Raw genomic sequence first — 57,671 nt, 5'->3', positions numbered from 1 at the left:
TAGTCTTAAAGGATTGGGTTGATTTATCTAGGATCGTTAATTCACCCAAAAACGTTTGATCAAGCCCACCAATCAAATTGAGAAGGGTTGTTTTTCCGCTACCAGACTTACCAACAATAAATGTTAATCCTTTAGCCTCAATGGTTAATGAGACATCTCTTAGTGCAACCGTCTTAATGCCTTCTTTTGATTCATACGTTTTGGTGATTTGGTTTAATCTAATCATTCTTTTTGCCATCCTTTGTCGTTGTTTAATTCTCATTATAAACATCTGTTGTGTCAAAACCGTGACAAGAAACCTTATTTATGTAAAATTTATTTACGCTTTATAATAAAGTCTTCTAAACTCATTATGACATAAAATCAAACGAAATTGTAGGGCATATTTGTCCATTAAATAAAAAAGTGCCTCAACCGGCATGTTTACTCATCGGTTGAGGCATAATCTTTAAATGTTCTATTTCTTAACGTTTGCAGGTTTTTTGGCAGGTTCTGCTTGTTTAGGTGCTGGTTTTTGTGGGGCTGCCTTTACTGCTGGTTTTTGTGTTTGTTTGTTCATGGTGTTGCCTCCTTGTCTAAAAAGACGCCTTCATTCTACAATAAAGTACGCTTCTTATCAAGTTTATGTATGGCCATATTTGAACAAAATTTCAAATCTTTCAATTTTACGAATAAAAGTAATCAAAAAGTGATGTTTTGAAGGTTACGCCATTTTTAAATAATCACGATAACGATAAATTATAGTTACTAGTGGTGTACTAACAAATTTGACCTTTCTTGCTCAACTCATCTAATAAACTCGCTAGTAGCCTCTTAGGATAATCGTGTTTGATTAACATAGAATTCATTTTTTTTGATAAACGCTATTGACACAAGCGGAAAGTTACCAATTATTTCGTTGGTTTTTGATGTTGGACAAAGACGCATGGTCGTACCTTCTTTCAAACTATCTCTATATTTTGTATCTTAAAGACATATTCTTAACTCAATTATAGCCCAAATCCTCTTATCTTGTCGATAGAAACGGTATTAGAAATGATTTTTCTTACCCTTGATGTCTTCCTCTGATTCCTTTATAATAAGACTAACAAAGAAGGTATATACATGAACATTAAAGCCCCAATCCTAAGAATTACTGATGAAGAGATCCTAGACTTAAACGCCTATGATACATTCATAGAAAACATTAAGTTTACGAACGAAGCTTACCCACCATTTCACGTTAAAAATTACACATTTAATGGCGTTATTTTTGATAGAATTATATTTAACCTCGCAAAGTTTAGCAACTGTACATTCATCGACTGTTTGTTTGACTCATGTGATTTATCCAACCTAAAACTTGATCACACCTTATTTCAAAGGGTTCAATTTAACGAGTGTAAACTACTTGCTACTTCTTTTAGTGAAGCCTCATTTAAAGATGTGTCATTTCTAAACTCAAAAACCAAGTATTTGAATTTTACAAAAACAAAATTCAACCTAGTTTTATTTAAACAGACCAACTTACAAGAAGCGTACTTCATTGAACCAAACATTCAAAAGCTTGAATTTGATCACTGCGATCTAAATAAAGCTGAATTTAGTCAAGCCAATCTAAAAGGCGTTGACTTAAGTGACTCTATCATCGATGGGGTTAATTTTGACTACCAGAGCTTAAGAGGCTTAATCATTGATGCCAATCAAGCTTCGATGCTTGTTGGCTTACTAGGTGTCAAAGTTAAAGATTAATTAACTCAAGTTAATCATTTAATGCTAATAAAACCACTCGTTTGAACCGCCCCCTGTCAAGTAGACAGTGGAAATAATTAAATAACTGATTCAATTTTTAAGGCTTGATTCCGAAATTCCATCGGAGTTAAGCCTTTTAGTTTTTCTTGGTACCTTTGTTTATTATAAAACTGGATGTATTGATCAATCGCTACTTTGAGTTGATTGATGTCGTGAAACTGGGTTAAATAGTACATTTCTGATTTAAGTGTACCCCAAAAACTCTCCATCGGTCCATTATCAATACACCTACCAACTCTAGACATACTGACTGTCATGCTTCTAGAAGTGAGCTTCTTTTGAAACACTTTATTCGTATATTGATACCCGCGGTCACTGTGTACCATCGGTTTGGCTTCCGGATTAAGTTGGAATGCTTTCTCGAAGGTTTCATTTACCAGTTGGTTATTATTCGATATACCCATTTTGTAACTGATAATACTGGTATCACACAGATCGATGATGGCACTTAAGTATAACTTAGTATTCGATCCAATCACCTTGAACTCGGTAACGTCTGTTAACCATTTCTCATTGGGATTATTAGCCTCAAATTGTCTGTTTAAGACATTCTCTGCTGTGATCTCTGGTCTTACTTTAATATACCCCTTACGCACTCTACGGATAACCGACGATACACCTAATTTCTTCATCAATCGTCTGATGCGTTTTACATTATAGTTCGTTTGATTCCGCTTATTAATCCATAAAGTCATCCGTCTATAGCCTAAGATACCTTTAAACTCATCATGATATTCAAGAATCAATTGAGATAACTCATGATTAATCTTTTCTTCATTTGTTTCTTCATGTTTTAACCACTTATAATAGCTGCTACGAACAATCAAAAGGATTTCACATAACACCAAAATAGGATAGTTTTTTGCCTCATGAAGCCCTTTTATCGTTTTGTATTTGGCTTCTTGGCGGATCTTGCTAAAATATCCCTCCTTTCGATCTCCTGGAATTTTTTTATGACTTCAGCCTCCATCTCCAGACGTTCATTCTTCCGTCTTAGAAGCTCAACTTCACGTTTTAGTTTCTCAATTTCACTTAGATTCTCTACAGGCTTTCTCTTGCCTCGTTCGTCCTTTAAACCAGCTTCACCTTCTACGTTGTATTTTCTGACCCAGTTATACACTTGTGAGTAGGCTGTCTCAAACTTCTCCGCTGCGAGTTTATATTCAAAGTTATGTTCAATCGTCCATTTCACTATATCTAACTTTTCTTCATAACTCACTTTTCTTGATTTCGCCATATAAACATACCCCTTTGGATCATACGCTTTGATCTCGTTATGTCTATTATACTTGGAAACCCAACTCTTAATCATTGAGTCTGATGTTATTTGATATTGTTTGGCCAGTTCTGCGTATGATCCTTTGCCATCGTGGTAAGCTTTAATCACCTCTAATTTGAATGATTTCATATAACTTTGGTTTCTTGGTTTATCCTCAAATGCCATACTTCCCATCGATTCATAGTTCCTGACCCATTGTTTAACACTGGATACGTCACATCCTAATTCACATGCGATTTCTAACATTGACTTGATTCCTGTTTGATATGCTTTGATTGCTTTGATTTTTGTTTCTTTACTGAATCTTGGTGTTCTTGACATAAGAAAAATCCCCTCTCTGTACACTTCTACAAACTTTAATTATTTGTAGTGTCTACTTTAAGGGGATCATATCAGTTTGAGTGGTTTTATTGTTAATGTTTCTTTGTTTTTTACTTTCCGATGTATTCGATTATGACTGATACAGTGATTTCATCTTTTTGTAGAATAAAAGGATCCACCAATGTTTCATAAGCCGTGATGATATTGTTTTGATTTGCCTCTGTTACATTTAGGTTAAATGTCAATAGATAGCTATTTTCTTTCATAACATCAGTGAGCAGTTCAGTTCTTTTTTCTTGTTGAATAAAAAGCATTGGAATCAGAACTGACTTTGATTTCAACTCATTATTCATGTCTAAATAGTAAAAGTACTGAGTTCTAAATTCAACATCATACCGTCTGGATAGATTCTTTAAAGTGAAACCACCAAACGTCTTTGTTTTAAAAACAGTGGATTGGTTATTCACATAAATCAAATGCTTGTTAGCATTCTCTATCGGAGCCACTTCTTTTCTAATCGAAGTGATGCCAGTGGTATCTGTCAAATTAAACCATAACGTATTGTAGGTGATTGATGAAATCGTCTCTCTTACCTCATAGCCAATTAATGACCCATCACTTATTTGATATAGTTCTACGATCGTCCCTGACCAACCAATCATTGAACTTGATTTGTTACCTACGACTTGTACGTGACTTGAATCAATAAAGAACATAGCACTTGAGTTCGTACTAAACTGGCCATCTAACCCTAAGTATTCAACAATTTTTCCTTCGACAACGTCATCCATTCGGTTTAATTCAAGGTAGGATCTTCTAATCCCGCCATATTTGATAGCCATTTCGAAGTTTGATTCATCCACCTTATACTTAAGTGCATTCGGCTCGCCCGCTTGAATACGGCCTTCTTTAGTCTTATTTAGTGTGTCATAGTTAAGTTCGATTTCTACCCTGACCTCACCAAATCCGAACAAATTTGTTTGATAGGCGAGGTTGTAACTAACTGTCTCGCCATCAATCGAAATGTTGACTGTATAAATGCCCTGTTTGAATTCATAATTTGCCTCATCATCTGGATTCGAATCCAAATAGTTATGAAAAGCAACCACACTTGAGGTTGCAATCACCTCAACACTAGAAAATGCATTAAAGAACAACGTCGCTTGGTTTAGGTTTTCTAGAACCATTTGCCACTGTTCTCCATAACCACCAAATGGCACTAGTCCAAGATTTGTATTTGATTCATAGGTTAAGTCTAGCGTGTTTTCTTGTTTTATGTTCGCACCTGGCAACAATCGATTAGGGACAAACGAGTACGGATTAACTTGATACGTCGTAAGTAATTGATTTAAGTAGTCTAAATAAGGGACTTGTTCATTCCAAGCCGCATAGAATGTTTGATTTGATTTGACTTCAAATGGAAAAACAACTTCACTCGCTAATGTCTCATCGGTGTACCAACCAAGAAATCGATGATTTTCTTTGGTTGGTTCGGCAGGTTCGTTAACCAATGTCTTATATTCGGTTGAAACTGAAATTACCTCACTTCCACCGTTTGAATTATAGCTTACTTCATATAATTGTTTTTTTCTAACAACATGATAAGTAGTATCAGCCGTAGCTATCACAACTTCTTTATCCCAACCAACGTAGTCCCATTCTTCTGTGTCCTTAGGTAAGATATACCTTGGTAAATCCCCATGTTTTACCGTTGTGACATCTAGGTTGTTTCCTTCGGCATCTTTCCAAGTAATCTCATAGGTATCCATAACAAGTTCATACACTGCTTGATACGTTTGGTTTTTATTCACTTGTCCTATGGTAGGACTCCAGCCCTTGAATACATACAAACTATAATCATTACCTGTACTTTTAGTTGGCGTATTACCGTCATAAACTGGGGTGTCACCCTCAATTAAATCGGTATCGACTTCTAAGACTGTCCCATCATCATTTTGCCATGTAATGGTAAAACCCTTGTCTTTAGGTGACTCATTCGTTTTATCTTCCTTTTTACCACAACCGGTGGTAAATAGTAAGACTAAAAGTAAAAATAGAACAATTCCAAATCTCTTAAACATCTTTTTTCCTCCCAATGTTTTTTATGTTTTGATCTGATGATCTAATTGCCTTGCTTCTTGTATGAGTTCTTCTCTTTTTTGAGTCAACTCTCTTACTTGTAGTTCCACCTGTTTTGATTGATCGAACCCTTTAACGCGTTTTTTCCAAAAGCGTTCGATGACATGCATCAAAATTAAGAAACCCAAAAACAGCATCAACGAGAGCCACTCATCAATGGTCCATTTCTTTGTGTTATAAATGATAAGTAAAAGTAACAAATCAAGGATAATCAACATTGGTAATAAAGCCGACGAGAGTACCGATTCAACAAATCGACTAACTTGATTTTTATTTTGCCTGCTTATTTCATTTTGGTACGCTTGAGTGATCAAACCGTTGATTGCTTGTACTTTTTGATCCAAGTCTAGAAATCGCTCATAAAGTTTGAGGTCTTTATTTCTTCTAAACGTTAGAACCATTTGGTTACCCATTTCTGTTTGGTTAATTGTTGAACTAACCAATTCAAAGCCTAGCGCTTGCATGTCATCAATTCGTTTTTGATGACTTGCTCCAGCAAATAGGCTGACTACTTCAATTCGTTGTTCATAATTCATTACTGTTTCTCCTTAGAAAATATGTAGATAATCAATTCATAGAAATACATGAATGGTGAAATGAGATAAGCCACCAAGATAAACAAAAAGAATATCCCGAGATTGAGCAACAACAAGAAGGTACCGAAAAATAGCTGAACGAAGATAAATCCTAGTAATCCATGAAACTCATCACTAAACCAAGGGTTGTTTTGAAAACCGAATGTCGAAATACGGATAAATTTCTTTAACTTGGTTTCATAGAATAATTGGGTACTTAACGTCATGCTTAGAACACCAAAAACCACACCAGATAATAAGAAATCATTACGCTTAATATCACTTAAGTCGTCATTAACGACCATAAGAATAAAAACCAATAGCCCTGTGATCATCCCAAGAATGTATGGGTTAATTTTGCTAATCATACGCTTCTTACTAGCAGTTTGACCGATTTGTTCTTGTTGATTCTTAATATAGAGCGCTTCATTAACAAGTTTCTCATGACAACTTCGACAACGTATTGTGGGGTGTAGTTGATAGAGTTCAAATGCCCGATATGACTTGCCACAAAGACTGCACTCAAATATATCCGACAGCGCCGTTTGTTTTTTATCTTTTTCATTAAAAAATGTTTCAAGCGTGATCCCAAAGATTTGTGATAGTTTCTTAAGTGTTTCTAAATCTGGTTCTGATAAATTATTCTCCCATTTGGATACTGCTTGCGGGGAGACATAAAGTAAATCCGCCAATGCTTTTTGTGTTAAATTCAATTCTTTTCTGTTTTTTGAAATGACTTCGCCATAATTCGCCAAAATCCGTACCTCCTTTGTTGTTGCTTACTTTTATTCTACACGAAGAAAACTAAATTGTAACTCAACTGTCAGTTGATTTTATCAACTAGACGTTGAATATACATACGAATGAATTGTCAGAAAAGTAAAATACCCTAATTCGATTATATCATAGATAATTTTAATAAATCCATTAAATTATGAATTTAATTATTAATAAACTAATAAGTGTTTTTCTATTACCACACCTATCCTTTGACTAGTCTTTCCTCTGTTAATATTTTCGAATACTTGCTTGTAAACAACGTGTTAACAATCGTTTGCGTGACAAATCAAACGAAATCGCTTAGAATAACGTTGTGAGGTATAAACTATGAACATCAATGAAAACATCAAAAGACTTAGAACTGAACGTAACTTAACCCAACAAGAAGTCGCAGACCAACTGTTTGTGACTAGGCAGTGCATCTCAAGATGGGAAGGCGGTAAAACCATCCCTGACATCAAATCCATGGAACAACTCGCTTTGGTCTTTAACTGTTCTATTAATGACATCTTTGAAGAAGACACATTAAAAGAACTAACACTAACTGCTAATAGACAAACAAAGAACCAAAGAAAACATGTCTTTATTTTAAGTGTGTCTTTCGTACTGCTTCTTTTTTTAATGAGCCTATCCTTCTTTATCTTAAATAAACGATTAGATGCTAGTAGCGATAAAAATACCTATGATACCTATGCCATCATCGAGGCTATTGATTACATAAACTACTCAATTGTGATTTCAACCGAGTACTCTCTTACTACTTATACACTAAACTATCAAAGTACAGATCTAATCTATAACAATGACCTAAAACCCATCAAATTTGATTTATTAGGTGTTTCTGACTTAATCTACATCAAATACCAACAAAGACTAAATAACCCCATCATCAAACAAACCATTCTAGTCGATAAAAAAACAGACAAAAGCCTGCTTGGTGTTGCCTTTGTGTCTAACGGTAAAGACTATCAAACCACTAATGCGCTACTTGATGACATCAACAACTACGAAGAAGGCATCAAATACTACACAAGTCGTTACAAAGAAGGTTCGTCTTCAGTTAGCTTCAACCTAGGTATATCTGATGTTACTAGCAAGAAGACCTATAAATACTCAGAGAATAATAAAATCATCGGACAACATCAAGACATTGAACTAACCATCTTTTATGATAAAGACAAACTTACCCATGAACCAAAACTTATCTTAATTTACGAGGACGCTTTAGTCTTTGAACAAATCGTCACTTCACAACGTTTTACAGGTAGCCTCCACTATGATAGAACCAGTAAATACACAAGTAGTACAATTACGTTTACCTTTGATGTGAACATCAGAGAAACCGACGCATATGAGGAAATCCTCATTTATGAGTACGATAAAAATAACCTTTTGATCAAGGAAACGACCCTTTTAAATGCAACAGACATGTATAACTATGAACCAACAGTTGAAACGCTTTATGCGATAGTAAAAGTCAATTATTATAAAGGCAATGTCCTACCTAACTACCAGCATTACTCAACAACTCATAAGCTCTATTTAGGTGATTTGATTGACATCAACGAACACCAAACCTACGGACTTGTCATTAAAACAAGCTTTAAATTCCAATAGTTATCCCCCCCAAAGATAAAGAAGGCCCATCCGAACTCTATTCGGATGGGCTTTCTTAATCGTTTAATCTGTAATTTTGATGTCTTTATCCATTTGATTAATAAATTCACTTCTAACGTTACCGCTATAAAAATCAATCCCTCTATATACCGCTAAGTGTTTACTTTCCTCATAGGAATGATTAATGGTATCCATCACAAACGATTTTGTGATTTTCCCCTCATAGAAATTCATTTGATACCTACTTAAGTTTAAGATATCATCACTCAACTCATCTTGATTAAAATCTAGGGTAACGCTGACGTTGGCAAAATGAATACTAGGGACAAGATCGACGTTAAATTGACGGTACTCGTCTTCTTTAAACAACATGACCCCATTAGAATAAACCCCTTGATTCCGATGTGCATTCGCATCCAAATACGCATGATCCCAGCCCGTCGCTTCTAAGAGTTGAAACCACAAGCTAATCTTGCCATCTAGGTAATCTGAATAACTAAATATCATGCTTTTCTCATTGAAAACGGTGATGTGTCTGATGGGGTCAACCCCATCGGCATAAATCGTTCTTACCATTGTTTTTGGGTTAAACCACATGAGGTGTGAATATGGTTCATTATAACCATCTGACATCCGTGAGGTTTGAAAGAACTCAGCCGTTGTTTGATTGACGTATTTGTAGTTGAAGTTTGCTTCATCTTTGTAGGTCATGTCTATAATCGATGTGTTTTCTAAAAACTCAAAATAGGTGTAACGGTCCTCGTTTTTAGTATAAGCAAGTTGTTTAATATAAAATAAGTCATCTTCATAGCCCATTTTAAGACGATACGTCGATGTAATGGTCGTTTGAAAAATGGTTTGTGAATAGTCAAACTCAAAAACAACCCCATCGTCTTTAGAGACGAAGACATGCATATCAATCGTATTGCCGCCTAGAAATACTAGTGATAAATCCGCCTCTACAATCGATACATCAAGATCCTCAAGTGAAAGATAAAGCTCATCTAGTAAATTCTTATAAGTTAGTAGATAAGGCGTCAATACCACATCGTTGGAGTTATCAACGAGGTTCTCATAAACAGATAGGTAGGTTTCTCTTGGTAACATGTCTTCTTCATTATATGGTGTGTCATTATAAAAACGACCCTTTTTAGTTTTTGTCTCTTTATTCTCTAAAATCGATGATACTTTATCTTTATAGATGGTGGTGGCTTCTAATAATGTTTTAGATGAGCCACTAGAGCTCTTTTCACACGAAAAGACGCTAAAAGATAACATAAAAACAACCAATAATACTAATTTTTTCATACCTAACCTCCCATTTGAAATCGTATTTCTTACCTTCATTATATCAAAAATCATAAACATTGGTTTAGTTTTCTAATATTTTAAAAAAGAACTTAGATAGGAAAAGAAAACGACCAAGAGGCTAGAGCCTCTTGGTCGATCTATTGTCTAATCTTGTTATTTCTTCACTTCAATGATAGGGTAAATCAATCGTTTGTTAGGGCTTGAAAAAATCCTAGGATAGTACTTGCATTAGTAAAATCGACGTCTTGATAAACCATCAATGAGGACGCCTCACTATAAGCACCATCAAGCACCGATGAAACCCACTCTTTTGTCACTTTATTGTCATAGAAGGCTAGTTGATACGCGCTTAAATTTAAAATGTCATTGGATAGCTCGTTTTCTGCTAGCTCAATAAATACCCCATAACTTGCTTGTTTGTTTAATGCATCAAAATTAGAATTAAAGTCTTTGTATTGTCCTTCACTAAATAAGCGAAGCCCGTCTTTATATACCCCTACGTTTAAATCGTCACTGGTGTCAAAGTAAGCACGGTCCCATCCGGTTGCCTCTAAGAGTTGAAACCAAAGATTGATTTGCTCCTCTTGATCGTCTGCGTAGGTAAACACCATGCCATGTTCATTATATAAAGCCAGTTGTCTTGTTTGATTAATACCATTACGTAGGATTGTTCTTGTTTGATTATCGCTATTAATCCAAACAACCGTGGATTCGACATTTTTGTTGAAGTCCTCTCTAACCAGTAAAGAGGCATACTGATTGGTTTTTAAGTTATCTGCTTTATATTGATAGTTATTCTCATTTGAATAACTGATTTGATGAATCGACTGCTGCTCAATAAACTCAAAGTAGTCGTAGCCGTTTATTTCCTCAATATGCCTTAATTCGTTTAGATAAAAATCGTTATCATCAAAGCCCATCTTAATACTAGCCACAAACGCATTTTCATCTTTACCATTTGATAAGACATCGTTATAGTCAAAAACAAGGTTACCATCCTCTGTTAAAGTCACCTTAAATAAAACCGTCATGCCTTGATTGGTTTCTAAGTTTCCTTCATACGTTTTCTTTGTGGTTGTGTCATTTTCTAATTTAAGTCTAAGTTGATTTAATAATCGTTGGTAATAGGACAAATACATCGATAAATTGACATCAAACGTGTCATCATCTAATGTTTCATACACGTCGACAAGTGTTTCACGAGAAATAAACTTGTCTTCATTAGTCGTTGATTCTTGATGAGTGCTTGTTAATTTATTTCTTTTTTCATCGTCTTCAATTAGAAGCTCGCTTAATTCACCATAATACAAACTAACGGCTTCTTTGATTGTTTTTGGTTCTTCTTTGTTTGACTGCTCACATGACGCTAATGCGGTGATGAGACAAACAAATAAAACAAATAAACCTATTTTCTTCATTTGTTCTTTCCTCCCGTTATTTAATACGATAAGATTATTATATACTAACTAGTTGATTTATGCAAACAAAGAAATAACTATGAATTAATTATTCTCACGCCTCTTATGAAGAGGTAATTACATTCATGAGATCTTTAAGAATGATTGATTGGCTTATTCTTTAAGTGCGACATAATCAATTGAGGCTTTTCTTGCTTGTTTCATCAACTCTCTGGTTGGTATTTGATAACTCAATCCATCTTTAATAAAATGTGTGCCACATTGTCTAAAGGAAAAAGACACATTCTTTTTGATACAAACCTCTTTTATTCCTAAGACCCAGTTGTAATCGAGTGGTCTTGCGTTTATGTCTTGTTCACCGCCAACCACAACCAGTTCTACCCCATCCAAATAGGGTTCTAGGTTGATTGGCCCAATCAGTGGCTGACAGATGATGTTTTTATGTTTGATGGGTAGTTTACTAAAGAATGCCAATCGTTTATCTGCTTGTTCTTGATTTTCAACCGATACACCAATCGTTAAATGTGTTAGTGATTCTGTATAATCACTTGGTAAAACCTCATAAAACCGCTCGATGCGCTTGGTTAAAAATAGAAAGTGTAAGTCAGGTCGTTCTTTCATCATCAAATAGGCTTCCATACGCCAAGGATCCGCCTCTTCTATCAAAAAGTCGGAACTAAAACAGACATAAACAAGACTGCCTGGGGCAATCTTATAGGAGCCGTCCTTCTTTTTTTCAATCGGCTTATAAAAATCTTTGGTTTTTATGATTTGATTGGTGTCCATATTGCGTTTGATATCGCCTTTGTGGGTGTAACAATACTTGCAACCATCACTCACCTTATGACAGCCTCGCCACGGGTTCCATATCATGTCTTCACCTTCAATCTATAATAGAACATATCGTTCCATCTTATTGCACTTCTTAGTTTATTTACCTTCATATCTAATCATATCACTAATCTAACCATTTTCATAGGGCGCATAGTGATTATTATAATTAATTTATTGAAGTACTCTCATTACCTCATCCAGTTTTATTTGATAACAAATACCATATGATTTAGGAAACTAAGGATTGTTATAAGTCTTTTCGTTCTAATCGTTTATCAACTGATAATACTTATTTCTACGTTTCTTATGATACAATAAAGTCATCAAACCATTAGTGATAAAAAACACATCAATCACAAGATTCAAACACATTTGAGTGCAACATCTAGTTTCAATTATCAATTTATTCTAGAAAGATACAACTTTTAATGAAAGGAGATCAATGCTTCCTTGTAATGATTTACTTTGAAGCATTGAAAATCAAATGATGTCCTCTTGGTTACTTATCGGTATGGTAGGTTTACTAGTCCTCTTTGGTCTATTTAAAGTCATCATGGGCGCAATCAATGAAGATGATGATGATAAAGACGATGATAAACTACTATAGTTCAATCAACGATTAAGCTCTTTTTTTAATTTGGATCATTTTTTGATTCCTAAACACTAAAGTAAACAAGAACGCCAAGGTATTGAATCGTTGGCGTTCTTGTTTATTTTATTTATAAACGACTCATTTATCTATTTCTATATTAATGAGTGCTTTTAGTGTATAATTTATTAGGAAAACAAAACGATGTGGTTAGAACTTAACTACATATAAAGGAGAAACCCTATGATTAGATTAACTGAACTAAAAATACCTGTCCAATTGGTGACTGACGACAATAAAGAAATTGAGTTATTATACCAACTCTTAAATGATAAATACAAAATCAAGAAATCGGATGTCATCGAACTAAGCATATTTAAAAAAGCCATCGATGCTAGAAAAAAGCATCAAGTCATTTATGTCTATTCAGTTGATTTAGTCTGTAGAGATGAACAAAAAATCTTATCCCGTAAATACCCTAATTGCAGCATAGCTACAACACCAAACTTCAACCCTACGATTACAGGCGATTTAAAACTCAAACACAGACCAGTCGTAATCGGTTTTGGCCCCTCAGGTATATTCGCAAGTCTATTACTCGCAAGACTTGGCTATAATCCCATCGTCTTAGAGCGCGGTCTTGATGCCGATACTAGAACAAAAAACGTCGAAGCCTTCTGGCAAACAGGAAACTACAATGAATCAAGTACGATTTTATTTGGTGAAGGTGGTGCCGGTACCTTTAGTGATGGTAAACTCACCACACTCATCAATGACTTCCGTTGTCACTACGTCTTAGAAGCCCTACACAAACACGGCGCACCAAAAGAAATCTTATATAACAATAAACCACACGTTGGTACAAACGTCTTAAAGGAAATTATCAAAAACATCAGAAAAGAAATCATCTCTCTTGGTGGTGAAGTTCGTTTTAATAGTTTCGTGACTGACTTCAACATAGAAAATAATGAATTAAAATCCTTAGTGGTTAACCACAAGGAAGTCATTCTAACCGATCTATGCTTAATGGGTATTGGCCATAGCGCAAGAGAAACCTTTGAGACAATTTATCAAAAAGGTCTTAACATTGAACAAAAAGCTTTTTCATTGGGTGTTAGAATCGAACACCCACAAAGCTTAATCAATCAGTCACAGTATGGTGACTTTGCACAGTACTTAGAACCAGCAGCCTATAAACTGAGTTATCAAAGTAAAACCGGTAGAAGCGCTTATAGCTTCTGTATGTGCCCTGGTGGTTATGTGATGTGTGCGACCTCTGAAGAAGGTGGGGTTGTTACTAACGGCATGAGCGAATCAAAAAGAGATGGCGATAACGCAAACGCAGCCTTACTAGTGAACGTTCTACCAAAAGACTTTCATAGTGATCACCCACTTGCTGGGATGTATTTCCAAAGAGCAATTGAACAAAAAGCATTTGAAGTTGTTGGTAAGAACTACTACGCACCTATTCAATTAGTCGGTGACTTCTTAGAAGATAGAGTATCTACTAAGATCGGTAGTGTTAAACCAACCTACCTACCTGGTTATCGTTTTGTAAAACTCTCAGATATCCTACCTAACTACGTCACTGATACCTTAAGAGAAGCCCTCATTGACTTTGATCATAAGATTAAAGGCTTTGCGATGGCTGATGCCGTATTAACTGGTGTAGAAACCAGAAGTTCATCACCGATTAGAATACTAAGAGATGACGAAGGCATGTCAAACATCAAAGGCATCTACCCAATGGGTGAAGGTGCTGGTTATGCAGGTGGTATTATGTCTTCTGCCGTTGATGGATTAAAACAAGTTGAACGACTAATCAAAGTTTATGGTTTATAATACTCAACTAAACGTAAAAACAAGTGCTCAAAAATGGCACTTGTTTTTTTGATTTCATAATCACTTATGTCTAATTTAAGTTGAATATGTTTTTTGGTGACAGTTTAGATATTTTAATCATAGCTATTGTAGAAGTCATCACAAATATCATCAATACTAATAACCCGTAAATCAGTATATGTTCATTTGTTAATACAAGTACCTTGAAGCTATATTGATTATTGATACTCTTCATTGTTGAATTTATAACATCAAACACACCAAATGAAAGTATTAGACTCAGTATAATCACACTAAGTAAGGGCACTAGAATACAAATAACCGTGGATAACAGTGAGCCTGGTTTTGAGACACCATAAGTCTGTAATAAGCCAATCTCGATTCGCTTATTAAGGATAACCTCATTAGCATAATTAACCATTAATATGAGTGTTGCAGCGACAAATAATACAATCAAGATAACAACAATGTTTTTGATCTTGTTAATCTCATTTGAATGATTTAATAAGAATCCAAGTTCAGGATTTTCACTATCTAGATTATTATCCACAATAAACTGTGCAATTCTTTCTTTGTTATCTTTTGTTACTCTAAGTTCAATACGATCAAAATAAGGTATTTCATCAATTAAATCCATAAATACTTCATCTGAGACGACAATCGTTCGATTAAAGAGCGTACCGGCAGGACTCGTTACAATCCCATGATAAATGGCACCATTTGGATAATAGTCATTAAGGTTAACTAAACTCTTGTGTAAGTTTTTAGATTGTATAGATTCAAAAGAATTAAATGTTAATACTGTACCTATGTTAGAACCACCTATATACTGATAAAGGTCATTTGAAAGTAATACTTCATTACCCGTTATTTCATTTTCATAAGTATAACCTGTCATGGTTTTCAGTTGTGACAATGAAATATAAGTAATATTCTTTGTCAAATAACCATAATCATCTTGAGTATTTGAAATAAGAAATAATCCCCCTGTGATGGTTGGTCTTGAATAGAGGTCTAATTCACTCTTTAATGATTTCTTAGAAGCGATGACACCTTCTTCGTTTGTAAACCCGACTAATCTTAATTCATAACGATTGATGCCATTAACGACATAAATATCATTATCTATCACATCTTTTTGATAGTACTCTATGAAGTAATCCTTATTGATTAAGGCTTCACTTTCACCTAGTGATACCGTGTCTGTAAATCTGACTTTACCCACAATCACATCATAATCAGTATCGATTAAACTATTTGTCATTGGTATATAATCTAGACTTGATGTGATATAAGTCTCATAATCTATATACTCAAATATCTCATACGCTCTTCTTTCAACGGTGATATAAGTGTCTTCTTTTATCACTGTTGAAATTGCATTAACTAGATCAAAATTGATAAATGAAACCAGTGTTAACGTCAACAGTAAGAATAGTAATGAAATGCTCGTCATTGAGATCAATTTCATCAAGTGGTTTTTCATATAGATTAAAGCCAGTCTAACTATCGGTTTATGATTCAGTTTTAAATCTTTTACTTCTATCTTATCTATTGGTTTGGTTTCATTAATTAAAACATCTGATATAACTTCACCTTGTCTTAGGGTAATTACTCTATCTGAAAATTCATTTACTAATTCAATGTCATGTGATACTAAAAGAACAAGTTTTGTCTTTGATAAATCCTTTAACTTTTCAAATACAATTCTTTTATTTGTGACATCAAGGTTAGCTGTTGGTTCGTCACAAATAACAATTTGTGAATTAGAGTATAAAACACGGTTTAAAGCTTGTAGCTGCTTTTCTCCACCACTTAATTGATTAGGTCTTCTTTTGAGTTTTTGTTTATCAGTGTCACTGATTATTGGTAAGTTATATAACGATGATTTTAGATTAATGTTATCCTTGATTGAGATATCTTCAATCAAATTTAAATCTTGAAATATATAATCGAAGACTTGTCCTCTTAATTTACTGATACTGTAGTTTTCTACATTAAGTGAATTAATCGTGTAATCACCTGTGAAATCCATGTCTAATAACCCAATGATATTTAACAAGGTTGATTTACCACTACCATTATCACCGATAATCGATACTAACCCTGTTGACTCAAAAGTGAGTTCATCAATCTTTAGTGTCGTTGTCTTATTGTCGTATGTTTTAAGTATATTTTGAAGTATGATCATATAATTACTCTCTCCTTTATAGTTCGTTTCGATTAAATATCAATGTTCAGACGAAACAGTCTTCACAATCCTCTCATTAACACAACATTATCTATACAATGTCTGACAAGAATTGAACAGGGATTGTTTTATAACCGTAAAATCTATTGTATAGATCATGAGATTAATGATAAGTTATAAACTTCAATTCACTAATTTTGATATCATTTTTAAAACCATAGTAAGTTTATTATTTCATATCTTTACACTTTTGTATAGGCCATATTTGTCATTATTTAGATTTTTCTAGACACAAATGGAAATTTGCATTTTGAAACCGACTGAAAGGATGATATTTAATTATTTAATCGGTTGGATTAATTAATGATAAATAATAACATTTTCATTTTGTGATTTTGACGAAAAATGGCAATAAACAAATAAAACACTATAAAAAATATAGTGTTTTATAGTATCTAGTATATAGTTACTTCGTAAAATAATATGTATTTGAAAATCAAATCTCTTACTATTTCCAAGCTAAATGTTATTCAAACTCAATCGTTTCCTCTGCTTTTTCATAAATATTAATTCTGGATTTGATATCTATTCTATTTACTATCCATCCATTTAAACTGAATAGTTGAATGAAATCTTCTATCCTATTAATGCCATTTAACTCTTTTAATGTCACTACGACGCCAAATCTAATATCTAAACCATCATTATACCCTAGTCTATCCTTAGATACAATTTTCATTCCCCATAATCTGGATGAATATACTTTCTTGGGTTTTGGTGAACTTACACTTTTATCTTGAATATGTTTAACATTATCCCATTTGCCGAATTCTTTTCTACTGGTTTCTTCATCAACAGGACCTTCATTAGAGCTTTGCTTATTGTTGTTAATTGACTTCAGCTTGTTTTCATCATTGATTCTGCCAAAATATAAATCTAACTCTGTATTTGTGTAATCCACACCTTGACTTCTTGAACATTTAGGAAAATAACAAAGCGTTGCTCTTGCAATAAACGGGTACTCATTCTTATAAAATGGAATAGGAAATCTATAGTTGTACGTTTCATAAGCAGTTGAAACTCCAGATAACACAAATCTGATTTCATCTTTCTTTGATTTTACAATTTCGTCGATTTTTATCGGTACAATACCATGTCCTGTAAAAACGTTTGTTGAATGATGCCATCCAACAGCTGAATCAATTATCATTGCTTTGGCTATTTCTCTATTAAATCCTAGAACATCAATTAAATACGATAGTTTTCTTGCAATCCAGGGACTAGCATAAGATGTACCTGCAACGAGTGCTTCTCCATTTCCATCACATGCTCTTAAAGGATTATCTGATGTGCCTCCATAATAGCTAATGTCAGGTTTAGTAAAAAAGTCTAAAACAGGTCCTTTTCTAGCGTATAGTGCAGGTTCACGATTTTTCTTTACGGAATTTACGACTGCTGCATTAATTGAATCAGCGGGTGCACCGATTTTTCTTTGTAAATGTTGATTGTCGTTTGTCCCGGCGATGACAAAAATAATATCTTGTTCATATTGAAGCTCATCTAGTGCTGCAGCTTCAATAGACACAAAATTTCGATGAATTTCTTCATTAGATCCAAGTGATAAATTCCAAACCCTGATATCGGGGTTATTAATCACTATTTTTTTGATTTCTCTCATAATGGTAATAGAGCTATATCTACCTGCTGTTGCTACACCAAAATGTCTTACTTTAAAATGGCCACATCCGTCATCTAGTTGTGGGTTTAGTCTATGCCCATCAACGATTATTGAACTTACTCTTGTTCCGTGCGTCTTATCTTTTTCAGTCGCAATATCATTACTCACTAATTGATGATAGTCTACCCATTCACTAAAATACACTCTATCATCAAATAGTGTATCAATTACACCAATGGTAGGTTCATCTTTCGGTTTTGGTATTGTTATGGTTTCGTTTTTATAAGACTCATGAAAATCACTTGGTGAATATGTCGATAAATCTTCAACTGCCATAGAGATTAGGTATGGAATATTTTCAAGTAGAATTTCTATTTCTTCTTTTGTCAGTACAACTGTGGTTTGATCAAGTATCTTTGATACAGGAATTGATAAGTTAATCTTCTTAAAGATCTCATCAATTTTTGACTCTGTTTTATAGAAAGTCACAACAGAATCCTTTTTAACATCAAATGAAGGGTATTCAATACCAAAACTGTTGATGTAGGAGCAATCAACAATAATCGTTTGAAATGTGCTCTTAGAAAAAACAGTCTTGTTAAACTTTATATCTTCGAACTTTTCCTTATTATTAAACTCATTAGGTGTAATAGGATCTTTAAAGTACTTAATCGTATAGTCAATCGCCTGATCAAGTAGATTTATAGCCTTATTAAGTAGTTTATGAGTAACATAGTGTGTAATGATGTGTTTACCGTCGTCTGAATATTTAGCACCAACAATGGTATCATTTGATTTACCACCTTGAGGTTTAAATAAAGCACTTGTTCGATTGCTTTTAGCAACAACCTTGTTATAGTATATGCTAACCATCGCACCATCAACTATTTTTTTTGACTGTCTCAAAAAGCTGTTACTTACGCTTTCTAAATCTGCCTTTAATTTTTCTAGATGAGCAACACTGAGACTTGCAGTTGAAGACAATTTAGGTGCCCCGGGAGTGGATGGATTACCTCTAGGTTCAAATATACCTTTGATGTGAAGTATATCATTCATAATTAATCCTCCTTCATTTCTCTAGAGACTTGACTTTTTGAAATACCCGTTAATGTTTCTATTTCTCTAACGGTAAACCCTAAGTCATATAGTTCAGTCAAAGCGTATTTTTTGACATCCCCTTTGACATGTGAAAATAATCTAGTCAAATAGTCATATTCACTGTTAGGGTTACTAAAACCAAGACTAGTTTTTATGATATTTTTCAAATCACCAGGATAAGGAATTATCTCATATAAATTGATGATTTTTCTGAATAATCTGATGTCTCTTCTAGCATTAGAAAATAATGACAAATATGAATTAAGTATGATTTCAGCAATATCAATTAAATCTTCTCGTGTATAACGATTAAAGTTAATTACAGCATCGAATCTTCTAATAAGCGCTTTATCGAATTTATTATACATGTTTGTCGTTGCGATTAAAACAATGCCCTCATTTAGTCTATCTAGCTCTTTTAATATGGTGCTTGTTGCCCTGCCCATTTCGCGTAAATCATTTTCATTGACTCTATCCATTGCAATCGTGTCAAATTCATCAAGTAAGATGACATAATTTGTAGGATAGCGTAGCTTATTTATTTCATCAAAGACAGATACTATATTTTTTGCAGTTTGTCCTAGTTTACTATCAACTAATTCGCTTGTTTCGATTGATAGTAATTGTCTATTCAGTAAACGGGCGATTTGTTTAACTGTTTCCGTCTTACCTGTGCCTGGCGCCCCTTCGAATATGTACTTATTCATGCCAATCTTATGGTTGATTGCATTAATCATCCCTTTAATGTCACCTGTTATTAATTCAGGTAGTGGTAGTGGTTCAGTAGTTAATTCTAATTTCTTCATGAAACTAGAATTGATTTCTATTTCTTGTGGCACAAATGTGTTCACATCTGATAACAAAGACATAATGTATTCAGCTAGTTCTTGATCGCCATGCGCATCAAAAAAACGAGCAATCTCAAACGCCTCATTTTTAAACAATAAATCGTTCTTTTCTGTGTAGTATTTAATCAAGTTGATTATATTTTTTTTCTTCATTTATATCACCAATTTCATTATACACTATCTTGGGACAAAATTACTAAATTTGAGACAAATTATTGCATGATAAAAACTAACTGTGAAATCATATGACTTTTTGTGTACATAATTCCTTATCCAAGAAATGCTTTCTATTCTGCTTCCCCCATATTTCCCGCTAGATTTGGCAAGCATAACATCATCATTTGTTTCCTCATTAAAAAGATTATGGGAAAACAATCAACTTAATATTAACAATGTTCGAAGCTTAATAGAAAAACAAGAATATTGTTGGATAACAAAAGAACAGAATGGTAGACTACCCAACTCCAAACAACCTCGCCCTGCTGATGCTTATAACAATGCAAGCATTACCCTGAAATATTAAACTTATCTAGATGTTGTTATTTTGTGAGACATTACAGTGTTTTAGATATAAAAGGCTGTAACTTTGAGAAGAAAAAACTTCAATCAGTTACAGCCTTTTATATGTTAATCTTTTCTTAATTCTTTCAAATATTTAGTCATTAACTCATTAAAGCCAATAGACCCGTGTGTTAATATGACACCATAGATGAAATCATGAACTTCATCCAGTGTTTCATGTTCATCACTTAGTTCATAACCGCTAAAGATAGAAAACACTTTGTTAGGAATGACATATGTATCGTAATCCACATCTTCAATCAAAAACACTGAGTTTAGTTCAAAATATAGATGTCTTTGATGTTTTTTATCTTTAACTTTTATTTTTCCAAGCTTTATATGATCTAAGAGTAAAGACAATGCTTCTTTTGAAACACAGCCTTCAATGATATACGGATTTTGGGCATATTCACCATTAATCGCTTCTAACATCTTTATTCTAGTAACTTGTTCATAAGGCTTTCTGTTTTGTACAATTCTTTTATAAAGATTGTATACATACGTTTTATCAAAATAATTGATGAACTGATAATTTCCCATTTTTGTTTACCTCTAAATTAAAGTTTGATTTAATGACTAAACCTTACCGACATTCTTACCGTCATACTTACCGACACTCTTGGCGAAAACGCATCGGTTGGCTTACGCTTAGGTAATTTTAGCTAAGATCACATCGTCTTTTATTAGTAATAATGCCGTTATATTAGTTTTGTTGATTAGGTTATAAACTGCGGATAACGAAACAACCTAATTACTCGAGAACTTTGATTACTTGCTTATTGCTTCGTTTTACTAGACATAGCTTTTTGTTTTTTTATGCGTAATCACTAGGTAAAAAGTTCATCTATCATTTTATAGTAAACGCAATATAGTTCTACTTATAAAGAAAAAATACCTTTAATTAGTGTTTATTTGCTACTTAATAAGAACGAATTGACTCTCAACAAACTTAGATAACGCAGGAGTTACGTGCGCTTGTTCTGAAAAGAATGCCCACTTCTTAATTGAACTTAACACTTCATTAATGATTATCATTGATTCTTCAGGTTTGATTTTCATATGTTTACCACACTTCAATAAATCATCTATCGTAAAATCATAGTCTTTATTGTTGATGGTCATTTGATGTCTAGACGTCCATTTTCCTTCAGGATTGTATGCATAGGTTATGTCGTATGCAGGGGATAAAGTCCATTTCCCATTTTTATCCATCAGAAAGGAAATGTTTTTAACATGGTCATCTTGATTTCTTGCCATAACGTTGAAAACCATTCTTCTGAAAAACTGTTTGTTTTCACTTAATCTAATACCCATCATGTACATAATATCTGTGACACGTTCGTAGCTCATTAATCCCGGTTCATCATAATCAACATGCGCAATTGCGCCTAAGGTTTGCATATGTATTTTTTCCATCAATCCATTAGAGTTCACAATTCGATCAAATCTTTTTGTCATAAAATGGTACAGTCCGTCTTTTTCTAGCAACCTAGATTCGCTCATGTTAATCTTCGCATCTGTTGCCATTAAATAGTAGGCATACTCTAACCTTGTAAATGAGGTCTCTTCTTGTTGATTAACTCCATCGAGTTTCAATAACCAATAAGTAAATCCTGACCCAGCATCAATTTGTCCAGACTTGATAATACCAGTTGTCTCGTTGTATGCAATGATTGCTTTTGCTCTAGCGCCACCTGCGGATGTACCGACTTTTAGAATGTCCTTAAGTTCATCCGCCTCTTTAGCTTCGATGCCTTCTTTATGATTCAATATATCATTACTAAGTTTAATCAGATGAGCAATCTCTATTTCATCAACTTGATTAAAACCGCCTTGCTTGTTAGGGACATACTCAAGTGCACCCATACCTCTTTTACCTACATAACAAAGTCGTTCAATGATGTTAAAAGAATCGATTGATCTATTTTGTGATTCTAACCATGCATTAATGATTTGATTACCATATTTATCAGGTAGAGAATCAGATAATAGCCCAGGTAATCCTCTGAATGTTTTTAGCGGCAAATTTTTAAATTGAAATATTTCACTTGATAGTGGCATCATGATTGGAGATAGTTGTATACCACTATTAAGAAACGCTTCGTCATACTTAAAATAGACATAGGGTGACTCATCACTTATCGATACAGCCCCGATTCTTTTTCCCCATAACATCACCTCAGCAACCCTCATGACTATTCCTCCCACTGCCAAGATTTGTCGTTTGCACGTTTACGATAAACTCTTTTTTGGGTTTGTTTTTGCTCGAGCACCTCAAAAGGATCAATCATTTTTTTAGGAAATAGGCCGTTAAATTCTTGCAATAATCTTAATACTCTTAGTATTGAAATCAAGTTATCCAGAGATATATTTTCGCCATTCTCAAATCCACTGATTGTTCTTATAGAAACGCCAGAATCCTTAGCAACATCTCTTTGTGTCATATTTAAAGCGATTCTTCTTTCTTTAATTCGCTTGCCTAATTCACTAATAATTTGACTGTTTGTTTCAAATCCTTGTAATTTCATATTTATCACCTGATACTATTATATCTTGAATATATTAAATACGCAAATTAATGCGCGTTGTTTGTTAATATAGCTGTATATAAGCAGTTTACTACTAGTTATTTTTATTTTGATTAATAAATCAGTCATGCTTTATTTATATGCAGTATCAACAGGTAATCATGAATTACCATAACACTAGCGGGGCGTTTTTAGTTTCAGTTAATGAAACGCCCACTACCAATAGCGTAAGGAGGCTTCTTGAATGTGTTGTTAAAATAATCATAATGCTCTATAATATCAAGCGAGGGTCGTTTATATGAAAATCACTGAACACTATTTAAAATCTAATTACTATTTGATTACCATCTATGTGATGGCTTTTTTTGCGTTTATATCGACAGGTCCTTTCCAGATAGTTAATCAGTATATATTCGTTAGCTTCTTACTCATCTTATCGGTTTTATTAATCAGCTTTAAAAACACCATTTATACCATCCCCGTCATATTTGCTTTAATGTATAGTTATAATCAGTTAAACCCAAATTCAAACATGATCGATGGATTTAATTTTATCTATTTGATTCCTGCATTTCTTTTTACCTCTATTATTATTCATTTGATTAGATTTAAACCAACCTTTAAAATGGGTGTCTTAACAAAACCTTACTTATGGATTGCTATTGCCTATATCGCTTCAATATTTTATGTAGATATCACGATAACCTACATTCAATTATCATTTATGGGGTTTATCTACCTGCTTCTTTATCAATTTTACCTGCAAACCAGTCATACGGATGAATCTTATCTGGTTCGCATACTGTTCTTCGCTTCATTATTACTCGTTTTAGAATTTACATATTCAATTGCATTTGGTTTCTTTACTGAAAATACATCTCTTTCATTAATTAATCGTGTTTTAATTGGGATGGAAGAGTCTTGGTATCGTGAGGACTACGGTTTTGGAAACATCAATGATGTGGCGATTCATTTAACACTACTGATTAGTGCTCAGTTCTATTACGTCTTAAAATATCCAAAACAAATTCTTTACTGGATTGTCCCCTTATTTTCTGGATTCGTTATCTTATTGACCGCTTCTAGGGGTGGTTATATTGGGATACTGACGGCTTACATTATTTTTATCCCATATATGATTAAAAACACAACCAAAATAGGTAAAAAGAATGCACTCTATGTTTTACTTCTGGTCTGTAGTGCCTTAATCGTATTGAACCCTTTGATGAAGATTGCTTTTAATTTAGCCATCCAAGGCGGATTTGATAATCTTGATAACTTCACATCAGACCGTACCATTCTATATAAAAACGCCTTAACCGTATTTAAAAAGTATCCAGTATTTGGTGGTGGTTGGGAAGCCATGGTAGATAGAGTTAACCCTGATCGAATCCAAGTCTTTCATTCAACCATCTTCCAAACACTTGCAGTGATGGGCATTTTTGGGTTAATTTCATTAATTTACTATTTTGTTCAAACATTCAAATACCTTTTTAAAAACCGTTCTTTGATAAAAGATATGTTACTTATTGGTATCATCGCATCTCAAGTCGTTGGTTTGGTTGATAATACCATGTATATGTTGCTATACACGATTGCAACACTCATCCTCTTTAGTCTCTTAGAGAACAATGAAGAAAAACAATAAAACGATGTTAAATCTCCCAAGCAATTGTGAGTTAACATCGTTTTTTGATTATTCATTTTCATTTAATTAATAGATTTTTTCTTTTTATAGACAGTTATATGTTTTATTAGACCATTACTAATAGATATACAACCAGTTAATAGCACAAAAAACACCAGTGAATATAAATATCTTTTTGCACCGCTATTTAACCCTCTTAATACGATAACATAAAAGCATCCAAACATGACTAAATATAAAACAGATAATTTTAATGGTTCATACTTCTTTTCTTTAGATAACTCAATCATTTGGAAGTTTAATCCTTGAAGTGCAAGAAATAATGTATTAATTGAAGAGAATTTAAGTAGTGAATACTCTGTCATTTGACCGATAAAAAAAGTCAGATAAAACGCATTAAAAAAAATTAGATAGGTTGTAAATTTCGAATTTACATTTGTGATGATTTGATTATGATTGCGTATGAATAAAACACCAAACCACACGGTGGTTAATCCTAAGGCTAATATCCCAAATTCCGCGGTCATTCCAATAAACATGTTGTGTGGTGAAGTTAGCACACCAAACCATTCGTTGTAAACGTAGGTGAAGTTATTATACCCAATGCCGCTAAACTGAAACTGTTCGATTATCTTGAACCCATTAAACCAAATTGTATCTCTACCGGATAAACTTATTTCAGACCTAATACTGTCTACATAAAAATCTAGATAACCCATTATTAGCAAGATGACACTAAAAAATAAAATAAGATTACCTATCATCAATATCATTTTAGACGTTTTTTTAAAATACTTGTAATACAGGTTAATGACTGCATAGTATGAAGCCGTCATAAATAGGCCAGTTCTACTGCCCGATAAAACCATCACATGACCTAATATAGGCACTGGTAATAAAATCACTAACTTCAACCATAAAGGTGAGATTAAGAATGACAAAAAGAACGATATAAATATCCCGATAAATGCATATTCACCAAGGACATTAGAATTATTTAAAATCGATTGATGCCTATTACCACTACTTGTAATGACTTGACCAAAAAATGTGTTTAAGTTAAATTGATCCTGACCGATTGCTAATAAAGCATACCCAAGGATTAAAACCAAGACAATACTTAGTCCAGTAACAAATGCCCTCCGATTAGCCATTCTATAGGCTACGATGATTAATATAAATGAAGGAAATGCTTCCAGCATGAGTTCAAACGAACGCATGCCCATATCAACGCTTTGACCATTAAAATCAATGACGATGTTAAGTGAATTGTATAACCCTAAGATAGTGATTAAAATGAAGATCAAATTATCTTTTATAAACTTCTTAGGGTTAAACTTATCAAAATTGATTAACACAACTGCAAATAACAATTGAATCCCTTGGTGATAAAGACGATATTTAGAGATGTCAAGTTCTTTGTTATTTAAATGCCATATGATGAAATTTAGAATCAAAAATAAAACCGAAAATATATCTAAGAAACGACTAGCAAAGAATCTTAAGCCTAACAATGATTTCTTAACATTAACACTCATAAGTGATATAGCATTTCATATTGTTTGGTAATATGGGTAATATCAAAATTGTTCTCAATTCGTTTTCTAGCTTTTTCTCTTATTTCTATTTGCTCTTTAGCACTTAGTTGATACGCTTTTTTGAGCCCTTCATATAATGCTTCTGCGTTTTGTCTATCACAAACAAACCCAGCATCACCCACAATCATTTTACAATCCCCTGCATCAGTGACAATGGGTATTAATTGATTTGACATCGCCTCACCTAAGACATTAGGAAAACCTTCACCTAAACTAGATAAAATAAAATAATCCGCTGCAGATAATAACGCTGGCACATCACTTCTAACCCCTAATAGATGCGCCTCATCAAATAAGTCATAGGACTTTAGTTGATTGACTAAGTTAACATTAGATGGTGCCATCCCCATCCCACAAAATATCATTTCAAATGGTATTTTGACATTAGATTTGAATAACGCTAAAGCCTTAAATGCCGTTTCATGATCTTTTTGAATGTCATATCTTGCGACTTGGATAAAAACAAGCTTATCTTGATCTATCCCTAATTGGTTTCTCATGACTTCTTTACTACCAGGTTCATGTTTGAATAAACTTAAATCAAATCCGTTATAAATCGTTACGAATTTATTTTTTGAATAACCTAAAGCCACATGTGCATTCGTGACTTCATCAGAATTGCTCAAAATAACTGAACTCATGAATGCGATGTACTTAGACCACTGTGCAAATTTAACTGTCGATGGTTTATTATGTCGTACTGAGACATCAGCTTGTCTTACACCCCAAATGACTTTTTCAACACATAATAATCTACCAACAAGTGTTCCAATAAAGTTAGCGTGATATAACCAAGTTTGAAGGACATCGGTTTTTGAGGTATGTTTGATTAATAAATAGACTGCCTTTGGTAGTTTCTTTTTATCTTCAAGATTTAATGTGATAACTTTAATTCCTAGGCTTTCTATTTTTTTCCCATAAAAACCCTCATGAGATAGTGAAATGACTTTAAAATCAAACTTAGATTGATCACCGTGTTTTAAAACCTTATATAACATTGATTCCGCACCACCATTATCTAAGCCTGTGATCATGTGTGTCACTTTGATTTTATAAATACCTTCTTTTTTAACCTCTTTAATGATGCCTAATGAAATGGCTAATAATACAAAAACAAAGGTATTCATTGCGCCAATTGTAAAGAATGAATATTCAAAGAATTGCCCGATTAAAAAGGCAATCATAAATCCTGAAATCCACATTAAATCCATATCGTATTTATGCGTCAAAGATAAAAACTTGAAATTAATGACCATTTTTCTAATCAAATAAACCATGATTACCATAAATGGGATTATCCCCATTTCAAATAACATCGCCAAATAAAGATTATGAGGTGAAGATACTTTAAAGTGGTTTGATGAGGTCAAGAGCATCGTGCTATTGCCATAACCGACACCAAAAAATAGATTCTCCTTGATTTGATCAACTAAATACACCCATATTTGATCACGATCGGTTAAGCCTTGATTCAGTCTAAATAAACTAACCACATACTCAAAGTCAATTACAACTAACATGATAGCACCAATCACAATTAGAACTAAGCTTAATCTAAGTAAACGCCTAACCATCAGATTTAATCTCCCTGAAAAAACAAGCAGGAACACATATAACACCGCTGTCATTAAAAGAGACGTTCTAGACATTGAAGCAACCAATGCTAAGACTGATATAGCAATCACTACTGTATAGGTAATGCGTTGCCATAATACATCTGATTTAATCATAAAAAGGGTACCAATCCATAAACTGATAAGCGCAAATTCACCCCAGGCATTTGAATTAGTCAAAATCGAGCTATAGCGATAATTATCTGTAAGTGTGTTTGGAATATTGAATAAAAAGTAATCAAACTTAAAAATAGCGCCTATGATACCAACCACATTATATAGTGTCAGTAAAACTAAAAGACTAAATAATCCATGTTTAATGACCTTTTTAAACTCTAACTGATATGCCAGGAGATATACCATGAATATCGGTATAATAGAAAAAATATAGATTCTTGATCGATCACCGAAATCGACATATAAACTATTAAAAAGCAACAAACCCATCACCAAAATCAAAATCGATATTGATTTAAGCCGTTTTTCTTCTATCACACGATCAAAGTTCAATAACAGCGTGAAAATAAATATATAATTCGCATATAGAAAGATGTTTGAATTATGTAGTAATATATCTTCGATGCCAATTTGCCATATGACAAACATCATCAGTAGATACATCACAGAAACAACAGCTAAAAAGTTACTTCTATTATCCTTAGTCAGTAATTTATCAAACATCAGATTTCCTCCTAATTTGCTTAAAAAAATCCCTAAACAATCTAATCTTAAATAGATGAAGCATAAGTGCATAGACTGTCATAAATATCGTGCCATATAAAATCAGTAACGATAATTCAATTAGTTTGTGTGAACTTAAACCCAACCGTGGGTAAATGCTATATAACCCATAGGCAAGGACAACATTAATCAAAAAAATAACCATCAATTCCCTAAATGAAGACTGTACTTGTAGATACTGATTCTTATAAATATAAATAACCATAATCACCACAGAAATGATTTCAGAGATTGCAAGACCAAACGCAATCCCATTAACCCCCATTGATTGTTTTAATACTAGACTAAAACCGATATTTAGTAATGCCCCTATCAGTGTAATAAATAAAGGTAATCTTCTATTCTTATGTGTATAAGACACAATGACTAAGAATTCTTTAACTGCAAAGAATGCAATCCCAATAGCATAATAGAATAACACATCACTGGTGATTTTCGTTGCCATATCTGTAAATTCACCACGTTCAAATAAAATGCTTACCACTGGTTTAGAAAATATCATCAAAAGGGTTGTAAGCGGTAGCGTAAGTACCCATAAAATCTCAAGTGTTTTATTGCCCACCTCATGATAACTATCCATTTGATTGGCTTCTTTTGATTTAAGTAAAATCGGATAGACTACCATCAATATCGTTGATATTACCACAGTATAAATCAAATTTCTAATCATAAATCCATAGTTTAAAGCTGAAATAGCCCCATCACCTAAGTTTGAGGCAATGATTTTATCGACCATAGAATTCACTTGGATAATTCCAAAACTAATCATCGTAGGTATAAATAACCTAAAGATGATCACCCAGTGGGGATCTTTAAAATCAAGTATTTTTTTGATTTTAAAGCCCATTTTGTGGGCTATAATTTCAATGGTTAACCACTGAGTCAAATATGCAAATAAGATTGAGTAAGCCAAACCTTCAATCCCAAATCGATCAGCAAAAATGAATAAATATGAAATTTGAAATAAATTAAAGCATAAGTCAATGAGCGCAACCGTAACAAATCGTTCATAAACCCTAAGCATGGACGCTCTAATTTGATAAACTGGAATAATCACCATCGTTGGAATCAATATTCTAGTCAATTTAACTGTTAAATTAAACTTATCAGGATCTGTAAAACCAGGGGCGATCACTTTGACAATATAGGGCGTCAATATAAAAGAAAAAGAAGCGATTATAATCGCGATAATCACCAATATGTTTGAAACATTACTTGATAATCTACTTTGATGATCGATGTCTTCAAACTGGTTTTTAACCGCCGTGAATTCAATCATAAATAAATTTTGGATTGCGACACCCACAGAAGTAAACAGTAAAGCAGGAATGATCAGTGCTGCATAAAATGCATCACTCGTTAAACCAACGCCAAAATAAGAAGCGATACCCACTTCTCTTAATAGTCCTAACATCTTAGATGAAATTGTAATTAGTGTTAAAAGACTGACTGTCTTAACTAGACTAGATAGAAACTGCTTTGGTTTTGGTTTCATTTTATGCCTCTAACGATTTAATAATCTCAATAATTTAAATCTTACGTACTTGTAATCATAAGAAAGAATCTTTGGTGTTCCACCAAACCCTTTCTTAAACTTATAGACGTGATAAGATTGATGGTTATCATCCATCGGTAAATTAGGAATACCACCCATATCATAAGACTTGTAGCCTTCATCTTTTAAATATCTAATGATTTCATAATGTAGGTATTGTCCGATAGGCGGTAGTTTATCTTGAACTCTTAAACTTGATCCATACAAATAACGTGCATCTGTACCGATGGTTGATATGAATGCCATATTATATACAATACCTTCATAACTTGCAATGGCAAAAAAACCTAAAGTTGGATTCGATTAACTTAGCCATAATGTCTCTTACAAGACTCGGTTTAATACCATCAAATGATTTTTCATCGAGCATCGACTCATATATATAAATAAACAGATCGATGTCATTCAAATCACGAGACATTCTCACACTTACGCCTTCTTTTATTGCTTTTCTAGTACAATTTCGATGTGTTTTAGAAAATGAATCGAAGATTAAATCTAGGGTTTCATTTAAGTCAATCATTAACGTGGTATGGTATGTTGGGTGACTAAATTTTGGTATCTCTTGTTTTTCTTGTAAGGATAGATTAATGATCCATCCTTTTTGTTTTAGTCTTTTAATAAATTGGTTTAAGACATCTCTATCCACTGTTTCTGCTTCACTAATGATGCCATAAGGTATGGCATAATAAAAACGATTAACAAACGGTATTTTCTTCTTTTGAACTGGCAATGCATACTTTAATTCACCTAAAACAAAATACCCTAATATCTCAAATGAATAACCTAGTTTGACAAGCGATTCAAGATAAGGAATGGTTTGAAAAACTGTTTTTTGTTTTGATTTAATTATCAACTGATTGTATAAATCATATTCTACTTTTAAGAGCGTCTTAACAGCCATTTAATCACCCGCCTTAATACGTTTAACCAGCGAAGCTTTCTAATAAAACGGTGCACACCATAAACCTTCAGTTTAAATGATAACATACTTTCACCACGACTGATGGTTTCTCGTTCAATTTCAAAAAGGTCTTGATTCATCAATTTAAAATCAGATCCTCGTGAAGTAATCACGGCCGTTTGATAATGTTTTTTACAAGGTTTAATACCTCATTATCATATAATCCCCCTGGGTATGCAAAAGTATCAATCTTAATACCTAGCTTTTCTTCTAGTATTAATTTTGATTGAACAATCTCTATATTAAGATCAATACCAATGTCATTTAGCCACGGATGTGTCATCGAATGTGATCCTATTTGCATGCCTGCACGATTAAGTATGTTTAATTCTTCATGATTCATAAGTCTATTGGATACTTGTTGATCATTTTGATCAATCGGCATAAAACCATTCTCTATTAAACCAGCGGTTATGTAAAATATCCCCTTAAAGTCGTATTTTTGTAAGCGTGGAAATGCATTTGTGTAATTATCCACATAGCCATCATCAAATGTCATATAGACTGCTTTATCCTTAATTTTAAATAGATCTTCTCTTAAACTAGGTGTGATAAATCCTTTTTGCTTTAAATACTTTAATTGGGATTCAAACTCACTTGGTCTAACCTTCATCGAATCTAAGTTTAATGGTTTTCCTTTATGTATTTGATAACGAATGTCAATGGGTTTTTCTTCATCTGTGATGCGGTGATACATTAGTACCGGTTTAAAAGTCCTTTTAAAGATTAAAAACCACACGAGGTGGTATGTAAAAAATAATGCGATAAAAATCCCAATGATTGTTAAGAACTCTTTCATTATTTCACCTTACTTTGATAAAGCATTAGATATGTTTTCTCATGTGCTTTAACCATCTCATTTAAGCGATATTGATAAACATCCTTTGATGCTTGTGTTTTTAGCTTCTCTCTTAGCAAATGGTCATCAATCATTCGGTTAATCGAATTTGTCAGAGCTTCAAGATTACCTTTTTCAAAGAGTAAACCGTTACGCTCATGTTGAATAATTTCAGGAATCCCACCGACGTTGGATGCCACCACAGCTAAATTGCTTGCCATTGCCTCTAAAATGACATTACCAAAACCTTCTTCATCTGAAGGTAAGACAAATAAATCAGACTCTTTTAATAAAGTTGGAATATCATTTCTAGTGCCTAAAAACGCTACCCTAGATTCTAAATTCAATCCTTTAACTTGATCTTTTAATGCTTGATCAAGTTTACCACTACCAATTAAAACGAGTTTTGTATGAGAAGGACATTTAGAAAAAGCATCAATGAGTAAGTCTAATCTTTTTCTTGGATCAAATCTAGCAACCGTTGTAATGATAAACTCATCTTTAGAAGTTCTAATGGCACTAGTGGGTTTTGATGATAAAAATGGTTCAAGACGAATCCCGTTGTGAATGACTTGGTATTTTGTTTCACTAATTTTAGTCGCACCAAGCGCACTCCTCTTTGTTGCCTGTGAATTGGCGATAATCCAATCTGTCTTCGAGTTTAATCTTCTTTCAAGAAATCGGTCGATAAAGCCATTTCTAAATAAAGACTCCTCAGTAGAAATTATTACTTTGGTGTGATTTTTGATTGCACCCAACCTTCCCCAAATTTTACCAGTACTCGTAAATACCTGAACAATATCTATTTGTCCATCTTTAAGGATTTTTGCAATTCTATTTTTAACACTAAAGTCAAACTTCCCTTTTTTATTTGTGCATAGCACTCTAATGCCTAAAGCTTCAGCTTTTGGTAATAAAGCGCCGAATTTAGTAACGGTGATAATGATTGGCTTAAACACTTTAGGATCTAATCCACTAGCCAGATCAATCACTTTTTGTTCAGAACCGCCCATTTCTAGAGAAGGTATGATAAATGCAATTTTAATCATACGGATAATGTTTTAACATACCAATCCATGGTAAGACTAATACCTTGTTTAAAATCAACAGATGGATCATATGAAAAAGCATCTCTCGCTTTTTTGATATCAGCATTTGAATGCTTCACATCACCTGGCCTAGTTGGCCCATAAACAGGTTTAATGTCTTTATTAAGTAGTTGTGTCATGGTATTAAAAAGTGTATTCACATCCACTTGTCCACCAAATGCAACGTTATAGGCTTTACCAAATGCATCTTCTTTTGCAAGACAAGCTTTTAGGTTAGCTTCAATGACGTTATCAATATAAGTGAAGTCTCGACTTTGTGTCCCGTCCCCATGAATCAGTGGTGATTCATTCATTAATAATTTCTTCACAAATTGAGGAATAACAGCTGCATAAATGCTATCTGGGTCTTGACGACGACCAAACACATTAAAATAACGAAGGCCAACGGTTCTTAGACCGTACAGTTTATGAAACACATGACCATATAACTCATTGACGTATTTAGTAACGGCATAAGGTGATAAGGGCTTACCGATTCGTTCTTCTGTTTTAGGTAGGTTAGGTTCGTCCCCATATACAGAACTACTTGATGCATAAACAAACGTCTTTATCCCTTCATCTTTTGAAGCGATTAACATATTTAGCATCCCACTCACATTGACATCGTTGGATGTTTTAGGATCTTTAATTGATCTTGGGACCGAACCCAAAGCGGCTAAATGGATGACATAGTCAATCCCATTAACTGCTTTTATACATGTCTCAACATCTCTAATATCGCCTTCAATGAACTCAAAGTTTGGATAATTAAGTTCACTGATATTGGATTTTTTACCCGTCGAAAAGTTATCTAACCCACGAACTAAGTAACCTTCTTTAAGTAAATATTCTGCTGTATTTGTACCGATAAAACCAGCAACACCAGTCACTAAAAATTTAGTGCTTTTCTCAAATCTCATATCTAACATCATTAAACCCTCCAACAATCAAACTTGTCATTTTGAAGTGAGGTCACAGACTTCACATCAACCATGACTGCTTTTTGATGTTTTTCATTATATAGTGATAGTAAATATTCACTCGTTAAATCTCTATAAATTTGATGTGCGACTGCAAATACTACAGCATCAACATCTTTTACATCAGCTAAACTTTGTAAATCGATCCCGTATTCATGATTAGCTTCTTCAATAGATGCCAGCGGGTCTGTAACAACCGGATTAATGCCATATGATTTTAGTTCATTGATGATATCTACCACTTTTGAATTTCTTAAGTCAGGACAATCTTCTTTAAATGTTAAACCCAGGATAAGTACCTTAGCACCTTTAACGGCAATATCATTTTGAATCATTTTCTTAACTGTGTTTTCAGCAATCCATTTGCCCATACCATCATTTATCCGGCGTCCTGACAGAATCACTTGTGGGTGATAACCTAAGGCTTGTGCTTTATGAGTTAAATAGTATGGGTCAACACCAATACAATGACCACCAACCAGACCTGGGGTAAAACGTAGAAAGTTCCATTTGGTAGATGCAGCCTCTAAGACATCACTTGTAGAAATATCCATTAGATTAAATATCATCGCAAGTTCATTCATAAAAGCGATATTAATGTCTCTTTGTGTGTTTTCAATGACTTTAGCAGCCTCGGCCACTTTGATGGATTTCGCTTTAAAGACGCCAACTTCAACCACAATACTGTATACTGATGCGATATGCTCTAGTGCTTCTAGATCACAACCTGATACAACCTTAATAATTGTTTCTAACCGGTGTATTTTATCACCTGGGTTGATGCGTTCGGGTGAATAACCATACTTAAAATCAACGACACCTTTAAGTCCACTATCCTCTAAAATGGGTAGACAAATATCTTCTGTTACCCCCGGATATACCGTTGATTCAAAGACAACGGTGTCTCCTTTTTTAAGATGACGGCTGACTGTTTCTGTTGCTTTAATCACAGGGGTTAAATTAGGCGTTGTATCTGTATTAATTGGGGTTGGAACGGCAATGATAAAAAAATTAGCTTCATCTAAGTCTTTTTCATCATGGGTATAGGTAAGTGTTTTAACCATTTTAAGCTTGTCACTACCAACTTCATTGGTTGAATCAATGCCTGCCTTATACTGATTGATCTTTGATTGATTGACGTCAAACCCAATCACATCAAGGCCTTTTCTTGCAAATGCATAGGCAATTGGTAGTCCGACATATCCTAAACCTATGATCGCTATTTTTAATGATTTATTCATTTATATTACCTTCTTTCAAGTATTCATCATAAAGGAGAGTGATTTGTTTTAATACGCGATTAATATCGAATTTTTTAGCATGCTGTTTTGAATTAGTAGAAAACTGCTCTAATAATTCTTTATTATGGTACATTAGATCCAAATATGACTTGAAATTTGAGGCATCATTTGGTTCATATAGACAGCCATTAAAGCCATTGATAACAATATCTTTATTGCCTCTAATATTGGTCACTAACATCGGTTTACCAATCGATAACGCTTCAAGTAAGGCTTTCGGTAAGCCTTCTCTAAGCGATGCAGAGACAATCAAATCTGCAATACTAGTCAGTTCAACGATATCATATCTAAAACCGAGTTGTAATACGGTATCTTCAAGATCAAATGCTTTAATTTTTTCCTTGTGATTTGTTGCCTCTTTGCCATAACCTATTAATAATAATTTCATATTCGGATATTTGCCCTTTAATTGATACATCATATCAATTAAAAACATTTGGTTTTTTCCTACGGTTTGCTCTGCCACATAAACCAATAAAAAGTCATCGTCTTTTAGGCCTAGACTCGATCTAACTTCTTTCTTCTTGGTATCGGAGATATCTTGATATTGTAATAAGTCAACCCCAACACCTGGGACATAAGTAACATGACACTTCTTATTAAACTTCTTTTTAGCAATCTGATAATCTTCATCGTTGATGGTGATGATTTCATTTGTATATCTTGATAACCATCTTTCTACTGGATAATATAATAGCCAACTCAGTTTTGATCCACCTTTTAAAAAGTGAAAGCCGTGTGCCGTATAAAAAACAGGCACACGAGTTTTTCTAAAAGCCATACGAACAAATATGCCTCCCATAGGTGTATGGGCATGCACAAGTTCGTATTGAGTTGCTTTAATGAGTCTTTTAAACTGTTTATATGCTTTTAAGTTACCTCTTGAGAAAGGTGAACGTTTAAAATCAATTTGATGCTTAACATCACAGTATTTTATGTCTCTCGTTTTTTCTAAACTGTTAGATGCCACATGCGTTTCATAGCCTTGTCTTTGAAACCATTCTAAATATGGCAAATGAAAGTTAGCGATATGAGAATCCATGTGGGCAACAAACAATATTTTCTTTTTCATCTTAAAGCCCCTTTTTAATTTCTACACCCAGTATAAATGGCGTTGCCACAAGGTTCTCTTTTTCTAATATAGATTCAAAGCTTGGGATACCTAGTGTTGCAGAAGCATCTCTATCTAAAACAGCTTTAACCGTTAAGAATAAAATCTTAATATCTAGTAAGAAACTATAATTTCTGATATAGAGTAGATCAAAACGGAGTTTGTCCACGGGTTCTGAGTTATATTTACCAAGCACTTGAGCTAAACCAGTAATACCTGGCTTAACATTGACTCTAAATTTAAAATCAGGAATCGATTGAACAAATTGTTGAATGAATATTTCACGTTCAGGTCTTGGCCCTATTAATGACATCTCACCTTTTAACACATTAATTAGCTGTGGTAGTTCATCAATTCGTGTAGCGCGTAAAAGCTTACCAATTTTTGTAACACGAGGATCATTTTCCAATTGCCACACAGCACCTGTGTGTTTTTCAGCATCAACAATCATCGTACGGAATTTAATGAGCGTAAAATATCTATTATTTCTCGTTACACGTTCTTGTTTATAAAACACCGGTCCTTTATCACTAAACTTAATCAAAAGTGCCACAACAGCCAAGATCGGCGCAGATATAATTAATCCAATAATTGCGATAATGATATCTGTCGCACGTTTGATAAAACGTTGTGTCAGAGATAAATGTAAGGATTGTGAAACAAAGACAGGTGTATCTCTAATTTGATCAATCTTTGAATTCACAATATTAATCTCATACAACTTAGGTATTAAATAGACTCTCTTGTGCATCTTAGATAAACAATAAGTCATGATGTTATTTTTATACCGTTCGCTTAACCCTTCAAGTAAAATGATATCATCAGCTATGTCAATGTATTTAATTAAATCATTCGAGTCCTTAATAAGTGATTCAAATAAAACATATTTCAAATGCCTGTGTTCTTCTTTATCCATTAAAAACTTAGTTGCGATTAACTTAGCTTCACTTTCTGGTCCTATAATTAACACACAACGTTTATCAATCTTTAAAATAATACGGTAAAACACATATTTATAAATTGCAAATAATACTAATTGAGAAACCAGTGTAAAACCTATAGTCATAGAATCGACTAGCACACGCTTCATCATTGCAGACAAGAAAAAAACAAAAACATTCGTCATCACTAATGCTAATATCGTCCCAGCCATTGCTTGACTGTAACGTTTTTTAGTCACAGAGACTTGATATACCATGAATAAAACAATAGCAACTACGATATATAATATTTGAGTCCTAAGAACTTCTAATTTAGCTCCTAAAAAGTTACTAAATATATTAATGAAACTTTGCACAAAATCACCAGTCTCGAAATAAGCTTTTACTTGAACAACTAAGAGAAATGAGAATAAAAGAAAAAACAAGTCTAATGTAATCTCAAATAATCTAATCAATGCATAATGCTTTTTAAAAAAATCTTTTGACATGAAACCCCTCCATCATATGTTATATAAATTGACATACAGATATATTATATTTCAAATGTTGTTATTTTACATAATAAATTATAAATAACATATTAACAAAAATTATGTTTATATAGGCATGTTATCGATGTTACGAATAATATCGAGTTACATAAACAAACTTAGCGCTCAAATTTGAGTGCTAAGTTTAATAAAACCTTCTAAAACTGCTTTTCTCTTGATTATAGTTTTATATATAATAAATGAGCTATAATAATCACTTTCAACATCAAGTAGATTACCTAAACCGTCGTTAAGAACACTCAAAAACGATAATTTATTACAAACGCTATATGGTGCATGTTATCTGAATTATCTTTGATATTCATCAACTATTTTTCTTATTAATTACATCATAATAGCAAATTCGTTTTGAATCAAGTATTAATGAATAGTTTTTTTTACTTTTTACTAAATATCCGTGAACTAAAACTTTCACACATATATTACTTCATAAATCATTCATTCAATCAGTTGTTAAGTTCGATACTAAGTCAATAAAATGGACATATTTAATTAAGAGTATGGGACATGATACAATAATGTTGACAGTTAGATAAGATACCTGTATGAGGTGTGTATGAGAAAGACATATGATAAAGCATTTAAGGTTAAAGTGGCTAAAGACATCATTAATGAACTATCAACGGTGGGTCAGGTGTCCAAAGAATATGGAATAACTAGACCCATGGTTTCTAGATGGGTAGCTGAATATAAACGATACAAAAATAAAGCATTTACGGGGCGTGGCAAACGATTACCAGATAAAGCTAAACTTTATACCTTAGAACAGGAAAACAAACGACTGAAAGAGGAGAATGAAATCCTAAAAAAATTCGAGGCGTTTGTGCAGCAAAGAAAGAAGTAAGATTCGCTTTTATTCACGAACACAAACGCCGATATAATGTTCGCCTATTATGCAAAATACTCAAGGTGTCTCGCGGAGGCTATTACGAATGGATGAAACGTCCGCCAAGTGAATATAGTCTTCGCCATTGATTAATTCACTTCCTTTTCATGTATTATTTAGCATGAACACTCTATGTTTAACTTATCCGCTATTTATACTAGCATCAAACACGAATATTCAAGTAATTTATAATAAAATTAATTAATAACTTTTTAAAGATATTTGTTTAGTACAAGCCTCTTACTTGAACTTTCTTATACCCTAGAAGCACATACATTAAGACAAAGAAAAATAGTGGTATTACAATACCAAGTCCACTAAATCCTATTAGGTTAATAGCCAACTGATTAGCACTTCTAAAATACTGATTCATTATATATACCAACCCAAGTGATACTAAAAATCCAATGATATAAGAAAAAAACAAAAGAACTTTTAATTGTTTTTTATGAACTTGATTAATCGTATGATCATCTACACCCATAGAGGACATCACATATAAAACTCTATATAATGAACTTCTTGTATTACTAAAAGACAAGTACCCCAAAATAAGAACACTTAATCCTAAGAATGCAAAAACAAAGTAAAGCCCAATTTGATACACCTTCATTTGATTGATTGAAAGATCAATCGAATCATTGCCAAGAAAAATAATGCCAGAAAAAATACCATTTTGATAAGCATAATCAAACATTTCCTTACTTGGCTGATAAGAAGCGTATTGATTTAGCTTAACACCATCAGCAAATGTTTGATCAATAGAAAAGAATATCACCGGCTGTGTGATCCTTTCAAGTGATGCATAAATATCTTTGATGACATAGGTTTTGTTATTAATGATGAATTCATCATTAATAGCTAAACCGTAATCATCGCCCATTGCTTCAATCAGATAAATTTCATTATCGTTTAAGTCGTTCGAATAGCCGATCACATAGCTCTTAAGTGATTCATTAATTTCTAACGTCGTTCTTTCAATCTCATATAAGCTATGGTTATGTAGCTCAACTGAATCAAGCGATGTCAACTTACTATTATTGATTAATACGTGCTTATTTTCTTCTTTTAAGAACGTTTGATGTAAGTGACTGCCTTGATTATAAAACGATATGTTCATGGTTAAACTAAAAACTGCCATAAAGATAACGAATAACGAATAAAGTAGTACTCGCTCTTTACTGACCTGTTTTTGCCTAAAAACAAAGTCTTTATTAACTACTCTTTTTTGATAAGGTATGGTTTCGCCTACGCTAGCTGTAGACTTCTCACTTAGTGTCACCTTAGTTCCAATCATTAACTCATCATTCGATGTGATGATGATTGTCTTTTCCTTTTTATTTTCTTTAAGTAACGCTATAGCAATCTCTTTACGTTTATTATCCATCGAAGATAACACTTCATCGTATAGCAATATCATCTTATTTGATAATAACCCCTTAATAAAGGACACTATCCTTTTTTGACCACCTGATAGGTGTTTGACTTTCTTTTCTTTTAGATGGTTTAATCTAAACAAACTTAGTAACCTATCTAGCTCTACCTCATCTACTTGATAATCCAAGACCTTTGATTCAAGGACAAGATTCTCATAAATGCTCAAGTGATGGATTAAATCAATCGATTGATCAATATAACATACTAAGTCTCTTCTAGCATCACCATCTATGTCATCATTGGTGTTTATTCCATTGACGATGATGTTTCCATCATCAGATTTAATCATACCTGTAATCAATTTAAGAAGCGTCGACTTACCAGTGCCATTTTTCCCCTCTAAAATATACACCTGATTCTTTAAGAACGTGTACGAGAAGTCATCAATGATCGTTTTTTCTTTATTTCGTTTAGTTAAGTGCTTAACTTCAATCATGAAGACGCCTCATTTCCATTCAAATTATAACGAATACCAATGAATATGCCTTGTAGTAATGCTAAAGCTGGTACTACTAACCATATCAATTGACTAAAGCCTATCTTATAGACATTAACATCGATAAAGAAAGTCTTTCTTACTTCTTCATTTCTTAATCCAATCAAGTAAGCAGACACCAATAAACTCATACCGATCGATAAAATGATTAAGACTACTTCAAGACAAAAAACTGAACTTATTAACTTTTTCTTATAGACGCCTTGATGATATAAGCCTTGAAATAACGCTTTTAATCGCTTAGTTCTTTCTAAACCTAGTGTAAAAGTAACCACCGTTACGATAACAATCATCACAATAAATATGGCGATACTTAGTGATCCATCGGATTCTAACGCCTCATTAAATGACAAGTAAAAATAACCGTTATCCATTGTTTCTTTATCTGATAATTTGGCAATCTCATGGTTGGTTAATAAGTTAAGACTTAGTGGGGCATTAAAATGATCACTTTCTCTTAAATAGAAATCAGGATATGTGTTCAAGAACACTTGATAATGATAATCACTTGTAAATAGATTTCTTTTCAATGGATTATCAAGAATACCTTTGATTTGATACCTAACCTCATCGATCATTACCCACTCTCCAAGCATTGAATTCATTTCTATGCCTAATCTATCCGTGTTAAAGATGGCAAAATGATAACTCATCAGTATCTCATTTTTATCACTTGGATAAACGCCATATAAAAGCGATAACTCATTAACGCTATTTGATACTAAAGCACTCACGTTTGAACTCATGTAATCACTTGTCTCAAATGACAAGGTTAATCCGGTTGATAATGACGCATTTAAATCTGCCTTATGGCTTTCAAACAACCCATAATCAACCGTTTGATAAAACTCACGAACGACGTGCCTTTGATTAATTTCGTTGGTTGTCAAATAAAAGAGAAAGATAGACATCCCTAAGATTAAAATGATCATCGTTAGTAGTTGATAGATATAACCTTTCTTTAAGAAATGTTTAAATAAAAATCCGACATATGCTTTCTCTTTAACTTGAAACATATCCTTATTGACAGGCGTTACATTGATCGCTTCATGATTCGAATATATGATTAGCTTGTCTTTTGATAAGGTGTCTAAGTAACTCATCATCTCTACGACCGATTCTTTATCTACTTGAGCAAAAGGCTCATCTAGAATAAGAATCTCTTTTCTTGAGATTAACAGTCTAACGAATTCTAGTTTTCTTTTTTGTCCGACACTATAGGATTTAACCGGATTATCGATCACATGGTTTAGGTTAAGACTAACTAGTATGTCACTTATTAAGTCTTTGTCATATAACACACCTTCAATTTGATGCATTAAGATAAGTGCTTCATAACCTGTCATTTCTTCAATTAAATGAACTTCTTGTTTAAGATAACTGACCCTGTTTTTAAAACGATCAACTGATTCACTTACCGAGTCATTTATAATTACTAAACTAGCTTCTTTATCACAGCCGCTTATCACATTAAAGAAAGTTGTCTTACCAATCCCGTTTTCGCCACTAAAATGGATGAGGCCTTGAGTTGGAAAACACTGTGTGTCATACGTGATTTCTGTTTCATCTTCATATACTTTCTTAAAGTCTTTGATTTCTAGCATTTTTTTACACTCCTATAGGCACTATGGATAGATTCCTCTGATTCTTTTACATTAAAGTTTAATACCTCTTATTTCAAATGGCGTATAATCATCCATCGTATGATTATTCCAAAAACCATTCCTGTAAAATGAAACAGATAAACTACCTTTAAATGTAGCGATAACATCATTTGAATAAGTTGTCTTATCAACATAATAGACATGTACTTGATTGAACCTCATCAAACTTCTATTTGTCGCCGTCTTGGATTTATACTGTTGAAACGAAAACTTAGTTTCTAAGTGATTTGTACTCGTAGTAGAACCATCTACTGTCCGTATCGAGATCGTGATTTCATCAGTAGTAATACTCTTTGTTTGAGATACTGCAAATCCTAGAGAGACACTCGCGCCTTCCTCTTTAATTGTGAAACCACCATTGATTGTTTGTCCATAGGTCTCAGTTATTTGTGAAGTTGATGTGCCAGGTGTATACTTTATGCTTTGAACAGCTTGTGTATTTACATTTGATACAATCGTTGCTGTTTTATTAAAAAAACGATGATCTAGAACATATTCTGCTGGCTGCATTCTTACTTGAGATAAGACAGCGACATATATTCTATCTAAGTCCGTATCAAAAATTTATAAAGCCCAACCCAACCACTATATTGGGTCAGTTCCTAATAAAGTGTCTAAGGATGGGTTCTTTTTGGATAATTTACGGACTACATATTAAGTGAATGTATTATATTTTAGATTAATTTTTATAGTAAGTTACACGTTACTTTAAATAACTTAGCATCACTGCAATCTATTAAAGATTGCTAGTATAACCCTAATCATTTTCTTTTTTGTCCTGAATCAGACCTTTTTTTTCTCCATTCACCAGTTAATTTTCTTGTCCTGTTTTTCCCACTTGTTGGCCCTGTTTTTACAACCGGACCATTTGTTTCACTAGGAGATTTTGTATGATCTTTTTTACCAATTGTCATAATATCATTCCTTTCAATGATTTTATTTAGTTCTCTTGTTTCTAATAATTTTTTTAAGTGTTTGAATAAGGCTATATTCTTTTCTACTATTTTTATCATTTGTTGTGTTTGTGCTGTCTTTTTTAGTTTTACTGTATTTTTTTGAAAGTGTTTGATTATGTAAATTAGATTTTATTATATTCAATTCAGCTTTCTTTCTTTTTAATCTTTTGAGTGTTTTATCGATGGAGTAAATAGTGATCCCTTTGTTATTATAATTTTGGCCAGTTAGTTCTTGATATCTTGCAATCATGCCTCTAAAATCATTGACTTGTTTCATTACTTTAAGTATGCTTTTTACATCATTATATTCATCTATTTGCTTAATTAGTTCAGAGACAATGTCTATATTCTTATTTATCTTATCTGTTAAGAGATTAACTGAAGTATTGATCTCTACTTTTGGTATGTTTTTATTTACTACGGAAGTTTGTAGAATACATTTTCGAGTAATAATAGATTGAACATCAGTCGATAAAACCTCAATCATTTTATTATAACCTAATATGGCTTTTTGGACGATGTCCTTATTAAAGTCTATTTGTTTAAAAGCGTGCTTATTTGTGTTTGCTGCATCTAGTACTTTTGATTTTACGATTATGTCATAAAATGATTTGTTATCTATTACATTTGAGACAAGTTGAAGTGCTGGAAAAGCATTTGATGAGCTTGATAGCTTTCCTTTTTGTTTCTGAAACTCATTTAACTTATTTGATAAATCTGAAGAATCATTTCTTAAAGGCTCTTTAATAAGAATTGAATTTAAAAAAGCTAGACAAACATAATTAATTAATTCTTGATAATCCGAATAAACTTTTGAACTAGATTTTGAAAGATTAATTTCAAAACTATGCTTTTTTTCATTAAATACACTATCAGTATGCAATTTAAACGCACTATTACTTAAGTATTTAAAATATCTCAAAATTATATCCCCCATATAAATTAAAGATGGGACATGACGACGCCATGCTACCCCATCCTAGTTATTCTTCATAACTATCTTTAGTTTAATATTTATTGTATTTTTTGTCAAATACATCTTAATAATTTCAGATCAAATTATTAAAACTAGAATCACAATGTATTTCATAATTTCTACAAACCAATTCTACAAAAACAAATAAAAATTCTTGTAATAAAAGTTTTTTGCAACTTATAATATGACTTTTCTTATGAAAACTTCAATAATTGAAAATCGTTTAAATTCCTATTTATTGTTAATTGTATCAAAATATAGATATATATTAATCATATTTCATCAAATGTTGTATAATTAATATTATATGGATAAATATAATTAATAGGTGCAGATAATGAAAAAATACTTAAATGAATTACTTGAAAAAGCTAAGATAACAAGCGTTCAAAGACAAGAGAATGCTTCAATTATCGATGATATTAAAAAATTACTAGGTAGTCAATTCGATGCTCCAGTATATTTTAGACGAGGTGGTTCGTTAGCTAAAAAAACTGCTAACATTTATGATGCAGATATTGACTTACTTTGTTATCTAGATGATTCAACGAATATGACCTTAGAGCAAATTTATGAAGATACTTATTTAGTCTTATCTAAGACATATATAGTAAATAAGAAAAACAGTGCCATAGAAATATTAGGCAAACAAGATGATTATTCTTGGGATTATCGCATAGACATCGTTCCTGGAAAATATGTAAATTACGAATCTTCTTATGACGTTTTTTATGGTGTAATAAAGATAAAAAGAAACTGAAAACAAATCCTGATAAACAAATTTCTAAGATTACTGAGTATGAACATAGAGATGTAATTAGAATCATAAAAATACTAAGACATCTATTAAATTTTGAATTCAGATCATTCTTATTAGAGTTATTCATTGTAGACTATGTGACTTTTTGTGAAGATGATGATATCGTAGATAAATTACATAAAGTATGTTCAGATATAGAAAAACTAGGTGAAATTAGACTGTATGATCCAGCAAATTCTAACAATGACTTAACAGAATTGCATAATGATTATGAGATTAAAATGATTAAATATCACCTAACAAGAGTACTTGAAGCGCTTAAAACAGATAATTCAAAGGCTTTAAGTGATTTGATAAACACTCAAATGCAATTAGATACAGAGAAATATTACTATGATTATGCAGTACAAAAGTCTCAAATATTTAAAAATATAATTGAAAGACCGACTGAATACAGTGATATTCGAATTAAGGCTAGAAAATTCAGTAAAAATTATAAAACATATGTTGACTATTCAGACATTGAAGTGATTGAAAAGGATACCAAACTTGAATTCAAAGTCAGCTTTCCTGGGTACATTGAAGTCAAAAAAATAGAATGGTTAATTGTCAATACAGGGTATGAAGCTCGAAAATCTAATCAACTACGTGGTAACTTATTTGAATCATCTGAAGTTGAAGATGAGATACCAATAAACCTTAGAAAGAGAAAAACAGAACATACCTCATATTCAGGTGTTCACTATGTAATTTCAAAAGTCACTGATAAATCTAATCATCAATACTATTCAACACCATTTAAAGTAAGAGTTTCTTAGGAGGCATATAATGAAAATATGTATTATCTTTGCGGAATTAGTATTAAACATATTTAGTTTTATTGATTTAGTAGACAAATATAAATCAAGATTTGTTGTAAGATATTCATCCAAGAACAAAAATATTATATATATTAATTCCAATAAAAAACCTGTCGATGAACAAAAGATATTCGAAAAAATTCAGAATAATAAAATTGTATTAACTAACATAAATTTACACAGTGATCCATATAAGCACCTAAATAAAATGAAAAAAATACAACTCACTTTAATAAAAAGAAGGTATAACTCACCAATTTATTATACTGGTTTTTCTAGTGTTCCCTTTTCAATTTTAGATGGTCACACAATAGGCGATACAGAAAAAATTCGTTTTATTGAATATAACAGAAATCGCAATGATTATTATTTAATTGAGTATGAATCAAACCAGTGTTCAAGATTAGTGGTTGAATATCCTAGTACAAAAAATACTTCAGAAGCCGCATTAATCATATCTTTATCCTATAAAATAGTGATTGATTCTGTCAGTTCGAGAATAGGTATCATTGATAAATATTATATAAACGATAATTATTCAGGTATAGATTATGTTTTCTCATATGAATTACTAGATGATTTGTATACCAAAGTTAAGAAAACCTTAAACGATATTAAAGAGAAAGGTTATAAAAAAATACACTTATTTTCTGCAAGTCGTCAATCACAATCATTCGTGATTGGACAAGCAATAAACAAGTATGACGTATTGGTGTATGCATATGAAATGATTATAGATAAATATACATGGAAATTAAATATTCAAAATGGTGAAATAAGTGAATAATTACCAATTTTAAACTTCATGATTCAATTAATCGTTCATTTATAAAAAAACTCAATTCAATGAGTTTTTTTATTATTACTTGAACTAATGTCCAACATATTAGAAATAAATGATATAGTTCAATATTATGTGTTACAGTAAATCCATTTTAAGGTTTTATGTTAACTATAACTAATTCTTAAATCTCTATAAATGATGAATCATTGAAACAAGTTCAATCACTGCATTATCACTCGCTTCAAACACCAACTCCATTTGTTTGATTTGATTGTATTTACTAAGTTCAATTGTCTCTTTATTTAAATCTGCATAAGAAATCTCACATAAATCAAGTTCATAGACTTCTTCGTTATCAACTTTGTTATGACTTGTTGGTTTTACAAGCCATACTTGATTTCTAACATCTTTAAATAAGAGTCCTAAAAAGGCTACTTCGTCTTTTGACTCAAATGTCGATTTTAACTCTATTTTCTTGAAAGAAGAAAACATCAGTTGAAAGCCAGTCTTTGATAAGTCAAGAGAGACTCCAAACCGTTCTTTATAATCTCTTTGCGCACTAGCTTGATAATGAATTTGAATGTGGTGTTTTCCTTTGATGATCTTAAGGTCACGATTATGATGTAGCTCACCTAAAAATAAGAGCGGTTTAATTCTAGGTGTACCATAGAGTGGATCAAATGCCGTTTCAAAGTAATCAAGATGACTAAAATGTTCATAGCCGTAATAGGCATAATAACGCCCTCTAGATAAATCTTCATCACTATGAAGAATCGGTAAAGGCATTCCTTTGGTTGACTTTAAAGTAAACGAGTGATTATCAAGCTGAAATGCATAGGTGAAATAAACCGGATGATCAACAAACCGACTAGATAAAATAATGGTGTTTTGGTTAATTAGTTGTGCTTCTGCTGGCTGATAAATATGATCATCACCTGCAATTGTAAAACCTTCAACCAATCCTTTATCTTGTTTTAATCTTTGATCAAACGTGATTTCAATCGCGTGTGTTAGTACCCTTACCTCAGTCACCAAAACAGGACTTGATTGTTTATGAATCACTTGATGGATTCGGTTTGCGATATAGAACTTATTGGTTGGGTGAATCGGATTTTCAATGCCCTTCGTATGGCTGTTTTTCCAGGTTGGAATCACATCATACGTTGGAATGGCATAAATCTCATCTTCTATATTTTGGTTGTCTTGTATTGCTAAATTGATTCTTGAAACCGAATAATTGTCATCTTGTGGGTAATATGTTTGATTGATATAGATTAGAATCACAGGTACTTTTTGTTGATAGAGCACACGATAGGACTCAATTAGTCTTTTTAACGCTTCTTTATAGTAATCATACTCTCTATTAGTACCCACGTGATGCTCACCTTGATACCACAAGAACTGATCAATTGGAAAACCAATGATTGGTGCAATCTTTTCATTGTAGATACCCGAAGCTACTGTATAGTCATTAATTGTTGATAAAGGGTATTTTAGAAACCCGTTTTCTTCTAAATACGATTTAATGGTTGGATTATTTTCGATTGTTTCAATTGGTAAAAAGCCTTCAATCGAACAACCAGGCACTGAGACGTCAATCAAACCGATTGGGTAGTCCTTTATTTTTTGGTGCAGTAACCCTAGCATAATCAGTAACCCTGAATAGTCACTAAACGATGGATTCGATGAATCAATCCATGTCGCGTGTTTAATAAAATCACTGAGTGGCTCTAACGGTCTTTTAATCACGTCATTTTCAATAAGGCTATCGGCAACGCTAAAACACTTAATCCCCTTTAGTAGGTTTTCTTGTGCAAGGATTTCATCAAAGTGATTATCGTATTTAAGCGCATACGCCATATTTGATTGCCCCGCCCCTAGATAGACCTCACCCACGTAGCCAACAAACGATTCGGTGGTGTTTTTGGTTGTCACTTTAACGGCTACTTCTTTATATGAAGCCTTTAGTTTGATCGTTTTTGCGTAAAGTTTACCTTGATTGGATACCTGGTGTATGTCGTCATACAACCGATGACCATCTTGATCAATTTCAATACGTACTTGGCTATTTTCTTCATAAGTACCTAAAAACGTCAGTGGGTGGTTTTTAGAAAATACCACCCCATGGGTATATAAGCCTTTAACTAACATAACCTCACCACTCATTCTCCACAAATTCACGTACTAGATGAACAAAATAAAACCCATCAAAGCTTGATTGGTAATCCGCTTCTAACTTAATGAATTCGTTTATTAGTTTATTTGATCCATCTTTTAACTGACTAACGCTACTACCTAATGCTTTTTCTTTGATCAGTTTTAAGTAACCTAGGTAGTAATCGATAAAGTCTTTGGTTACTTCCTCAAATGCCACGGAGCCACTTAATTTCATTTGATTAATGAATGAAATGATTCGATCAATTTCTCTAACCACGTCATGATTGAGTTTTGGTACTTCTTTTCTTAGATATTGATGGATTAATACTGATGAAATTTCGGTAAAAAACGTTTTGATGTTATACGCCTCACTTAAATAGCGTTGTTCGTAAAACTTAGCCTCAATAGCATCCATATTTCCTGATTCATTAGATAGCCCTTTAGCCATCATATGAAACGCAAGACCATCTGGGAAAAAATTACGTTGGAGTTGGCATGAAATAAACCCATCAATCCCAAATTGATTTAATACCTTCATATCTTCATATAAGACTTGACTTAAGCCACGTTGTGGTAGGTCTTTAAACCCATCCCACATCAGGTGATAATCAAATAAGACCGTACTTCCTTTAAAGGCTTCTTGCCAGGCTTTTAAATAGACTAAGTTCTTTAATAGTTCTGGTTCAAACTGATTTTCATTTCGTTTGAATGCCTTTGTCTTTATAGGCATTGCCTGATACTTACTTGCAACATCTTTAAGCGAACTGGTGTAGGTTCTTGTGATTGGCGCAAACATCATCATAAAACGGTCAGTTGAAAGTGTACTTACATTTCTAGATGGAAAAAGTAGTTCATAATAAAGTAAGAACATTAATTTTGTCTTAATGTTTCTTTTGGTTAATTCTTCATCAATTCGATTTAGAGTTTCGACGTAATAAAAACTTGGTAGTTCTTTTTGACACGCCTCACACTCACAGAAGTTATTAAAATCATCGGCTAACCATAAATGAAGCACATCGATTTCTTGATGCTTATCGATATAGTCAACAACGACCTCGACAAAAAGGTCTTGAACTTTTTTATTTGAATAACATAACTGTGTATTAAGTGGAATACCTTTAAAGAACTCTCTTTTACCGTTTACTTGGGCAATCAAAGACGTATCCAATGACAACAAGGATTTTGGGTCTGCTTTTTGCCAGCCACTGGCATCCAAACCAAGCACACGCGTTGTCCATCCGTGACCAACGGCGTGATATATTAATCCCCGCTTTTCTATTTCTTTGGTCATTAACGGCATAAAAGACTCTAGTATTTCTTCGCTCAATGGTTCTTCTTTTAACCATGGGTGATTCTTGTGTTCATACCACCTGGTAAAAAACTCGTAAGGCTTTTGAAACTGAATGAAATACCCATTCATTTGTTTTTTGGGTAAAAAGTCAATTAGGTCTTGGACATTCTCAATTGAAACGGCCCCTTCGATACAAACGATTCGCTGTTTAACTAAAAAGTGACTTTCAAAAGAAAAATCACAATCTTCTAACTGACGTCTTGTAATCCGCTCATCTTTTGGGGCATGAAAAAACACCCCTAGACCTTCAAGTAGGCGGTAGACACCAAGTAAAAGGCTACGCTCATTTCTACCCTTAATGACACCAACGCCACCAATGACATTGATTTGATAATAATCATCCAGTGGATTAATATTGACACTACCCTCTAACGCTAAAGTGATTTGGTGATTCATGCCCGTAATGAGATGAAAATAGCGATCAAGTTCACTTTTAGCGAAGTCTTTTACCTTACTCATACGACAGACTCTTTTTTGCATTTTAAGATACCTGCTGACTTCAAGTTAAACGTTAATTGATTGTGTATTAAACTCACCTGTATCCCCAAAGGTATGTCATACGTATAAATGACGTCACTTTCTTTAACCTCGTAAGAAAAAGATAATAACCCACGTTCAGTGACAATTGTTGCCGCTATATCTTTAACCTCATCGATCATGATTGGCTTAATGATATAAGTATCCGGATTAATGACGTTTATACCTACAAGGTAGGTTTGAATGAGTCTTACCACATACATGCCCCAGGCATGACTGTGTGACTCAATATCATCGAACCCTTCCCACATTGTCTTAGACCCATGTCTTAAAATCGTTCCCCAGCCTTTTTCGTAATTAAACATATAATCAAGCGCTTCTTTAGTATACCCTGACTTCAATAAAGCATGAACCACGTCTCTACCTAAAATGATGCTAGAGGAAAACCCGCTTTGTTTAATGTAGGTAATGACCGCATCTAACTCACTATCTAAAACAAAGCCATGATTGAGCGCGAATGCTTGAATGCCTTGGTGGTAAGAAGCCGCCTTTTCGTGATCTTTAAATAACTCACGCTCTAAAAACACTTCTCTTATTCTTAGATATAGCTTGTCTTTTAATTTTCGGTAATAATCTTGATCGATTCTATCTTGATATAACTTGATAAATGAGCTTAAGTTTTTATGAAAGTGCATGTTTTCAAAACATAAGTAATCTCCCTCTTGATCCACACTCGGGTATGGCCAATCTGAAATATGCCAGTGTTCATTTTTTCTAACAAGCCCTTGTTCATCGATTTTAGAAATGTAGTGATCAATCACTTTCTTTGATGCCTCGTAATAACGATGTAGAATTTTCTGGTCTAAATCGATTTGATACCTTTTTTCTAAGAGTTCAATAAAATACAAATCGTATTCGGGAATTTTAAGTGAAAACTCCTCATCATTAGTACTACCAGGACTGACAAATGGAAATGTACCGTCCGCATACTGCGCGTCCATAAAGTCATCTAATACTTTTTCTAATAACGGTTTTCTTTCTAATACATTATAAACAATTGATTCTGCTTGAAGCGCACTATCGCCTAAGTATTGTGCTTGTTCACGGTGTGGACAATCCACCAATAATCCAAGGGTGTTATTGGTTTGTGTGTGCTTAAATAGCGTAAACAGATCAGTAATCATTGGATAAGACTTGCTCTTTAAATCACCAACTATACCTAAATCCGTTGATGCGACTTCCACCTTTAAAGAAAACGATTCAAGTTCGTCTAAGTTTCCTTCAACCTCCACATAGCGAAACGCTTTATACGTAAAGTCAAACGCGTGAGACACTCTCATCCCTTTTTTTAAGATGAGTTCATCATAGTAAGTTTCACTGGGCTCGTTTGCGACATTGTGTTTAACACGGTCACCATCAAGGTCTTCACTATACCTTACCCTAAGGACTTGATTTGTTTGACTAAGTATATCAAGTCCTACAAAGCCACTAACGATTCTATCTGCATCAAACACATAAACCGTATTTGATTGACTTAAAAGGCGTGGTTCATATGTCTTATGAACGATGCCTTCTTTGATGGTTTGTTTACGGTAGTTGTGATAACCTTCCAACACTAAAACCGGTTCATGAATGGGCCCCTCGTCAAGTTTAGATGAATCAAACCGTTCTACTGGTGTGATTCGTCTGTTTTGTTGGAATGGTTGGCCTGTCACATAAGGGTGATTCTTAATGGATGAAAACGTCTCATCACTTAAAATGTGTCTAACACCAGCCTCTTCTTCGATTTCTAGATTCAAAATAAACCCAGGGATCCCGTTTTGATAGTTTTGTCCACTACCTCCTAAATAAAGCACCACCACTTTAATGGTGTTGTTTCCCTCTAATAAGTCTTTTGAAACATCATAGCTCAAATAGCTTTTTGGGTTAAGCCCACTAGGGGCAGGTGTGACGTATCCTGAGATTAATTTATCATTGATGTAGAGTTTGATGTGGTTATGTCCACTAATGTTTAGAATGGCTTTATTAAAACGATCGACTTCAAATGATTTAACAAACACACCATAGTCATTTTTTTGTATTATGTTATGATGCCAAATCCATTTTGCGTTTTGAAACATGAAATCACCTTCTTATCTTCATTATAAAACAAGCAATAACCAAAGGACTATTGCTTGTTATCGATTTTTATTTCTTTTTTAATACAAAGAAGTACACACCAGCACCGATGATGGCTAGCCCACCGACTGATAAGCCAATGATCAAGCCTATATTACTTTCTTCTTCTGGTTTATCTGGATTCGGATCAACCGGGTCTGGATCAACAGGATCAGGATCGACTGGGTCATCTTTTTCAGCCACGTTAATTAAGAAATCCACTTGAGCTTTCGTACCTGATTGGTTTTCTGCCACATAGCTTAGGGTATGAATGCCCGCAAGTGTTGGTGTAAACTGATAAACCCCTTCCTCTAAAGTGATAATTTCTTGGTTCGGTAATGTCACTTGAATTGTGACCTTACCATCGGCATCATCAATCAGCTCAAGGTCTTTTTCATCACTACCTGGGACTTCAAAGACATCGCCTACTTTACCTGTGGGTTCAATCATTTGATTGACTCTGACAATTGGTGGCGGTGCGACTTCATCAAGTGATTGAATCTTGAAGTTATCAACATCAATATCACCAGTACATGAGTGTAGTCCAAAATAGCCATACACATTAATGGAGGCTCTTGCGTAAGTCAGTGTTGCCATCGCTACATCGTTAATAAAGATTTCATATAAAGATTCATTGGCATTATCTGTGTTAGTCACTTTAATCTTGACGTTATACCAATTGGATTTGATTTGTTTGGTAGGATCGATTGCTTCACCTTCTGGGTAAATGTATTCGATCAAACGATCACCAACGAGTAGTGAATCAAGATCGGTCGTGCTAAGTGACCCACCTCTTAAGGATTGAATCAGTAGTGATTCACCAATGATGTCGCCTTCTAAGTTTTTAACGTAGATAGTTTTAAAATAAAACATCATCCCTGTGCCACCGTTATAACGAATGTCACGGTATTCTTTACGCATATTGACGCCAACCCAAGCATCGGTTAAATCGTTACTACGAAAATCAAATTCGACCTCGAATTCGTTTGCACGAAAATTGGTTGGGGCCATATAAAAGAAACTACTCGCGTAAGTCATGTTCATGAACTTATTTGAGTTCTCACTTCTAATGGTTGCTACATCGTTAATGTCGGTTGGGTTAGGGTTTATCCCTGACCAACCGTCATTGGTCCATTTATCTGTAAAGTTTTCTTGTGTTTCTACTTTTCCGTTGTCGTAGCCTTCAAAATCTTCAACAAATGTTTTTTCCCAACTTACTTCTTCTGCTTGAAGGCGATTAGACATTAACGATAAACTAAGTAATGCAATTAAAGCCACTAAGATTTTTTTCATGTTTCGCTCCTTTTGATTAAGATTGCTTCTCCTGGTTCTAGCGTGATAAGTGCACCAGGGGTTGCTTGATTTTGACTAATGATTGATTCATTTATGTTTGATTGATACGTCATTCTCTTTACAAGTGAGGCGTTACAATAAAATAAGTAGGTTTCACCTTTATGATTAAGGGTCGTTTTTATCACGTCTTCTGTATGATTGATTTCAATCACCTCGGCGTCAATTAAGTACCTGCCGATTTGGTTTACCCACTGATTAATATCTTTTACTGCCTCATAAAGCGGTGTTCTTTTTCCCTCATGGTTAATTATTGCCCCTTTAAATTGTTCAAGGTGATTATTTTCAGGTAAGAAATACGTAAAATACTGAATGCCTTTGGTGCCATAGGCGAGTGAGGTATTCACTTGCCATAACACTTCTGTTTTGTTTGGAATTCTAACGTGTGTGTTAAACGAACACGTTTGAATAAAACAAATCGGTATGAGTGAGGCTTCTTTGGTTAGCTCATAAATGAGTTTTAACTGTTCAAAGTAGTCACTTCTTATGCTTGGAAATTCACCTTCAAATGGGTAGAAGTCATAAGACAGATAAGGTAGTTTTAATGCTTTGATGTAGTCTTTGTAATACCTAAGTGCATCAACCTCTTCTAAGGCTTCTTCAGCCCCACGCCATGCGCCCCAGTACAACTGGTTTTGATTCGCGTGTAAGGGCATTAAGTTCACATAGAATAACTTATCTGGGTATAACGTCTTAAAGTCATTATAAAGCGTATTAAGACGCTTATATTGTTCAATGCCCGGTTCGTCATAGACTAGAATGCCAGCGGCTTCTTTTAAATAAGACTTTGTTTGAAGATTGAGTTGTTCACTTGAGGTTGTATGTTCAATTCTTGGGTCTCTAACCAAATAAGAAATCCCAACCTCTTTAGCATAACTAATTGCTTTAAGCACCTCAACCGGCTCTTTTTCTGGTGTTTCATAAAGCCCATATATGGTATTAATGCCTGCTTCTTTGATTAGACGGTATTGTTCTAGTGTATTAAAATTACTTTTTAAATTTTCTAGTTGGTGCGGTGGGGCTATCCACGCACCAATCAGCATTTGTCCTTCATTTAGAAATGGAAATGCCTTAAGATACGATTTCAATTAATACACCCTCTCCTGCTCCAATTGTAAGCGTTAGCTCATTTGTTGTAATGGTTCTCATTTGACTGCCTTCATAGACATTGATTGTAAATGCTTGATCAAAGGTGATTGTGTGACTACCACTTAGGTTCGTTAATGAATTGTTAACTACGTAATAGGCTGGCTTTTGTTTATAGTTGAATAAACCAACAAGCATGTCATCACCACTTAAGTGATTAAGGCCACTATAGGTTGTTTTAATCACACTAGTTGGTATTTCATCAGGTGAATCCCCATGAACCATCACACCTTCGTTTGAGGCGTTCATGATGATTGATTCAATCGTCTTTAAATGTATGTTTGCGTTTTTCACGTAATCATACATTGGGTTTTTATTGCCGTTTTGATCGACCATTCCACCGCTAAACGATTCCGCACCTTGTTCCATCGAGGTGTAATACATAAAGTATTGAATCCCCTTGGCACCCATAGCGATAGAGGTTGCGACCTGCCAGTAGATTTCTGTTTGATTTGGCACACGTAGCGAACTTGGTGCCCAGCTCGATGCTTGGATGAATGTCCAAAATGGAATCCCAGCATTTAATGTAATTTCTCTGATTTGTGCCATTTGTGCGAAATACCCACTACGCATTTTTGCATACTCCATACCCACAAATGGGTAAAAATCATACGAATAGAACTCTGGTTTGACTTGATCGATGTAGGCGTTCATGTAACGTTCGTAAGTAATCGATGAATCATTTAATGTACCACCAACCGCACCATTAACCAATTGGTTTTTACTTGCGTAGTTTGGTAGCATATTAATATAAAACGCACGATCAGAGACGATGGTTTGATAGTTCTTATGAAGATTTCCAAGATTAGCAAAACTTGCCGTACCCGGTTCATCTACCACCATCGATCCGCCAAAAGCAGGGTGCTCTTTATAAAGGTTTAATGTATTTCTTAATAGCTCAATGTCGTCGTCATCATAGGAGCCTGTCACTTGAGAATCTCTAACCAAATAGGTAATATCGTATTGTTCTGATAAATCAAGTGACCTCATCACATCTTCTTTATTTAGGACGATGTTATTATATAGACCATAAACCACATTGACACCGGATTCTTTAATCCATGCGTATTGTTGTTCATTGATTAAATCTGGGTTGTTATAGATACCAGCGAAATTAGCTGCTGGTGGATCTGACCAAACCCCAATCGGTAAACTGTCTTGGTCTTGATTCCAAAACTGATATTTATAAACAGGCGTTTCACTTAAGTTAAACTCATAGGGTTTCTCTTCTTCTTTTTTTTCTTTTTTGCCACAAGCAGAAACCGTTAGCACCAAAAGTGCCATTAATAGTAAGATTAAATGTTTTCTTTGACTCATCCTTTTAACCCTCCAGCCACAGTATTTTCCATAATTGTCTTTTGGAATATGACAAATACAATAATAATCGGTAACGCTGAAATAATCATTGCCGCAAACATCTTTGGCCATTCGGCACGGTATTGCATGATGTTAACTAAATCTTGCAACCCAACCGCCAATGTCTTTTTTTCTGGGATAAACATAAATGGGGCAAAGAAATCATTCCACACATTGATCCCTTGGATAATCCCTAACGCGACAAGTGCTGGTTTTGCTTGAGGAATCATGATTTTGAAGAACACATCAAAATCAGTAGCCCCATCAACAAAAGCCGCTTCTGCGTAAGTCCAAGAAATACCTTTAAAATACGCATAGAGTAATAAGAAGCCAAACCCAAAACCACCCGCATAAATGATTGGAAATAACCACAGGTTGTTGTAAAGCCCTAGGTTATTGACCAACTTAAAGGTTGCAGATAATGAGCCTACTGTTGGAATGACCATCACAGTCACTGCAGTAATATAAATTAGGTTTCTTAACTTAAACTCATATTTACTAACCACGTAAGCGGTGGTGGCAGACATCA

At 33.5% G+C, this 57,671-nt stretch carries 47 protein-coding genes (2 of these 47 running past the window's edge); 8 read left to right on the top strand and 39 right to left on the bottom strand.

Annotation, left to right across the window (positions count from 1 at the left end; all coding sequences use genetic code 11):
• Positions 1-226: the beginning of an ABC transporter ATP-binding protein gene (locus BN853_RS00685; RefSeq protein ID WP_030004033.1), read on the bottom strand. 1,028 nt of this gene lie to the left of the window's left edge; only the first 226 of its 1,254 coding nucleotides appear in the window; it begins with the start codon at positions 224-226; its stop codon lies off the left edge, out of view.
• A gap of 878 nt (positions 227-1,104) precedes the next feature.
• Between BN853_RS00685 and BN853_RS00680 the strand changes: the two genes are divergently transcribed.
• Complete coding sequence (locus tag BN853_RS00680; protein ID WP_030004031.1) at positions 1,105-1,731, top strand: pentapeptide repeat-containing protein; 627 nt, start codon at positions 1,105-1,107, stop codon at positions 1,729-1,731.
• Positions 1,732-1,808: 77 nt separating this feature from the next.
• Here BN853_RS00680 and BN853_RS00675 read toward each other — a convergent pair whose 3' ends face one another.
• The 5 genes from BN853_RS00675 to BN853_RS00655 form a co-directional block, all read right to left on the bottom strand.
• Positions 1,809-2,636, bottom strand: a complete 828-nt coding sequence (locus tag BN853_RS00675; protein ID WP_030004561.1) for an IS3 family transposase — start codon at positions 2,634-2,636, stop codon at positions 1,809-1,811.
• A 35-nt stretch (positions 2,637-2,671) separates the two neighbouring features.
• Positions 2,672-3,391 carry a helix-turn-helix domain-containing protein gene (locus BN853_RS00670; protein ID WP_030004029.1) on the bottom strand — a complete coding sequence of 240 codons (720 nt, stop codon included), beginning with the start codon at positions 3,389-3,391 and terminating at the stop codon, positions 2,672-2,674.
• Between the two features lie 110 nt (positions 3,392-3,501).
• Positions 3,502-5,472: an InlB B-repeat-containing protein gene (locus tag BN853_RS00665; protein WP_030004028.1), complete on the bottom strand. Its 1,971-nt coding sequence runs from the start codon at positions 5,470-5,472 to the stop codon at positions 3,502-3,504.
• A 21-nt stretch (positions 5,473-5,493) separates the two neighbouring features.
• Entirely contained in the window at positions 5,494-6,066 is a 573-nt protein-coding gene (locus BN853_RS00660; RefSeq protein WP_030004027.1) for a hypothetical protein, read from the bottom strand.
• On the bottom strand, positions 6,066-6,860 hold the full coding sequence (locus BN853_RS00655) for a helix-turn-helix domain-containing protein (RefSeq protein WP_030004026.1): 795 nt from the start codon (positions 6,858-6,860) through the stop codon (positions 6,066-6,068). Before BN853_RS00655 ends, BN853_RS00660 begins: the two co-directional genes overlap by 1 nt.
• Positions 6,861-7,212: 352 nt before the next feature.
• Between BN853_RS00655 and BN853_RS00650 the strand changes: the two genes are divergently transcribed.
• Positions 7,213-8,502, top strand: coding sequence for a helix-turn-helix transcriptional regulator (locus tag BN853_RS00650; RefSeq protein ID WP_030004025.1), 1,290 nt, complete (start codon positions 7,213-7,215; stop codon positions 8,500-8,502).
• Between the two features lie 63 nt (positions 8,503-8,565).
• On the opposite strand, the gene BN853_RS00645 is transcribed toward BN853_RS00650, so the two are convergent.
• From BN853_RS00645 to BN853_RS00635, 3 genes are all read right to left on the bottom strand, one after another.
• The gene (locus BN853_RS00645; RefSeq protein WP_030004024.1) at positions 8,566-9,810 is read right to left on the bottom strand and encodes a hypothetical protein; all 1,245 of its coding nucleotides are present in this window, start codon (positions 9,808-9,810) and stop codon (positions 8,566-8,568) included.
• 185 nt (positions 9,811-9,995) lie between these two features.
• Positions 9,996-11,231, bottom strand: a complete 1,236-nt coding sequence (locus BN853_RS00640; protein ID WP_030004023.1) for a hypothetical protein — start codon at positions 11,229-11,231, stop codon at positions 9,996-9,998.
• 153 nt (positions 11,232-11,384) lie between these two features.
• Positions 11,385-12,104, bottom strand: coding sequence for a DUF5131 family protein (locus BN853_RS00635; RefSeq protein ID WP_030004022.1), 720 nt, complete (start codon positions 12,102-12,104; stop codon positions 11,385-11,387).
• Between the two features lie 793 nt (positions 12,105-12,897).
• Between BN853_RS00635 and BN853_RS00630 the strand changes: the two genes are divergently transcribed.
• A complete protein-coding gene (locus tag BN853_RS00630; protein ID WP_030004021.1) occupies positions 12,898-14,496 on the top strand; it encodes an NAD(P)/FAD-dependent oxidoreductase in 1,599 nt (532 codons plus the stop codon).
• A gap of 70 nt (positions 14,497-14,566) precedes the next feature.
• Here the strand turns inward: BN853_RS00630 and BN853_RS00625 are convergent, their stop codons facing one another.
• The 6 genes from BN853_RS00625 to BN853_RS00600 all read right to left on the bottom strand — a co-directional run bounded on the left by BN853_RS00625 (position 14,567) and on the right by BN853_RS00600 (position 23,400).
• Positions 14,567-16,687: an ABC transporter ATP-binding protein/permease gene (locus BN853_RS00625; RefSeq protein ID WP_030004020.1), complete on the bottom strand. Its 2,121-nt coding sequence runs from the start codon at positions 16,685-16,687 to the stop codon at positions 14,567-14,569.
• 526 nt (positions 16,688-17,213) lie between these two features.
• On the bottom strand, positions 17,214-19,421 hold the full coding sequence (locus BN853_RS00620; RefSeq protein ID WP_030004019.1) for a S8 family peptidase: 2,208 nt from the start codon (positions 19,419-19,421) through the stop codon (positions 17,214-17,216).
• A gap of 2 nt (positions 19,422-19,423) precedes the next feature.
• On the bottom strand, positions 19,424-20,464 hold the full coding sequence (locus BN853_RS00615; RefSeq protein WP_030004018.1) for an ATP-binding protein: 1,041 nt from the start codon (positions 20,462-20,464) through the stop codon (positions 19,424-19,426).
• Positions 20,465-20,938: 474 nt separating this feature from the next.
• On the bottom strand, positions 20,939-21,412 hold the full coding sequence (locus tag BN853_RS00610; protein WP_030004017.1) for a hypothetical protein: 474 nt from the start codon (positions 21,410-21,412) through the stop codon (positions 20,939-20,941).
• A gap of 375 nt (positions 21,413-21,787) precedes the next feature.
• Positions 21,788-23,065: a type II toxin-antitoxin system HipA family toxin gene (locus BN853_RS00605; RefSeq protein ID WP_030004016.1), complete on the bottom strand. Its 1,278-nt coding sequence runs from the start codon at positions 23,063-23,065 to the stop codon at positions 21,788-21,790.
• 2 nt (positions 23,066-23,067) lie between these two features.
• A complete protein-coding gene (locus BN853_RS00600) occupies positions 23,068-23,400 on the bottom strand; it encodes a helix-turn-helix domain-containing protein (RefSeq protein WP_030004015.1) in 333 nt (110 codons plus the stop codon).
• Between the two features lie 298 nt (positions 23,401-23,698).
• Here BN853_RS00600 and BN853_RS00595 point away from each other — a divergent pair, with 298 nt between their 5' ends.
• Positions 23,699-25,048, top strand: a complete 1,350-nt coding sequence (locus BN853_RS00595) for an O-antigen ligase family protein (protein WP_030004014.1) — start codon at positions 23,699-23,701, stop codon at positions 25,046-25,048.
• 62 nt (positions 25,049-25,110) lie between these two features.
• Here BN853_RS00595 and BN853_RS00590 read toward each other — a convergent pair whose 3' ends face one another.
• From BN853_RS00590 to BN853_RS00540, 12 genes are read right to left on the bottom strand one after another with little or no spacing between them, the layout of a single operon-like run.
• Positions 25,111-26,586: an O-antigen ligase family protein gene (locus BN853_RS00590; RefSeq protein WP_030004013.1), complete on the bottom strand. Its 1,476-nt coding sequence runs from the start codon at positions 26,584-26,586 to the stop codon at positions 25,111-25,113.
• Positions 26,583-28,940, bottom strand: coding sequence for a glycosyltransferase (locus BN853_RS00585; protein ID WP_030004012.1), 2,358 nt, complete (start codon positions 28,938-28,940; stop codon positions 26,583-26,585). Before BN853_RS00585 ends, BN853_RS00590 begins: the two co-directional genes overlap by 4 nt.
• Positions 28,933-30,495 (bottom strand): murein biosynthesis integral membrane protein MurJ, encoded by a 1,563-nt coding sequence (gene murJ / locus BN853_RS00580; RefSeq protein ID WP_030004011.1) that lies wholly within the window; start codon positions 30,493-30,495, stop codon positions 28,933-28,935. Before murJ ends, BN853_RS00585 begins: the two co-directional genes overlap by 8 nt.
• A gap of 9 nt (positions 30,496-30,504) precedes the next feature.
• Complete coding sequence (locus tag BN853_RS00575) at positions 30,505-30,801, bottom strand: peptidoglycan bridge formation glycyltransferase FemA/FemB family protein (RefSeq protein WP_030004010.1); 297 nt, start codon at positions 30,799-30,801, stop codon at positions 30,505-30,507.
• Between the two features lie 16 nt (positions 30,802-30,817).
• Positions 30,818-31,459 carry a GNAT family protein gene (locus BN853_RS00570; RefSeq protein WP_030004009.1) on the bottom strand — a complete coding sequence of 214 codons (642 nt, stop codon included), beginning with the start codon at positions 31,457-31,459 and terminating at the stop codon, positions 30,818-30,820.
• Positions 31,438-31,599: a hypothetical protein gene (locus BN853_RS08900; RefSeq protein ID WP_157869919.1), complete on the bottom strand. Its 162-nt coding sequence runs from the start codon at positions 31,597-31,599 to the stop codon at positions 31,438-31,440. Before BN853_RS08900 ends, BN853_RS00570 begins: the two co-directional genes overlap by 22 nt.
• 29 nt (positions 31,600-31,628) lie before the next feature.
• A complete protein-coding gene (locus BN853_RS00565) occupies positions 31,629-32,318 on the bottom strand; it encodes a polysaccharide deacetylase family protein (protein WP_030004008.1) in 690 nt (229 codons plus the stop codon).
• The gene (locus BN853_RS00560; RefSeq protein WP_030004007.1) at positions 32,318-33,406 is read right to left on the bottom strand and encodes a glycosyltransferase; all 1,089 of its coding nucleotides are present in this window, start codon (positions 33,404-33,406) and stop codon (positions 32,318-32,320) included. Before BN853_RS00560 ends, BN853_RS00565 begins: the two co-directional genes overlap by 1 nt.
• Entirely contained in the window at positions 33,403-34,374 is a 972-nt protein-coding gene (locus BN853_RS00555) for an SDR family oxidoreductase (protein ID WP_030004006.1), read from the bottom strand. The genes BN853_RS00560 and BN853_RS00555 overlap by 4 nt, the downstream gene beginning before the upstream one ends.
• A gap of 2 nt (positions 34,375-34,376) precedes the next feature.
• Positions 34,377-35,666, bottom strand: coding sequence for a nucleotide sugar dehydrogenase (locus tag BN853_RS00550; RefSeq protein WP_030004005.1), 1,290 nt, complete (start codon positions 35,664-35,666; stop codon positions 34,377-34,379).
• On the bottom strand, positions 35,659-36,798 hold the full coding sequence (locus tag BN853_RS00545; RefSeq protein ID WP_030004004.1) for a glycosyltransferase family 4 protein: 1,140 nt from the start codon (positions 36,796-36,798) through the stop codon (positions 35,659-35,661). The genes BN853_RS00550 and BN853_RS00545 overlap by 8 nt, the downstream gene beginning before the upstream one ends.
• Before the next feature lies 1 nt (position 36,799).
• Complete coding sequence (locus BN853_RS00540) at positions 36,800-38,266, bottom strand: sugar transferase (RefSeq protein WP_030004003.1); 1,467 nt, start codon at positions 38,264-38,266, stop codon at positions 36,800-36,802.
• Positions 38,267-38,885: 619 nt separating this feature from the next.
• On the opposite strand from BN853_RS00540, the gene BN853_RS00535 reads away from it, so the two are divergent.
• A complete protein-coding gene (locus BN853_RS00535; protein ID WP_052591090.1) occupies positions 38,886-39,173 on the top strand; it encodes a transposase in 288 nt (95 codons plus the stop codon).
• Positions 39,174-39,441: 268 nt separating this feature from the next.
• On the opposite strand, the gene BN853_RS00530 is transcribed toward BN853_RS00535, so the two are convergent.
• From BN853_RS00530 to BN853_RS00515, 5 genes are all read right to left on the bottom strand, one after another.
• Positions 39,442-41,088: an ABC transporter ATP-binding protein gene (locus tag BN853_RS00530; protein ID WP_030004002.1), complete on the bottom strand. Its 1,647-nt coding sequence runs from the start codon at positions 41,086-41,088 to the stop codon at positions 39,442-39,444.
• Positions 41,085-42,752, bottom strand: coding sequence for an ABC transporter ATP-binding protein (locus tag BN853_RS00525; RefSeq protein WP_030004001.1), 1,668 nt, complete (start codon positions 42,750-42,752; stop codon positions 41,085-41,087). The genes BN853_RS00530 and BN853_RS00525 overlap by 4 nt, the downstream gene beginning before the upstream one ends.
• Before the next feature lie 51 nt (positions 42,753-42,803).
• A complete protein-coding gene (locus BN853_RS00520; RefSeq protein ID WP_030004000.1) occupies positions 42,804-43,322 on the bottom strand; it encodes a hypothetical protein in 519 nt (172 codons plus the stop codon).
• A gap of 251 nt (positions 43,323-43,573) precedes the next feature.
• Positions 43,574-43,726 (bottom strand): hypothetical protein, encoded by a 153-nt coding sequence (locus BN853_RS08995; RefSeq protein ID WP_030003999.1) that lies wholly within the window; start codon positions 43,724-43,726, stop codon positions 43,574-43,576.
• A 22-nt stretch (positions 43,727-43,748) separates the two neighbouring features.
• Positions 43,749-44,690, bottom strand: coding sequence for a hypothetical protein (locus tag BN853_RS00515; RefSeq protein ID WP_030003998.1), 942 nt, complete (start codon positions 44,688-44,690; stop codon positions 43,749-43,751).
• Between the two features lie 391 nt (positions 44,691-45,081).
• On the opposite strand from BN853_RS00515, the gene BN853_RS00510 reads away from it, so the two are divergent.
• From BN853_RS00510 to BN853_RS00500, 3 genes are all read left to right on the top strand, one after another.
• A complete protein-coding gene (locus tag BN853_RS00510; protein ID WP_030003997.1) occupies positions 45,082-45,504 on the top strand; it encodes a nucleotidyltransferase domain-containing protein in 423 nt (140 codons plus the stop codon).
• A gap of 281 nt (positions 45,505-45,785) precedes the next feature.
• Complete coding sequence (locus BN853_RS00505; protein ID WP_157869918.1) at positions 45,786-46,322, top strand: nucleotide-binding domain-containing protein; 537 nt, start codon at positions 45,786-45,788, stop codon at positions 46,320-46,322.
• A 10-nt stretch (positions 46,323-46,332) separates the two neighbouring features.
• Entirely contained in the window at positions 46,333-47,151 is an 819-nt protein-coding gene (locus BN853_RS00500) for an SAVED domain-containing protein (RefSeq protein ID WP_030003995.1), read from the top strand.
• 186 nt (positions 47,152-47,337) lie between these two features.
• Here BN853_RS00500 and BN853_RS00495 read toward each other — a convergent pair whose 3' ends face one another.
• The 7 genes from BN853_RS00495 to BN853_RS00465 all read right to left on the bottom strand — a co-directional run.
• A complete protein-coding gene (locus BN853_RS00495) occupies positions 47,338-49,299 on the bottom strand; it encodes a sialate O-acetylesterase (protein WP_157869917.1) in 1,962 nt (653 codons plus the stop codon).
• 4 nt (positions 49,300-49,303) lie between these two features.
• Entirely contained in the window at positions 49,304-51,115 is a 1,812-nt protein-coding gene (locus BN853_RS00490; RefSeq protein WP_030003993.1) for a DUF4838 domain-containing protein, read from the bottom strand.
• Positions 51,112-53,253, bottom strand: coding sequence for a family 78 glycoside hydrolase catalytic domain (locus tag BN853_RS00485; RefSeq protein WP_030003992.1), 2,142 nt, complete (start codon positions 53,251-53,253; stop codon positions 51,112-51,114). The genes BN853_RS00490 and BN853_RS00485 overlap by 4 nt, the downstream gene beginning before the upstream one ends.
• A 67-nt stretch (positions 53,254-53,320) precedes the next feature.
• Positions 53,321-54,583, bottom strand: coding sequence for a hypothetical protein (locus BN853_RS00480; RefSeq protein WP_030003991.1), 1,263 nt, complete (start codon positions 54,581-54,583; stop codon positions 53,321-53,323).
• Complete coding sequence (locus BN853_RS00475; protein WP_052591088.1) at positions 54,580-55,728, bottom strand: hypothetical protein; 1,149 nt, start codon at positions 55,726-55,728, stop codon at positions 54,580-54,582. Before BN853_RS00475 ends, BN853_RS00480 begins: the two co-directional genes overlap by 4 nt.
• Positions 55,712-57,103 (bottom strand): beta-galactosidase, encoded by a 1,392-nt coding sequence (locus BN853_RS00470; RefSeq protein ID WP_030003989.1) that lies wholly within the window; start codon positions 57,101-57,103, stop codon positions 55,712-55,714. Before BN853_RS00470 ends, BN853_RS00475 begins: the two co-directional genes overlap by 17 nt.
• A protein-coding gene (locus BN853_RS00465) for a carbohydrate ABC transporter permease (protein ID WP_030003988.1) crosses the window boundary here: on the bottom strand, positions 57,100-57,671 show its 3' portion. 268 nt of this gene lie beyond the right edge of the window; only the last 572 of its 840 coding nucleotides appear in the window; its start codon lies beyond the right edge, outside the window — the gene reads right to left on this strand; it ends in the stop codon at positions 57,100-57,102. The genes BN853_RS00470 and BN853_RS00465 overlap by 4 nt, the downstream gene beginning before the upstream one ends.

Source organism: Paracholeplasma brassicae (assembly GCF_000967915.1).
GTDB lineage: Bacteria > Bacillota_I > Bacilli_A > Acholeplasmatales > UBA5453 > Paracholeplasma > Paracholeplasma brassicae.
This window is presented reverse-complemented; position numbering and strand designations above follow the sequence as displayed.

Coding starts and splice junctions, on each gene's coding strand:
- BN853_RS00680 (WP_030004031.1), top strand. CDS start 1,105: ATGAACATTAAAGCCCCAATCCTAAGAATTACTGATGAAGAGATCCTA.
- BN853_RS00670 (WP_030004029.1), bottom strand. CDS start 3,391: ATGTCAAGAACACCAAGATTCAGTAAAGAAACAAAAATCAAAGCAATC.
- BN853_RS00665 (WP_030004028.1), bottom strand. CDS start 5,472: ATGTTTAAGAGATTTGGAATTGTTCTATTTTTACTTTTAGTCTTACTA.
- BN853_RS00660 (WP_030004027.1), bottom strand. CDS start 6,066: ATGAATTATGAACAACGAATTGAAGTAGTCAGCCTATTTGCTGGAGCA.
- BN853_RS00650 (WP_030004025.1), top strand. CDS start 7,213: ATGAACATCAATGAAAACATCAAAAGACTTAGAACTGAACGTAACTTA.
- BN853_RS00645 (WP_030004024.1), bottom strand. CDS start 9,810: ATGAAAAAATTAGTATTATTGGTTGTTTTTATGTTATCTTTTAGCGTC.
- BN853_RS00640 (WP_030004023.1), bottom strand. CDS start 11,231: ATGAAGAAAATAGGTTTATTTGTTTTATTTGTTTGTCTCATCACCGCA.
- BN853_RS00635 (WP_030004022.1), bottom strand. CDS start 12,104: ATGATATGGAACCCGTGGCGAGGCTGTCATAAGGTGAGTGATGGTTGC.
- BN853_RS00630 (WP_030004021.1), top strand. CDS start 12,898: ATGATTAGATTAACTGAACTAAAAATACCTGTCCAATTGGTGACTGAC.
- BN853_RS00625 (WP_030004020.1), bottom strand. CDS start 16,687: ATGATCATACTTCAAAATATACTTAAAACATACGACAATAAGACAACG.
- BN853_RS00620 (WP_030004019.1), bottom strand. CDS start 19,421: ATGAATGATATACTTCACATCAAAGGTATATTTGAACCTAGAGGTAAT.
- BN853_RS00615 (WP_030004018.1), bottom strand. CDS start 20,464: ATGAAGAAAAAAAATATAATCAACTTGATTAAATACTACACAGAAAAG.
- BN853_RS00610 (WP_030004017.1), bottom strand. CDS start 21,412: ATGGGAAATTATCAGTTCATCAATTATTTTGATAAAACGTATGTATAC.
- BN853_RS00605 (WP_030004016.1), bottom strand. CDS start 23,065: ATGAGGGTTGCTGAGGTGATGTTATGGGGAAAAAGAATCGGGGCTGTA.
- BN853_RS00600 (WP_030004015.1), bottom strand. CDS start 23,400: ATGAAATTACAAGGATTTGAAACAAACAGTCAAATTATTAGTGAATTA.
- BN853_RS00595 (WP_030004014.1), top strand. CDS start 23,699: ATGAAAATCACTGAACACTATTTAAAATCTAATTACTATTTGATTACC.
- BN853_RS00590 (WP_030004013.1), bottom strand. CDS start 26,586: ATGAGTGTTAATGTTAAGAAATCATTGTTAGGCTTAAGATTCTTTGCT.
- BN853_RS00585 (WP_030004012.1), bottom strand. CDS start 28,940: ATGTTTGATAAATTACTGACTAAGGATAATAGAAGTAACTTTTTAGCT.
- murJ (WP_030004011.1), bottom strand. CDS start 30,495: ATGAAACCAAAACCAAAGCAGTTTCTATCTAGTCTAGTTAAGACAGTC.
- BN853_RS00575 (WP_030004010.1), bottom strand. CDS start 30,801: ATGGCATTCATATCAACCATCGGTACAGATGCACGTTATTTGTATGGA.
- BN853_RS00570 (WP_030004009.1), bottom strand. CDS start 31,459: ATGGCTGTTAAGACGCTCTTAAAAGTAGAATATGATTTATACAATCAG.
- BN853_RS08900 (WP_157869919.1), bottom strand. CDS start 31,599: ATGAATCAAGACCTTTTTGAAATTGAACGAGAAACCATCAGTCGTGGT.
- BN853_RS00565 (WP_030004008.1), bottom strand. CDS start 32,318: ATGAAAGAGTTCTTAACAATCATTGGGATTTTTATCGCATTATTTTTT.
- BN853_RS00560 (WP_030004007.1), bottom strand. CDS start 33,406: ATGATTAAAATTGCATTTATCATACCTTCTCTAGAAATGGGCGGTTCT.
- BN853_RS00555 (WP_030004006.1), bottom strand. CDS start 34,374: ATGTTAGATATGAGATTTGAGAAAAGCACTAAATTTTTAGTGACTGGT.
- BN853_RS00550 (WP_030004005.1), bottom strand. CDS start 35,666: ATGAATAAATCATTAAAAATAGCGATCATAGGTTTAGGATATGTCGGA.
- BN853_RS00545 (WP_030004004.1), bottom strand. CDS start 36,798: ATGAAAAAGAAAATATTGTTTGTTGCCCACATGGATTCTCATATCGCT.
- BN853_RS00540 (WP_030004003.1), bottom strand. CDS start 38,266: ATGTCAAAAGATTTTTTTAAAAAGCATTATGCATTGATTAGATTATTT.
- BN853_RS00535 (WP_052591090.1), top strand. CDS start 38,886: ATGAGAAAGACATATGATAAAGCATTTAAGGTTAAAGTGGCTAAAGAC.
- BN853_RS00530 (WP_030004002.1), bottom strand. CDS start 41,088: ATGATTGAAGTTAAGCACTTAACTAAACGAAATAAAGAAAAAACGATC.
- BN853_RS00525 (WP_030004001.1), bottom strand. CDS start 42,752: ATGCTAGAAATCAAAGACTTTAAGAAAGTATATGAAGATGAAACAGAA.
- BN853_RS00520 (WP_030004000.1), bottom strand. CDS start 43,322: ATGCAGCCAGCAGAATATGTTCTAGATCATCGTTTTTTTAATAAAACA.
- BN853_RS08995 (WP_030003999.1), bottom strand. CDS start 43,726: ATGACAATTGGTAAAAAAGATCATACAAAATCTCCTAGTGAAACAAAT.
- BN853_RS00510 (WP_030003997.1), top strand. CDS start 45,082: ATGAAAAAATACTTAAATGAATTACTTGAAAAAGCTAAGATAACAAGC.
- BN853_RS00505 (WP_157869918.1), top strand. CDS start 45,786: ATGATTAAATATCACCTAACAAGAGTACTTGAAGCGCTTAAAACAGAT.
- BN853_RS00500 (WP_030003995.1), top strand. CDS start 46,333: ATGAAAATATGTATTATCTTTGCGGAATTAGTATTAAACATATTTAGT.
- BN853_RS00495 (WP_157869917.1), bottom strand. CDS start 49,299: ATGTTAGTTAAAGGCTTATATACCCATGGGGTGGTATTTTCTAAAAAC.
- BN853_RS00490 (WP_030003993.1), bottom strand. CDS start 51,115: ATGAGTAAGGTAAAAGACTTCGCTAAAAGTGAACTTGATCGCTATTTT.
- BN853_RS00485 (WP_030003992.1), bottom strand. CDS start 53,253: ATGTTTCAAAACGCAAAATGGATTTGGCATCATAACATAATACAAAAA.
- BN853_RS00480 (WP_030003991.1), bottom strand. CDS start 54,583: ATGAAAAAAATCTTAGTGGCTTTAATTGCATTACTTAGTTTATCGTTA.
- BN853_RS00470 (WP_030003989.1), bottom strand. CDS start 57,103: ATGAGTCAAAGAAAACATTTAATCTTACTATTAATGGCACTTTTGGTG.